The following is a 54765-nucleotide window of genomic DNA, read 5'->3' on the forward strand; positions in this document are numbered from 1 at the left end:
GAGCGACGGGCGGACCGTCTCATGAGCCCCTCGGCACCTCCCGCGCGACACGGGGAGGCCCGTTGACCCGGCACATCCAGCACGCCGCCGTCTTCTGCGCCCTGCTGCTGATCGCGCTGCTGCTCAACGCCACCCGCGTCCAGGTGCTCCAGGCCGAGTCCCTGGACGGCAACGCCGCGAACCGCCGCCCGGACATCGCCCGGTACGCGCAGCCGCGCGGCGACATCCTGGTCGGCGGCCGGCCGGTCACCGGCTCCCGGGACACCGGCGAGCAGCTCCGCTACGAACGGACCTACAGCGACGGCCCGTTGTACGCGCCCGTCACCGGTTTCTCCTCGCAGCTGTACGGCACGGCGTTCCTGGAGCACACCGAGGACCCCGTTTTGTCCGGCACGGACCCGCTGCTGGCGCCGTTCCCGCTGTGGAACGACTTCACGCGCTCCCGCAGCCAGGGCGGTGACGTCGTGACGACCCTGAACCCGGCCGCTCAGCGGGCGGCGTTTCGGGGACTCGCCGGCCGCAAGGGCGCGGTGGCCGCCCTGGAGCCGTCCACCGGCCGGATCCTGGCCCTGGTGTCCGCCCCTTCCTACGACCCCGGGGTGCTGTCCGGCAACGGGGCGGCGGTGGCCCGCTCCTGGGCGCGGCTGAACGCCGACCCGGACAAGCCGATGCTCAACAGGGCGGTAGGGCAGACGTATCCACCGGGTTCGACGTTCAAGGTGGTCACCGCGGCGGCGGCGCTGGACGCGGGCGTGGTCAGGGACCTGGACGCGCCGACCGACGCCCCCGACCGGTACACCCTCCCCGGTACGTCGACCGCGCTGACGAACGAGTCCAGGGGCTGCGCGGAGGTCTCCGTGCGCGACGCGTTCACGTTCTCGTGCAACACCGTGTTCGCCAAGCTCGGGGTGGAGGTGGGCGTGGCGGACATGACGGCCACGGCGCACGCCTTCGGCTTCAACGACGGGGACCTGGGCGTGCCGTTCCCGGTGGCGCGGTCCACCTTCGACACCTCGCTGGACCGGGCGCAGCTCGCGCTGTCGTCGCTCGGGCAGTACAACACGCGGGCCACGCCGCTGCAGATGGCGATGGTCGCGGCGGCCGTCGCCAACGGCGGGCAACTGCGGCGGCCGTACCTGGTGGAGCGGACGCTGCGGGCCGGCGGCGCCACCCTGATGACGGCCGGATCGCGCCCCGTGCGGCAGGCGATGTACCCGTCGACCGCCGTGCGCCTGCGCGCCCTGATGCGGGACGTGGTGGAGCGGGGCACCGGCACCAACGCCGCCATCCGCGGCGCGGTCGTCGGCGGCAAGACCGGCACGGCACAGCACGGCCTGGGCAACTCCGGCATCCCGTACGCCTGGTTCGTGTCCTGGGCGCAGGGCCGGGACGACCTGGAGCCGAGGGTGGCGGTCGCGGTGGTCGTGGAGGACGCGGACGCCGACCGCGGGGAGATCAGCGGCGGCGGCGACGCGGCGCCGATCGCGCGGGCGGTGATGAAGGCGGTTCTCGACTCGTGAGACGGGGCTACCACCCGGCACCCGCCCCGACCTAACGTTCGGTCATGACTGACGCAGCCGCCTTCGAACTCGCCCAGGTCAACATCTCGCGCCTCAAAGCGCCGCTGGATTCCCCGCAGTTGAAGGACTTCGTCGACAATCTCGATCCGGTGAACGCCGACGCGGACGCGGCCGACGGCTTCGTCTGGCGCCTGAAGGGCGACTCGGGCAACGCGACGGACGTGCCGGTGTTCGGTGACTCCTGGCTGATCGTCAACATGACGGTGTGGCGGGACGTCGACGCCCTGACGGCGTACATGTACCAGGGCCGGCACCGGGAGATGCTGGCGCGCCGCCGTGAGTGGTTCGAGAAGCTCCAGGAGGCGGTGACGGCGCTGTGGTGGGTCCCCGCCGGGCACCGGCCGACGGTGGCGGAGGCGGAGTCCCGCCTGCTCCACCTGCGCACCCACGGCCCGACGCCGTACGCGTTCACCCTGCGGACGTCGTTCCCGCCGGGGGTGTCGGAGCCGGTGCTCGGAACGGTGCCGGAGGGGCTGGGCTGTTCGGTCTAGCCGCAGCGGTCGGCGGCGGTGAGGCCGGTTGCGGCGGGGAGCGGCACGGTCGGCCGGAGCCGGTCAGGGCAGACGCCGGTCAGGCCGTAGGGGGCGGTCGCCGTTCCGCCCGGCGATCGGGTGATCAGCCGGTGAGGCGTCGGCCCTCCTCGATGGCCTCCCGCACCTCCGTCACCCGCTCCTTCTCCTCCGCCGCGAACCGCTCCGCGTCCAGCTTCTCGGCGATCTCCTCGTCCTGGTTCATCAGCAGGTCGAGGTCGGTGTCGCCGAGCTCCAGGACGCCCATGTCGACGTAGGCCTGCTGGAGGCGCTTGCCCCACAGGCCGATGTCCTTGGCGCAGGGGACGATGCGGCTGAAGAGGAGCTTGCGGAAGAGAGCGAGGAACTCCGACTGCTCGCTGTAGGACTCGGCCTCGGCCCTCGGGACGCCGAAGTTCTCCAGGACCTCGACCCCGCGCAGCCGGTCGCGCATCAGGTAGCAGCCCTCGATGACGAACTCCTCGCGCTCCCGCAGCTCCGCGTCCGTGAGCTGCCGGTAGTAGTCGCGCAGCGCCATGCGTCCGAAGGCCACGTGCCGGGCCTCGTCCTGCATGACGTAGGCGAGGATCTGCTTCGGCAGGGGCTTGTCCGTCGTGTCCCGGATCATGCCGAAGGCGGCCAGGGCGAGCCCCTCGATCAGGACCTGCATCCCGAGGTACGGCATGTCCCAGCGCGAGTCGCGCAGGGTGTCGCCCAGCAGCGACTGGAGGTTGTCGTTGACCGGGTAGACCAGCCCGATCTTCTCGTGCAGGAAGCGGCCGTAGATCTCGGCGTGCCGGGCCTCGTCCATGGTCTGGGTCGCCGAGTAGAACTTGGCGTCCAGGTCGGGCACCGACTCCACGATCCGCGCCGCGCAGATCATCGCGCCCTGCTCGCCGTGCAGGAACTGGCTGAACTGCCAGGAGGCGTAGTGCCGGCGCAGCTCCGCCTTGTTCTTGTCGCTCAGCTTCGCCCAGTGCTTCGTGCCGTACAGGGACATGGCTTCGTCGGGGGTGCCCAGCGGATCGTACGGATCGACTTCCAGCTCCCAGTCGATCCGCTTCAGGCCGTCCCACTGCTTGTCCTTGCCCTTCTGGTACAGGGCCAGCAGACGGTCACGGCCGTCGTCGTACTCCCAGCTGAAGCGGGCCGCGCCGGTGGCGGGCACCTGCCACCGGGGATCGCCCGGGTGCTCGGTGTACAGGTCGAAGGTCGGCATGTCCCGCAGGCTCACACGCGGTAGACGCCGAGTCAACAAGTCGTGCCCGGGGGATTGACGAGCTTGCTGACAAGCAGTCTCATAAGTGCTGCGACCGACCGCGGGCAAGCCGGACGCGGACGCGATCCCGTACGACGAGGTGGGACAGGTGGGACAGCCATGACGACCCTGACGGAAGCCGACGCGCTCGACGGCCTGCGCGACGCACTCGGTCTGCTCAAGGACCGGGAGCAGGTGGCCCAACGGCTGCTCGACTCTTCCGCCAAGCACTCCTTCGACCCCGACAAGGAACTGGACTGGGACGCGCCTTTCGAGGAGGGGAAGTGGTTCTGGCCGCCGGAGCTGGTGTCGCTGTACGACACGCCGCTGTGGAAGCGGATGAGCGAGGAGCAGCGGATCCTGCTGTCCCAGCACGAGGCCGCCGCGCTGGCGTCCCTGGGGATCTGGTTCGAGATCATCCTGATGCAGCTGCTGGTGCGGCACATCTACGACAAGGCGGCGACGAGCGCGCACGTCCGCTACGCGCTGACCGAGATCGAGGACGAGTGCCGGCACTCGAAGATGTTCGCGCGGCTGATCTCCCACGGGGACACCCCGTGGTACCCCGTCAGCCGGGTCCACCAGCACCTGGGACGGCTGTTCAAGACGATCTCCACCACACCCGGCTCCTTCACGGCGACGCTGCTCGGGGAGGAGGTGCTCGACTGGATGCAGCGGCTGACGTTCCCCGACGAGCGGGTGCAGCCGCTGATCCGGGGCGTCACGCGCATCCACGTCGTCGAGGAGGCGCGTCATGTGCGGTACGCCCGCGAGGAGCTGCGGCGCCAGATGGTCACGGCGCCGAAGTGGTCCCAGGAGTTCACGCGGATCACCTCCGGGGAGTTCGCGCGGGTGTTCTCCGTGGCGTTCGTGAATCCGGAGGTGTACACGAACGTGGGGCTGGACAAGCGGGAGGCCGTCGCGCAGGTGCGGGCGAGCGGGCATCGGCGGGAGGTCATGCAGAACGGGGCGAGGCGGTTGACCGACTTCCTCGATGACATCGGGGTGTTGCGGGGCGTGGGGCGACGCTTGTGGCGGTCGTCCGGTCTGCTGGCGTAGGAGTCCGTTCCGAGCACCGGGCTCCGGTACCGAGGCCGGGTGGGTGCGCAACCCGGCACGGCAGGGTGCGCACCCACCCGTGCCGCGCCAGGAGGCACGGGCGCCCGCGGCTCTGGGCGGGAGCGCTCGCAGCCGGCCACGGCGGGAAGGGGACGCGTCGGGGGGTGTCCCGCCCGCGGCGGCTGCCGGGCACGGCCCGGCATTCCCGTGGACACCGTGCGGCAGACCGAGGACGGACGCCCCGGCGCGGACCCCGCCCACCGACCGCGCGCAGGCGCTACAGCACCCCCACCGAAGCCGTGCAGGCCGCCACAGGCACCCGGCCCGCCCACCGGAGGGATTACGCTGCCGGGCATGACACCCGCCGCGCCCACCCCCGCCTACCGGCGCCTGAGCGTCGAGGAACGCCGCAGCCAGCTGCTCGCCGCCGCGCTGTCGCTCTTCGCGAACCACGCGCCCGAGGACGTGTCCCTGGACGACGTGGCGGAGACCGCAGGGGTGTCGCGGCCGCTGGTGTACCGGTACTTCCCGGGCGGCAAGCAGCAGCTGTACGAGGCCGCTCTCCGGTCCGCCGCCGAGGAGCTCCAGCACTGCTTCGACGAGCCGCGCCAGGGCCCGCTGCTCCCCCGTCTGTCCCGCGCCCTCGACCGGTACCTCGCCTTCGTCGACCAGCACGACACCGGCTTCAGCGCCCTGCTCCAGGGCGGCAGCGTCGTGGAGACCTCCCGTACGACCGCCATCGTGGACGGCGTGCGCCGGGCCGCCGCCGACCACATCATCAGCCATCTCCAGGTCACCGACCCGGGCCCACGCCTGCGGATGACCATCAGGATGTGGATCACCGCCGTCGAGGCGGCCTCGCTCATCTGGCTCGACGAGGACAAGCAGCCGCCCGCCGAGGAGCTGCGGGACTGGCTGGTCGAGCAGTTCGTGGCCGTGCTGTCGGTGACCGCGCGCCGCGACCCGCAGACCGACGCGCTGGTCCGGGCCGTCCTGGCGGATGGCTGACACTGGTGCCGTGAAGAGCGAAGACACCCCCTTCGAGGGCGGGCCCATGGACGGCCGCGTCCTGCCCGTGCTGCTGGGGATCACCGGGCACCCGCCCAAGACGTACCGCATCCCCGTCCCCGACCCCGAGGGCGGGCCACCCACCGTGCTCGTCTACCGCCGCGTCCCCCGGGGGCAGAGCAGGCTCGGGCTGACTCGCGGCTGGAAGTACGCGTACGACCCCGGGGGCGGACCGACCCGCCGCTCGAAGTGGCCCTGGTCCAAGCCGGACACCACGCCGGACGCCGGGCCGGACACCGATCCAGACGCCACGCCGCGCGGCAAGCCGGACGACGCCGACGGGTGACCCCGTTGCGCCGAACCGCGCACACCCGGCGCGCGGACCGCGCGCACCCGTCTCATGCTCACGGTGCGAAAGGGCCGAACGGCTCGCGAAACGTCTGAGGAACGGCTGAGCACTGCGCGGTTGCGCACTGCGCGGATGCGCGTGAGCCGCTCCCCCCACCGGAGGTGATGGCGTGTCAGGAAGGCTTGTACGTCTGGTCTGTACGGCGGCACTGGCGACCGGCACGGTCCTCGCACCCGTGCCCGCCACAGCCGCACCGGAGCCCGCCACGGCCACACGCGAGCCGGGCGATCCCGGTGACCAGTCCGTCTCCGACATGCTGACGCAGCTTCAGCGGCTGTACCGGGAGGCCGAGAAGGCCACCGAGACCTACAACGCCACCGAGGAGAAGCTGAAGAAGAAGCGCGCCGAGGCGCGGCGGCTGGACCGGGCCCTGGCCCGTGCCCGGCTCTCCCTGCACGACAGCCGCGGCGACGCGGGCCGGCTGGCCCGGCAGCAGTACCAGAGCAGCACCGGCATCTCCCCGTACGTGCAGCTGCTGCTCGCCCGCGATCCGCAGCGCGCGCTCGACCAGGGCCATGTGATCGGGCGGGTGGCGCGGCAGCGGGCCGAGACGGTCGGTCGGCTGGAGGTCACCGAGCGCAGGACCGACGAGCTGGCCCGCAAGGCCCGCAAGGCGCTCGACGCGCAACAGGCGCTGGCCGCACGGCACAAGAAGCAACGGGACGACGTCCGCGACCGGCTCCGCGAGGTCGAGGAACTGCTCGCCTCCCTCGGCGACGACCAGCTCACCGCCCTCGCCGAGGCGGAGAGGAGCGGGATCGCCAAGGCGCAGCAGGCGTTCATGGCCTCCGGAGCGCTCGGCAGCCAGAGCGCGCAGCGCAAGCCGTCCAGGCAGGGCGACCTGGCCGTGCGTTACGCCGTGGCGCAGCTGGGCAAGCCGTACGAGTGGGGGGCGGAGGGACCGGGGGCGTACGACTGCTCGGGGCTGACCTCCGAGGCGTGGCGGCACGCGGGGACGCCCGTCCCGCGCACCAGTCAGGAGCAGTGGGAGGAGCTCGAACGCGTCCCGCTGAGCGAGCTCAGGCCCGGTGACCTGGTGGTCTACTTCCCCGAGGCCACGCACGTGGCGCTGTACCTCGGCGACGGGATGGTCGTCCAGGCGCCCCGTCCCGGCACGAGGGTGAAGGTCTCCCCCATCGCGGCCAACCCGGTGCTGGGCGCCGTACGCCCCGACCCCGGCGGGGAGCCCGTGCGGCGGTACGCGCCGCCGGAGCTCCCCGAGGGTGCCACGGAGGGGTCCGACGAGGGGTACTCCGGTTACGCGGCGCCCGCGCCGGACACCTCGGCCAGGTAGGCCTGCGTCTTCTCCGGCTCGTAGAAGAAGTTCTCGAAGTCGGCCGGGTCGTTGAAGCCGTTGGCGAAGCGGTCGGCGACCGCCTGGATCTCCCCGCCCGCGCCGACCAGGTTCAGGACGTGCTCGGGCGGCGGGGCCAGCATCGCGTTCGTCCACTTGGTGACGTGCTGGGCGGTGGCCCAGTAGCGGTCGAAGGTCGCCTGCATCCACTCCTCGTCGAACGGCTTGTCGCCGCGTTCGAGGATGGAGGCGAGGTAGGCGGCCGCGCACTTGGACGCCGAGTTGGAGCCCTGGCCCGTGATCGGGTCGTTGGCGACGACCACGTCGGCGACGCCGAGGACCAGGCCGCCGCCGGGCAGCCGACCGATCGGGTTGCGGACGGTCGGGGCGTAACGGCCGGAGAGCGTGCCGCCCGCGTCGGTCAGCTCCACCTTGGTGGCTCGCGCGTACTCCCAGGGGACGTACCGCTCCATGAGTTCCAGCGTCAGGGAGAGGTGCTCGGCCGGGTCCTTGACGCCGTGGAAGACGTCGAGCGGGCCGCCGGGTATGCCCTCCCAGAACAGGATGTCGGCGCGGCCGGAGGTGGTCAGGCACGGCATGACGAACAGCTCGCCGACCCCGGGGACGAGGTTGCAGCGGACCGCTTCCATGCCGGGGTGCTCGGGACGCGGGCCGAGGCCGTGGACGTACGACACCGCCAGCGCGCGCTGCGGCTCGCTGTAGGGGGACCGCTCCGGGTCGCGGGCGAACATCTGCACCAGCTCGCCCTTGCCCGCGGAGACGAGCACGAGGTCGTAGGTGCGGGAGAAGTAGTCGAGGTCGCCGACGGCGGCGCCGTGGATGACCAGCTGGCCGCCGCGCTGCGCGAACGTCTCCATCCAGCCGGCCATCTTCACCCGCTGGTCGACCGACTGAGCGAACCCGTCCAGCGTGCCCACCCAGTCGATGGCACGGGCCGCGGGGCCCTCGGCCCAGGAGCCGGGGGCGGCGACCGAGACGCCGAGCCCCTCGATCTTCGGGGCCTGCGATTCCCAGAAGTTCAGCTGGAGATCGCGCTCGTGCTGCAGGGCGGTGTGGAACATGCACTGCGTCGACATGACCCGGCCGGTGCGGATCTCGTCCGCGGTCCGGTTGGACATCAGGGTGACCTCGTACCCGTGCGACTGGAGGCCGAGGGCGAGCTGGAGACCGGACTGGCCGGCTCCGACGACGAGTATCTTCCGCATGCGGAGTCTCCTAGGTGGACGACGGGGGCCGAGGACCGAGGACGGGCCCTACTCGGGCGTTTCCTCGAGCGCGTGGGCCACGAGGGCCAGGAGGGTCTCGATGACCGAGATCCGGCGCCGCGCGTCCATGATCATGACAGGTATGTGTGACGGAATGGTGAGGGCCTCGCGTACGTCCTCGGGTTCGAACAGCTCGCTGCCGTCGAAGTGGTTGACGGCGACGACGTACGGCAGCCCGCAGCTCTCGAAGTAGTCGAGCGCCGGGAAGCAGTCCTTCAGACGACGGGTGTCGGCCAGGACGACCGCGCCGATCGCGCCACGCACCAGGTCGTCCCACATGAACCAGAACCGCTGCTGGCCCGGCGTGCCGAACAGGTAGAGCACCAGGTCGTCGTCGAGCGTGATGCGGCCGAAGTCCATGGCCACGGTGGTGGTGAGCTTGCCCGGCGTGGCGGTGAGGTCGTCGGTCTCCTCGCTCGCCTCGGTCATCAGCGCCTCGGTCTCCAGGGGCGTGATCTCCGAGACGGCGCCCACCAGCGTGGTCTTGCCGACGCCGAAACCGCCGGCCACCACGATCTTCGTGGCGACCGGGGCACGGGTGGTGTCCGTCTGCCAGGGCTGCAAGGTCTCGTCGGTCTCGACGAGCGGGGTAACACCAGAGACACCGTGAGCGGCGTCAGAGACGACGGAGTCCACTCAGCACCCTTTCCAGCAGCGCGCGGTCCGGCCGGCCCGTGCCGTGGCCGGTTCCCGTTCCGTACACACGGATCTTTCCCTGGTCCGCGAGGTCGCTCAGGAGCACGCGGACCACACCGAGCGGCATCTTCAGCAGCGCGGCGATCTCGGCCACCGTACGCATACGGCGGCACAGTTCGACGATGGCCCGCATCTCCGGCATGACCGTCGACCTCAGCGAGCCGTTCGTCAACTCCTTGCGCTCCTCCGGGGCCTCCAGGGCCGCCGTGCTCGCCACGAACGTCTCGACGAGCAGCACGTGACCGAATCGGGTCCGGCCGCCGGTGAGCGAGTAGGGACGGACGCGGGCGGGTTTGCGGTCGCCGCCGCGGACCGGGAGTTGGTTCTTCGGCGTACCGCTCATCGCGCGCTCCCCGTCGTCTCGGACCCCTCCAGGGATTTTCGGAGCTCGTTGCGGAGTTCCGGTGTCAGGACGTGGCCGGCGCGGCCGACGAACAGGGCCATGTGGTACGCCACCACGCTCATGTCGCAGTCCGCGGAGCCGTGGACGCCGAGCAGCGAGCCGTCGCTGATCGACATCACGAACAGGCTGCCCTCGTCCATCGCGACCATCGTGTGCTTGACCCCGCCGTACTGCATGAGCTTGGCGGCGCCGACGGTGAGGCTGCCGATGCCGGAGACGATGGTGGCCAGGTCCGCGGCGGAGCCGCGCGGGCCCGTCTGCCGCGTGCCGCGGGAGACGCGGGCCGCTTCGTTTCGGCCGGGGTCGGAAGAGAGCAGCAGCAGGCCGTCCGAGGAGACCACCGCCACCGAGAGGATGCCGGGCACCTCCTCGACGAGGTTGGTCAGCAGCCAGTGGAGATTGCGGGCCTCACTGCTCAGTCCGAAGGTACTGGGCGCGGTCAACTGCTTGCCTCCTCGACAGTGCCCCCCGTGACTTCTTCGGATTCTGCGGTTCCTGCGTAGGGTGACCTGGTCTGACCGGTCCGCTCGGCTATCTCCGCCTCCACGTCTCGGTAGCCGGCTTCCGCCCCCCGGCGGAAGCCTCCCAGGCGGCGGCGCAGGGCGTCGGCGTCCACGGACGCGGTCCGCTGGCGCGGAGCCTGGGCCGGGGCGGTGATCTTCGGGGTGCGCTTGGGGAGGCCCTTGTCGGTGACGCGTTCCTCCTCGTCGGGTGCGCTCCCGTGTTCCGCATCTGCTTCGGCTTCGGCGCGGGCTTCGGCTTCGGCTTCGGCGGAGTGGCTCGCACCGCCGAAGCCCGTGCGGCTGTGGTCGTCGGGTGCGGGTGGCCCTTGCGGGGCCTCCTCGCCGTCGGCGGACGCGGGTTCGGCCCCCGGCGCGGCCGGTTCGTCCTGCTGCTGCGCCGGGAGCAGGAGCTCCATCGTGGTCTCGGCGGGGGCCTCCGGCTGCCCGGCGGCTTGCGGCTCCCTCGCGGCTTCCGTCTCCGCGGCGGCCTCCGATCGCCGTACGGCCTTCTCCGCCAGCTCCACCAGCGGGTCCCCGTTCTTCGAACGGCTGCGCAGCACGTTGGAGTTGGCCTCGGCGTCGGCACCCGGCAGGGAGAAGCCGTGGGCGGTGCCCGAGACGGGGCCGGAGCCGGCGGACGGGACCGCGGCGGCCGGGGCGGACGCGAGCAGGGACTTGGGCAGCACGACGACGGCCGCGACACCGCCCTGCTTCTGCTGGCGCAGCTGTACGCGCACGCCGTGCCGGTGGGCGAGCCGGGCCACCACGTACAGGCCGAGACCGAGACCGTCCTCCCCCTCCTGGTCGTAGGGGGACTCGGGGTCGAAGTCGGCGAGGCGGGCGTTGAGCCGCTCCAGGCGGTCCTCGGCCATGCCGATGCCCTCGTCCTGCACCGAGAGCATGACCTCGCCGTTCTCCAGCAGCCAGCCGGAGACCTCGACGGGCAGGTCGGGCGGGGAGAACGAGGTGGCGTTCTCCATCAGTTCGGCCAGCAGGTGGGAGAGGTCGTCCGCGGCGAACCCGGCGATGTGCGCGTGCGGCGGCAGCGCGGCGATGCGGACCCGCTCGTAGCGCTCGATCTCGCTGACGGCGGCCCGTACGACGTCCACGAGCGGAACCGGCCCGGCGGCGTGCTGGACGTGCTCGGTACCGGCGAGGACGAGGAGGTTCTCGCTGTGCCGGCGCATGACCGTGGCGAAGTGGTCGAGCTTGAAGAGGGTGGCGAGGCGGTCCGGGTCGTGCTCGCGCTCCTCCAGGCCCTCGATGACGGTCAACTGCCGCTCCACCAGGCCGAGGGTGCGCAGGGCCAGGTTGACGAAGGTGCCGCCGATGGCCGTGCGCAGCCGCTCCATCTGGGCGGTGACCTCGGCGAGTTCGCCGCGCAGCTCCTCGCGGGCGTCGGCCATCTTCTGGCGCTGGCCGACGAGATGCTTGCGGTCGGCCTCCAGGGTGGTGACCCGCTCGGCGAGGGCGACGGCGTGCGCGTGCAGGGCGTTGACGGAGCGGACGACCTGGGCGAACTCGTCGTTGCGGCCGGTGAAGGCGACGGGCTCCTCGGCGGCCGGGTTCTCGGCCTCGGCGAGGCGGGCCGAGCCGCGGCGCAGCACGGCGAGCGGGCGGGTGAGGGTGCGGGCCATCGCGGTGGCGATGCCGACGGCGAGCAGCATCAGGGCGCCCAGGATCGCGATGCGGATCTCCAGGGCGGTGACGTCGTCGTCGCGCAGCGCCTCGAGGTCCTTGGTGCGCTGCTCGAACAGCGCGGACTCCACGCCGCGCATCAGGTCGACGCGTGCGGACAGGGCGGCTTGCAGCTTCTTGGCGTTGGTGCCGAGTTCGCTGCCGGAGAGGGCCGGCTGGTCGGTGAGCGAGGCCAGGTACTTTTCGGCCGAGTTGACCTCGGGGCCGGTGACCGTGGAGTCGTACGAGGAGCGGGCGGACTTGGGCGCGGTGTCGCGGAAGTCGGCGAGGGCGGCGTCGGAGCGCAGCCGGGCCTGCTGGGCGGCGGCGGTCAGGGCGTCGCGCGTCCTGGTGTCGGCGTCCGAGGAGGTGGATGTGGTGGTCGGCAGGCCGGTGACCGGGTCGATGACGGTCTGGGTGCTGCGCGGCACGCTCAGGGCCGCGAGCAGCAGGCCGCGGGCGGCGGCGGCCTGCTGGACGGCGGAGTCCAGTTCGGCCAGGGCGTACGCGCCGGAGCCCGCGCGCGGCGGCTGCTGCTGGGCCAGCCGCTCGGCGAGGCGGTGCAGTTCGGTGATGGCGGCGGAGTAGGCCTGGTGGGCCTCCAGCGCGCCGCTCTTGCCGGTGAGCGCCGCCCTGCGCACGGTGGCGATGTCGTCGAGGTCGGCGCGCAGCGAGGCGGGGGTGTCGGAGTCGGCGCGCAGTTCCTCGACCTGCCGGTCGACGCGGGCGCTGTGCTGCTCGGAGGGCGCCTTGGACTTGGGGCGGCCGGCCGCGATGTAGGAGGTGACCTCGTCCCGCTCGTCGGCGAGGGAGTGGGCCAGGATGAGGGCGTCCTGGGTCTGCTCGGCCAGCGTCACCAGGTCCTGGGTGTCGCTGACTTGCCCGGAGGCGTCGAGGACGGAGGGCGTGCCGGCGCCCGCGATCGCGGCGGCCACCACGGCCACGGCGACGATCAGCCGGCTGCGCACGTGGGTCGAGCGGCCCTTGCCGGTGGGGGTCGTCTGCTCGGCGCCCTCCGCGGGGGCCGCCTGCTTGCCTGTGCGACGAGGCCGCGTCTTCTGCACCGGTGCTCGCATTCCTGACTCGTGTACCCATGGGCCCGGGTGACGCTCTGTCAACTGGCGTGCACTCCAGGTACTGTTCCCGACCCTCCCAGTGCCGGTGGGCAGTGAACGCGCATCACCTGACCCGCCACCCGAAGGAGTGAACATCGGAGGGGAGTTGGGGGGCAAGTTCCTCTGGCTCGTGCAGCGACCTTGCGCGGCAAGCCGGTTGGACGTCGGCGGCGGCCGGTGGCAGTATTCGCCACTACGCCTTCCCGGAGTCAGCCATTCCCTCCCAAACCAGGCGCCTGACCTGCGAGGGTGCGCCGGTTCGGCAACCGATGCCAGCCTTTTGCGGACCTTGTGAAGGGCTCGTGCAGACTGGCTGGATGCGAACTGAGCTAGTTTCGGAGCCCGGCACCCCGGGTCGGCCCAACGAGGACTTCGCGAGTGTCGGAGTACCCGCCTCCGGACAGGGTGGTTCGCTCGTCGCGCTCGACGGGGTGACGCCGCCGCGGGGCGAGACCGGTTGTCTGCATTCGGTCCCCTGGTTCACCGCGCGCCTCGGTGGCGCGCTGACCGAACTGACCCTTTCGCTCCCGGATGTTCCCCTGGCCGAGGCCCTGTCCCGCGCCCTCGCTCGCACCGCCGGCGCGCACGCCGCAACCTGTGACCTTTCTCACCCCCGGACACCCCAGGCGACCGTGGTCCTGGCCCGCTGGTCCGCGGAGCTGGTCGAGTACCTAATCCTGTCGGACTCGGCCCTGCTGATCGAGTCACCCGGCGGAGCGGTCACCGCCGTCCTGGACGACCGCCTGGCCCGCCTGCCCCGGTCGGCCCTGGCCAGCGACGCGCTGGTGGACGCCACGGTCCGCAACAAGGAGGGCGGCTTCTTCACGGCGGCCGCGGACGCGTCGGTGGCCCGCCGGGCGGTGACGGGCGTGCTGCCCCGCGGGGACGTCCGTGCGCTGGCCGCCCTGACGGACGGGGCCACACGCTGGGTGGAGACCTTCCGCGAGGGCGACTGGGCCGACTGCGTCACCCTCCTGCGCAAGGAGGGCCCACGGGCCCTGGTGGAACGCGTACGGGCGTTGGAGCGGGCGGACACGGAACGGGTGTTCCTGGGCCGGAGCAAGCGGCACGACGACGCGACGGTGGTGTACGTGGAGCCGTAGGGCTGGACGTCGGCCGGGCCGAACGAGGCCAGGACGGAGCCGGGCCCGAACGTGCGGGACCTGGAGCGAACGGACCTGGGGGAACGGGCCTGGAGGGTGTGGGGCCGGACGTGCGGACCCGGAAAGAAACCGGACGGCGTACGGCGGAGGTGCGGAGTCCAGGGCGGAGAGAGGCCCGGACGTGGGGGCCTGCGGGAAGCCGGGTCTGGAGGGTGCGGGGCCCGGGCGGACGGGGCCCGGACGAAGCAGCGTCTCGACGGAACAGCGTCCCGAGGAGCCATGCACGGACACCGCGAGCCCGGACGGAGTGAGGGCCTGGACGTGCGGGTTCTTGGACGGTGCGTGCGCGGACGGGCGGGTTCAGGACCGTGTCGGCGGCTACTTCTCCATCCCCCGGTTGAGCTCGTGCAGCAGCCGCGCCAGCTCGGTGACCTCGCCGGGGTCCCAGTCGGCGAGGCGGCGGGCGTAGCGGGCGCGGCGGGCCTCGCGGACACGGCGCACCCGGTCCTGGCCCTCCTGGGTGAGGGCGATCAGCCAGGCGCGGCCGTCGGCGGGGTCCGGCTCGCGGGCGACCAGGCCGAGCTGCTCCAGAGCGCGCAGTTGGCGAGACATGGTGGCCTTGCCGACGCCGATGTAGGCGGCGAGCTCGGTGGCCCGCTGCGGGCCGCCCTCGTCCAGCCGTACGAGGAGTCCGTACGCGGACGACTCCAGGTCCGGGTGGACCTCGCGGGCCATCTCCCCCTGGTTGGCGCGGGCGCGCCGCAGGAGCACCGTCAACTCCCGCTCGAGCGCCAGGAAGCCGGGCTGGTCGACGCCGCTTCCGGACACGTCGGATCCGACGCGGGATTCGACACCGGATTCGACTCCTGCGTCGCCGTTTCCGTCTTCGTGCACGTCAGCCCCTGCCTCGAGTGTTCCCGGTCCGGAAACGTTCCGCCCGTCGCCGCCACCGTCGCAGCTCCGCCAGTATTTCGCAGGCGTAGACCAACGGCAGCTCGCGGCCCTCTTCCCGGCCCGCGTTCTACGTGCGTAGCTTCCTTGCCGGGGCAGCAGTGATCAAGGGCATGTCCGCTCGCGCCCGGGACGACGTCCACCCGTGTGAAGGCCCGGGTCTCCCTCGCGGGGCCCGGGCCTTCCTCATCCGGTGGCGTCCGTCACGCCGCCACCGGAACCTCCGGCGCCGCGCCGTTCGTGGCCGGTGCCAGCGCCAGCTCCAGGACCTGGCGGACGTCGGTGACGGTGTGGACGTCGAGCTTGTCCAGCACCTCGGCCGGGACGTCGTCCAGGTCCGGCTCGTTGCGCTTGGGGATGATCACGGTGGTGACGCCCGCCCGGTGCGCGGCGAGCAGCTTCTGCTTGACGCCGCCGATGGGCAGGACCCGGCCGGTCAGGGAGATTTCGCCGGTCATGGCCACGTCCGTGCGGACCAGGCGGCCCGACAGCAGCGACGCCAGGGCCGTCGTCATCGTGATGCCGGCGCTCGGGCCGTCCTTGGGGACCGCGCCCGCCGGGAAGTGGATGTGCACGCCCCGGTCCTTCAGATCGCCCACCGGCAGTTCGAGCTCGGCGCCGTGCGACCGCAGGAAGCTGAGCGCGATCTGCGCCGACTCCTTCATCACGTCGCCCAGCTGGCCCGTCAGGGTCAGGCCCGCCGCGCCCGTCTCCGGGTCGGCCAGCGACGCCTCGACGTACAGCACGTCACCGCCCGCCCCCGTCACCGCCAGGCCGGTGGCCACGCCCGGCACCGACGTCCGCCGCTCGGCCGGGTCCTGGGCGGACTCGGGCACGTGGTGCGGCCGGCCGATCAGGCCGCGCAGGTCGCCTTCACGGACGGTGAACGGCAGCTCCCGCTCGCCCAGTTCGTGCTGGGCCGCGACCTTGCGCAGCAGCCGCGCGATGGACCGCTCCAGGTTCCGCACGCCCGCCTCGCGCGTGTACTCGCCGGCGAGCTTGCGCAGCGCGCCCTCGTCGATGACGACCTCGTCCTCGTCCAGCCCGGCCCGCTCCAGCTGGCGCGGCAGCAGGTGGTCGCGGGCGATGACGATCTTCTCGTCCTCGGTGTAGCCGTCCAGCCGGACGATCTCCATACGGTCGGCCAGCGCCTCAGGGATGGCCTCCAGGACGTTGGCGGTGGCGAGGAACACCACGTCGGACAGGTCGAGCTCGACCTCCAGGTAGTGGTCCCGGAAAGTGTGGTTCTGCGCCGGGTCCAGCACTTCGAGGAGGGCCGCGGCCGGGTCGCCCCGGAAGTCGGAGCCCACCTTGTCGATCTCGTCGAGCAGCACGACCGGGTTCATCGACCCGGCCTCCTTGACGGCGCGCACGATCCGGCCGGGCAGCGCGCCGACGTACGTACGCCGGTGCCCGCGGATCTCCGCCTCGTCCCGGACACCGCCGAGCGCGACGCGGACGAACTTGCGCCCCATCGCGTGGGCGACGGACTCGCCGAGCGAGGTCTTGCCGACGCCGGGCGGGCCCACTAGGGCGAGCACGGCACCGCCGCGCCGGCCGCCGATCACGCCCAGACCCCGGTCGGTACGCCGCTTGCGCACCGCGAGGTACTCGGTGATCCGCTCCTTCACGTCCTCCAGGCCGGCGTGCTCGGCGTCCAGCACCGCCTTGGCGCCCTGGATGTCGTACGCGTCCTGCGTCCGCTCGTTCCACGGCATCTCCAGGACCGTGTCGAGCCAGGTGCGGATCCACGAGCCCTCGGGCGACTGGTCGGAGGCGCGTTCCAGCTTGTCGACCTCCTTCAGCGCGGCCTCACGGACCTTCTCGGGCAGGTCGGCGGCCTCGACGCGGGCGCGGTAGTCGTCGGACTCCTCGCCCTCCTTCTCGCCGTTGAGCTCGCGCAGCTCCTTGCGGACCGCCTCCAGCTGACGCCGCAGCAGGAACTCGCGCTGCTGCTTGTCGACGCCCTCCTGGACGTCCTTGGCGATGGACTCGGCGACGTCCTGCTCGGCGAGGTGCTCGCGCAGTTGCTGGGTGGCGAGCTTCAGGCGGGCGACCGGGTCGGCGGTCTCCAGCAGCTGTACCTTCTGATCGGTGGTCAGGAAGGGCGAGTAGCCGGAGTTGTCGGCGAGCGCGGAGACGTCGTCGATGGCCTGGACCCGGTCGACGACCTGCCAGGCGCCGCGCTTGCGCAGCCAGGCGGTGGCCAGGGCCTTGTACTCCTTGACCAGCTCGGTGACGTGTCCCGGCAGCGGGTCCGGCACACGCTCGTCGACCGTCGTGCCCTCGACCCACAGCGCCGCACCCGGCCCGGTCGTCCCGGCGCCGATCTTCACCCGGCCCCGGCCGCGGATCAGGGCGCCCGGGTCACCGTCGGCGAGCCTGCCGACCTGCTCGACCGTGCCGAGGACACCGGTGCCGGCGTACGTGCCGTCGACGCGCGGCACGAGCAGCACCCTGGGCTTCCCCGGCTCCGACCTGGCGGCGGCCTGCGCTGCCTCCACCGCCGCGCGCACCTCGGAGTCGCTCAGGTCCAGCGGGACCACCATTCCGGGCAGCACGACCTCGTCGTCGAGCGGCAGCACGGGCAGGGTGAGCGGTGTGGTGGCCGAGGACTCAGTAGCCATGATCTCCCCTTCGGCAGTCAAGTTGAGTTATGCCGACTCAATGCCTCTGAGCCTTCGATTGTTCCCCCGCGTTCGTTCGCCGTGAGCGATCAGAGGTGCCGAGAGGGACGTTGCCTCCCATATCGTCGCGCCGGGCAAGGAGAGGTAATGACCAGCAATACAGTGAGCCTATTACAGGGAGTGGACGTGGACAGGATCGTGAGGGGCCTGGGTGGAGGGGTGGGTCGTCTCGCGCGGAGCGGCTCCGCCGGTGATCGAGCCGTGGGGCTGCACGATCGACGTCGGCACCGAGGGCCATGTCACCCGGCACGTGTTCGGCCCGGTCGGCGACGACGAGAACGAGGTCGACGAGACGGCCGTACGGAAGGTCGCGGGCGCGGTGACCGGCGCCGGGGTGTGGCTGAAGGTGTTCGAGGACCCGGCGGTGGTCGGCGGGTGGCTCGACGCGTGCTGGTGGATCGACCCGGAGCCCGGCCATCTGATGACCGTGCCGCTGACGACAACGGACGGACCCCCTCCCCCTCCACCCCCCGGCTACCGGCTGCGCACCTGGTCGCGGGGCGGCGTCGTCCGCGCGATGATCGCCGCGCCCGACGGTTCGTGGGCCGCGCGGGGCCAGATCGCCCCGACCGGCACGACAGCGGTCGCCGACCAGATCGAGACCTCCCCGGCGCACCGCCGTCGCGGGCTCGGCAGCCTGGTCATGCGGACACTTCAGCGGGCGGCGGCCGAACAGGGCGCCGAGACGGGCGTGTTGGCGGGCACGGAGGCGGGCCGGGCCTTGTACGAGACGCTGGGGTGGCGGGTCGTGGCGCCGCTCACCAGCGCGACATTCGTGGGAACGAAAGGGTCCTCTCAGAGCCTGCGGACGGTTCCGTGAGCCGGCCGCCGGCGCCGCTCCCCCCGTCGCCGGCCGTACCGGCGCCGCAGCAGCGGCCAGGTCGCCACGCCGATCGCCAGGGCGATCAGGTGGCCCCAGTTGGTCATCGGGTCCGTGAACTCGACCAGGTCCTCGACCAGCATCCCGGCGAAGAGGGCCAGGAGCGGCATGCCCAGCCACGGGGTGAGGAGACCGGCCAGGGCGCCGGTGCCCGCGGCGACGCCGAAGCTGATCCCGAAGTCCAGCCGGTGCAGGGAGCTTTCGGGGAGGTGGCCGACCAGTACCGCGATCCCGACGGGGACCTCGGTGGCGAGGGTGGCCAGAACATGCCCCAGCAGGAAGACACCGGCCGTACGCAGCCGGCCGATCCGCCGCTCCAGCGCGGTCAGCACGAGCAGGAAGCCGATCGCGTACGGCGACAGGATCCCGCCCGCGATCCACAGGGCGCTGGTCAGCATCACCAGCGTGGGCGTCCGTACGAGGTGCGCCACGTCGGTGCTGGAACCCTGCTGGAGCGTGTGGACGAGGGCCGGATCGCCCCACGCGGCGACCAGCGAGGTCATCGCGAGGACGGCGGCATAGGCGAAGGTGAACGGCGTACCGACGGGAGTGGGCAGGAGCCGCCACAGACGCGGCAGGCGAGGGAGGCGACGGAAACGGGCCCGCCCGGGGGCCACCCCCTCCGCGGCGAGGTGCCCAGGCCCGGCGTCCGACGGACCTGTGGCCGGGAGGCCGGAACCGGCCACCAACAAGCCTGCGGCCGGGGAGCCGCACCCGGCCACCACCGAACCCCCAGCCAGGGAGTCGCACCCGGCCACCACCGAACCCCCGGCCGGCGAATCCGTCTCGGCGACCAACGGACCTGTGGGCAGGGAGTGCGAGCCGGCAGCCAACGGAGCCGCGGCCCCGGAATCCACCCCGTCCACCGACGAAACCGCAGCCCGGCGGTCCACCCCGGCGTCCAACGGGGCCGCGTCCGAAGACGCCGCCCGTCGTTCCCGCGGCCTCCCCTGCCCCGGCACCCCGTCGAGCAGCCCGGCGGGGTGCGGAAGGGGCGCTCCCTCGGGCGCGGGTGTGGTCGGCTCGTCGGCCGGCACGGTCCGTTCCACGGTGAGGCGCTCCTTCCGTTCCGCCCCACCCTTCGCGCTCCGGGCGGCCGTGTCTGTGACCGGCGCCACCCGCGCGGCGATTCTCAGCAACCTCTCAACCTCACCCGGGGCCTCTCACCCGCACCTGGGGCTTCTCCCCCGTACCCGGGACCTCTCTTCTCCCCCGCCCGGCGCCCCTCGCCGAGCCCATGACGGGGTGGCCGGGTAGCCGGGTGACCGATGGCCGGATGGCCGCTGCCCGGATGGCCGCCTGCCGACGCCCGCACACCGATGACCGCCTGCCGATCACCGCTCGCCGACGCCCGCACGTCGATCACGGCACGCCCAGCGCCGCTCGCCGATGACCGCTCGCGAAATATTCGGTGAAGCTTCCTTGGAGGATCTGCCAGGATGGCCGCATGCCCACCTCGTACGGCCATCCCGAAGTCCTGGACCGCCGCGAGGGCCCGCACGGCGAGGTCGTGCTGCGCAGGCACGGCGGCCTGTTGCAGATCATCGCGAACGGCTGTTTCCTGATGGACACCTCCGACGGCCGCTCGGAGCGCCGGCTGGTCGACGCCGCGCTCGACGCCCTGGACGGGCGCGACAAGCCCGACCTGCTCATCGGCGGACTCGGCGTCGGCTTCTCGCTCGCACACGCCGCCGCGAATCCCCGCTGGGGACGGATCACGGTCGTGGAACGCGAGCGGGCCGTCATCGACTGGCATCTCGACGGTCCCCTGTCCGAGCTCTCCGCGCGGGCTCTCGCCGATCCGCGCACGAAAATCGCGGAATCCGATCTGCGGGCGTACGTCAATGAGACATCCGACACGTACGACGCCCTGTGCCTCGACATCGACAACGGGCCCGGCTGGACCGTCACCGAAGACAACGGAAGTCTCTACTCCCCCGCCGGACTCGCCGCCTGCGCAAGCGTGTTGAGGCCGGGCGGGGTGCTGGCGGTGTGGTCGGCGCAGCCGTCTCCGGAATTCGAAGAAACCTTGTGGAATGCCGGGTTCCAACAGGTGCGTACCGAAGAGATCCCGGTTGCCCGGGGCGTTCCGGACGTCGTGCATCTCTGCGTCCGACCTGGATAGCAAAGGCGTGGTGACTCCCCGTACGCTGCTGCCCTGACGCCGATCATTCAAGCGTCAATCGCAACCATGCGCAGACCGAGGAATCACCCCACTGGTTCCGGAAATAGCACCTCAGGGGCGGGCGATGGAGCAGACACACACCTCCCACAACGGCACGGCGGCGGCTACCCCGGGCGCACAGCGCCGGGTCCTGGTGGTCGAGGACGACGCGACGATCGTGGACGCCATCGCGACCCGCCTGCGCGCCGAGGGATTCCTGGTGCAAACGGCGGGCGACGGTCCGGCCGCGGTCGACACGGCGGAGGCATGGCAGCCCGACCTGCTGATTCTCGACATCATGCTGCCGGGCTTCGACGGTCTGGAGGTCTGCCGGCGCGTGCAGGCCCAGCGGCCGGTGCCGGTGCTGATGCTGACCGCGCGCGACGACGAGACCGACATGCTCGTCGGGCTGGGCGTCGGCGCGGACGACTACATGACCAAACCGTTCTCGATGCGGGAACTGGCCGCACGCGTGCACGTGCTGCTGCGCCGTGTGGAGCGCGCGGCGCTGGCCGCCGCTACGCCGCGCAGCGGCATCCTGCGGCTGGGCGAACTGGAGATCGACCACGCGCAGCGCCGAGTGCGGGTCAAGAGTGAGGACGTCCACCTGACGCCCACCGAGTTCGACCTGCTGGTGTGCCTGGCGAACACCCCGCGCGCGGTGCTCTCCCGTGAGCAGCTGCTGGCCGAGGTGTGGGACTGGGCGGACGCCTCCGGCACCCGGACCGTCGACAGCCACATCAAGGCGCTGCGCCGGAAGATCGGCGCCGAGCGGATCCGCACCGTGCACGGTGTCGGCTACGCCCTGGAGACGCCGACGCCATGAGCGCCGGGCCGGCCGGACGGAGAGGCCCCGGGGAGTTCGAACCCTGGGGCGGCGTACGCCCTTTCTCGATCAAGACCAAGCTGACCGTCCTGGTGGTCATCTCGGTGCTGATCACCACCGGACTGTCGATGATCGCGGTGCACACCAAGACCGAGCTGCGCTTCATCACGGTCTTCTCGATGATCGCCACCCTGCTCATCACGCAGTTCGTGGCGCACTCGCTGACCGCGCCGCTGGACGAGATGAACACCGTGGCCCGGTCGATCTCGCAGGGCGACTACACCCGCAGGGTGAGCGAGAACCGCCGTGACGAGCTGGGCGACCTGGCGCAGACGATCAATGTCATGGCCGACGAGCTGGAGGCCCAGGACCGGCAGCGCAAGGAGCTGGTCGCCAACGTCTCGCACGAGCTGCGCACGCCCATCGCGGGGCTGCGCGCGGTGCTGGAGAACATCGTCGACGGTGTCACGGAGGCCGACCCGGAGACGATGCGCACGGCCCTGAAGCAGACCGAGCGGCTGGGCCGGCTGGTGGAGACGCTGCTGGACCTGTCCCGCCTCGACAACGGCGTCGTCCCGCTGAAGAAGCGGCGGTTCGAGGTGTGGCCGTACCTGTCGGGCGTGCTGAAGGAGGCCAACATGGTCGCCTCCGTGCGGGCCGGCATCGCCACGGGGTCGGGCAGTCACACCCGTACCGACGTCCATCTGCACCTCGACGTCTCGCCCCCCGAACTCACCGCGCACGCCGACCCGGAACGCATCCACCAGGTCGTCGCCAACCTCATCGACAACGCGGTCAAGCACAGCCCGCCGCACGGCCGGGTGACGGTCAAGGCGCGGCGCGGAGCGCAGCCGGAGTCGCTGGAGCTGGAGGTCCTGGACGAGGGCCCCGGCATTCCCAAGTCCGAGTGGCACAAGGTCTTCGAGCGTTTCAACCGGGGTAGCGCCTCCCGGCCGCAGGGCCCGGGCAGCGACGGCGGCACGGGTTTGGGCCTGGCGATCGCCCGCTGGGCGGTGGATCTGCACGGCGGCCGGATCGGAGTGGCCGAATCCGAGCGGGGTTGCCGGATTCTTGTCACCCTTCCGGGACTGCCTTCTGTGCCAAGTTGACGTAAAGTTCGAAGCGGAGCCACAAGATCCGTACGCGTCCGCGCTGGCGGACACGTGTGATCAGGCAAGGCCCGCGTGTTCCAGGCGCCGGGTCCGGGTCGGCCCTTCCCATCTGAAGCGGAACCACGCTTGTTTCCCGCCATTTCCAGGCCCGAAACACGCTCTGAGATGTGACTTACGCGACGATGAACGGGCCCGACCTGACCTTCCCGGTCCGGGAGGCGTAGCCTTTATTCCCGCTGTCCATCACCTTGTGAAGCGGAAGAGGGCGGTTGCCGCCGTGTCGCCACAGTCCCCCAGTAACTCGAGCATCTCGACCGACTCCGACCAGGCGGGCAAGAACCCCGCCGCGGCGTTCGGCCCCAACGAGTGGCTCGTCGACGAGATCTATCAGCAGTACCTCCAGGACCCCAATTCGGTAGACCGCGCCTGGTGGGACTTCTTCGCCGACTACAAGCCGGGGGCCGCTGCCACCCCGGCTCCGGCGGGTACCGCGGCCGCGGGGGCCGCGGGGACCACCAGCACGGCCCAGCAGGCGGCTCCCGCCGCCCCGGCCCAGCCCCCGGCTGCGGCCCCCGCCCCCGCGGCCGCGAAGCCCGCCGCCGCGCAGGCTCCCGCTCAGGCGCAGCCCGCCGCGCAGGCCCCGGCTCCCGCGAAGGCCGCCGCTCCGGCTCCGGCCGCCAAGCCCGCCGCAGCGAAGCCGAAGGCCGCACCCGCCGCCGAGGCCCCCGCGGGTCCCGAGCAGGTCGTGCTGCGGGGCCCCGCCGCCGCCGTGGCGAAGAACATGGACGCCTCGCTGGAGCTGCCCACGGCCACGTCCGTGCGGGCGGTCCCGGTGAAGCTGCTGTTCGACAACCGCATCGTCATCAACAACCACCTCAAGCGGGCCCGCGGCGGGAAGATCTCCTTCACGCACATCATCGGCTACGCGATGGTCCAGGCCATCAAGGCGATGCCGTCGATGAACTGGTCGTTCGCGAAGGTGGACGGCAAGCCCACCCTGGTCAAGCCGGAGCACGTCAACCTCGGTCTGGCCATCGACCTGGTGAAGCCGAACGGCGACCGCCAGCTGGTCGTCGCGGCGATCAAGAAGGCCGAGACCCTGAACTTCTTCGAGTTCTGGCAGGCCTACGAGGACATCGTCCGCCGCGCCCGCGACGGCAAGCTGACGATGGACGACTTCACCGGCGTCACGGTCTCCCTGACCAACCCCGGCGGCCTCGGCACGGTCCACTCGGTGCCGCGCCTGATGCCCGGCCAGTCGGTGATCATGGGCGTCGGCTCCATGGACTACCCGGCGGAGTTCCAGGGCACCAGCCAGGACACCCTGAACAAGCTCGGCATCTCCAAGGTCATGACGCTCACGTCGACCTACGACCACCGGGTGATCCAGGGCGCCGCCTCCGGCGAGTTCCTCCGCCAGGTCGCGAACCTGCTGCTCGGCGAGAACGGCTTCTACGACGACATCTTCGAGGCGCTGCGCATCCCCTACGAGCCGGTCCGCTGGCTCAAGGACATCGACGCCAGCCACGACGACGACGTCACCAAGGCCGCCCGCGTCTTCGAGCTGATCCACTCCTACCGGGTCCGCGGCCACGTGATGGCCGACACCGACCCGCTGGAGTACCGCCAGCGCAAGCACCCCGACCTCGACATCGTCGAGCACGGGCTCACGCTGTGGGACCTGGAGCGCGAGTTCGCCGTCGGCGGCTTCGCCGGCAAGTCGATGATGAAGCTGCGCGACATCCTCGGCGTGCTGCGCGACTCGTACTGCCGCACCACCGGCATCGAGTTCATGCACATCCAGGACCCCAAGCAGCGCAAGTGGATCCAGGACCGCGTGGAGCGCCCGCACTCCAAGCCGGAGCGCGAGGAGCAGCTGCGCATCCTGCGGCGCCTGAACGCTGCCGAGGCTTTTGAGACGTTCCTGCAGACGAAGTACGTCGGCCAGAAGCGCTTCTCCCTGGAGGGCGGCGAGTCCGTCATCCCGCTGCTCGACGCGGTGCTCGACTCCGCCGCCGAGTCGCGGCTGGACGAGGTCGTCATCGGCATGGCCCACCGCGGCCGCCTGAACGTGCTCGCCAACATCGTCGGCAAGTCGTACGCGCAGATCTTCCGCGAGTTCGAGGGCAACCTCGACCCGAAGTCGATGCACGGCTCCGGCGACGTGAAGTACCACCTGGGCGCCGAGGGCACCTTCACCGGCCTGGACGGCGAGCAGATCAAGGTCTCGCTCGTGGCCAACCCCTCGCACCTGGAGGCGGTGGACCCGGTCCTGGAGGGCGTCGCCCGCGCCAAGCAGGACATCATCAACAAGGGCGGTACGGACTTCACGGTCCTGCCGGTCGCGATCCACGGCGACGCGGCCTTCGCGGGCCAGGGCGTGGTGGCCGAGACCCTGAACATGTCGCAGCTGCGCGGCTACCGCACCGGCGGCACGGTCCACATCGTCATCAACAACCAGGTCGGCTTCACCGCCGCCCCGGAGTCCTCGCGTTCGTCGATGTACGCGACGGACGTGGCCCGCATGATCGAGGCCCCGATCTTCCACGTCAACGGCGACGACCCGGAGGCCTGCGTCCGCGTGGCGCGCCTGGCCTTCGAGTTCCGCCAGGCCTTCAACAAGGACGTGGTGATCGACCTCATCTGCTACCGCCGCCGCGGTCACAACGAGTCGGACAACCCCGCCTTCACCCAGCCGCTGATGTACGACCTGATCGACAAGAAGCGCTCGGTGCGCAAGCTGTACACCGAGTCCCTGATCGGTCGCGGCGACATCACGCTGGAGGAGGCCGAGCAGGCGCTGCAGGACTACCAGGGCCAGCTGGAGAAGGTCTTCACCGAGGTCCGCGAGGCCACCTCGCAGCCCACGATCGTGGAGACCTCCGACCCGCAGGCCGAGTTCCCGGTCGCCGTGAACACCGCGGTGACCACGGAGGTCGTCAAGCGGATCGCCGAGTCCCAGGTCAACATCCCCGACCACATCACCGTCCACCCGCGTCTGCTGCCGCAGCTGCAGCGCCGGGCGGCGATGGTCGAGGACGGCACGATCGACTGGGGCATGGGCGAGACCCTCGCCTTCGGCTCGCTGCTCCTGGAGGGCGTCCCGGTCCGCCTGGCGGGCCAGGACTCGCAGCGCGGGACGTTCGGCCAGCGGCACGCGGTGATCATCGACCGCAACACGGGCGAGGAGTACACGCCGCTGCAGTACCTCTCCGAGGACCAGGCGCGGCTGAACGTGTACAACTCCCTGCTGTCCGAGTACGCGGCGATGGGCTTCGAGTACGGCTACTCGCTGGCCCGGCCCGACGCGCTCGTGCTGTGGGAGGCCCAGTTCGGCGACTTCGTCAACGGCGCCCAGACGGTCGTCGACGAGTTCATCTCCTCGGCGGAGCAGAAGTGGGGCCAGACCTCCGGCGTCACCCTGCTCCTCCCGCACGGCTACGAGGGCCAGGGCCCGGACCACTCCTCGGCCCGCCCGGAGCGCTTCCTGCAGCTGTGCGCGCAGAACAACATGACGGTCGCGATGCCGACGTCCCCGTCGAACTACTTCCACCTCCTGCGGTGGCAGGTGCACAACCCGCACCACAAGCCGCTGGTCGTCTTCACCCCGAAGTCGATGCTGCGCCTGAAGGCGGCGGCCTCGAAGGCGGAGGAGTTCACCACGGGCCAGTTCCGCCCGGTCATCGGCGACAGCTCGGTCGACCCGGCCGCCGTCCGCAAGGTCGTCTTCTGCTCCGGCAAGGTCTACTACGACCTCGACGCCGAGCGGCAGAAGCGGGGCGTCACGGACACCGCGATCATCCGCCTCGAGCGGCTGTACCCGCTGCCGGGTGCCGAGCTCCAGGCCGAGATCAAGAAGTACGCGAACGCCGAGAAGTACCTGTGGGCCCAGGAGGAGCCGGCGAACCAGGGTGCCTGGCCGTTCATCGCGCTCAACCTGATCGACCACCTCGACCTGGCGGTCGGCGCGGACATTCCGCCCGGCGAGCGCCTGCGCCGCATCTCGCGCCCGCACAGCTCGTCCCCGGCGGTGGGTTCCGCGAAGCGGCACCAGGCCGAGCAGGAGCAGCTGGTGCGTGAGGTGTTCGAGGCGTAGCCTCGCAGGGTCACGCGTCACCGGGCCGCATCCCCTCGTCGGGGGTGCGGCCCGGCCGCATGCGCCCACATATCCTTGACCGCATGTACTTCACGGACCGTGGCATCGAGGAACTGGAGAAGCGACGCGGCGAGGAGGAGATCACCTTCGAGTGGCTCGCCGAACAGCTGCGGACGTTCGTCGACCTGAACCCCGACTTCGAGGTGCCGGTGGAACGCCTGGCAACCTGGCTGGCCCGACTGGACGACGAGGACGACGAGTAGATCGGGCAGGACCCAGCGGCGGGGCGCCTCCGGGCGCCCCTTTGGTGTCTTGCCGACTCCGGAACGCTACAGCCGGCGCCGTCCACGCGCAGCCCGCGCGCCGTACACAGCCCTCGCGGTACGGGACACCTGCCGTGCGCAGCTCCTCGCGGTAGGGACACCCGCCGTGCGCAGCCCTCGCTTGCGGGACCCGCGCCACCCGCCGCCCGTGCCACACGCGACCGTTCCATGCGAGGCCCGCACCTGCCGCGCGGCGCCCCTCCCCCGCTCCGGCCCAGTCAGTCGCGCGGATGCGTCACCTCGTACGCCAAGCCCAGTGCGCCGTGCGCCAGCAGGAGCGCCCCCGTCGCGATCCAGCCGCCGCTGCGGCGTCGTACACCCCAGGCCGTGAGCGGCAGTCCTGCCGCCACCTGGGCCAGGGCGAGGGCGCGGGCGCCGGGGCCGCCCGCCCAGGGCGGCCAGGGTGGCCAGGGGCCGAGGCGGCTGCCCCGGGCGGCCGTGTCGCCCTCCGTGTGGGGCGCCTCCTGTGCTCCCGGTGGCTCCACCGCGCGTGTGCCGGGATGGTGCCGGGCGGCCTCGCGGAGGCGGTCGGCGGGCTCGCCGGGGGCCAGTCCGTCGGGCAGCAGGACACCCGTACGTGTGAGGACGGCCAGCAGGCCCCGCATCCGGGCGCGGGCGTCGGCCGCGGCGTCCGGTTTCGTGAGGTGGTCCAGGTCCTGCATGTCCAGGACGGGATCCAGGCCCAGGCGAGCGGCGAAGGTGCGCATGGCCTCCTCCTCGCCGGCCGGGGTGCCGTTCCTGAGCCAGACGTAGCCGACCGGTCGGCGGAAACCGGAGGCGAGGGTGCAGCCCGCGCGGTCGGCGTCCCACCACAGGGCGAGGACGGGCCAGGGGGCGGCGACGGCCAGGGCCGTGGCCCAGCCGGTGGTGACGCGGTCGACCGGTTCGCCGCCGTGCAGCCAGGGACCGCCCTCAGGGACCAGGACGCTCCACTCCTCACCGGCCGGGGCGATGTGCATGGGCTCGCGCAGCAGGGGAGCGACGGAGAGGACAGACGCGGGGTCCGCACGGCACAGCAGCAGGGCACCGGGCGCGGGACCGGCGGCCCGTCCACCGGCCGCGAACTCATCCGTCGACATGCTCACACGCTAGGACAATTTGTCCGTTTGGAGGGATGTGCGATCACGCGAACGAGTGTCTTGACTTTCCGCGGCCGCGATATATCGTGTTTCACGTTAGACGCGATATGGCGTGTCGAGGAGGTCTGTCCATGTCCGAGTGGTCCGTCGCGGAGCCGATGAAGCTCACCTTCGACAAGCCCGTGAGCGAACTCCACGTGCGCATCGTCAACGGCACGGTGAACGTCGTGGGCACGGACGAGGGTTCCGCACGCCTGGAGGTCTCCGACATAGAGGGACCACCCCTTGTGGTCACCCAGCGGGACGGCACACTGACGGTGGCGTACGAGGCCCTGCCCTGGAAGGGATTCCTGAAGTGGCTCGACCGCAAGGGCTGGCGGCGCAGCGCCGTCGTCTCGCTGGCGGTCCCGGCGCACACGCGCGTGGAGGTGGGCGTGGTCAGCGCCGCCGCGATGGTCTCCGGCATCGACGGCCGTACGGAGCTCAAGGGTGCCTCCGGTGACACGACCCTGGTGGGGCTCGGCGGGCCCGTACGCGCGGACACCGTGTCGGGCAACGTCGAGGCGCAGGCCCTCAGCGGGGACCTGCGCTTCAACTCCGTCTCCGGGGACCTGACCGTGGTGGACGGCGCCGGCTCCTCGGTGAAGGCGGACTCCGTGAGCGGCTCGATGATCGTGGACCTGGACCCGGCGGGCCGCCCGACCGACGTCAGCCTGACGAGCGTCTCGGGCGAGATCGCCATCCGTCTTCCGCATCCGGCGGACGCGGAAGTGGAGGCGAACACCGCGAGCGGCTCGGTCTCCAACGCCTTCGAGGACCTCAGGGTCAGCGGCCAGTGGGGCGCCAAGCGGATCACCGGCCGGCTCGGTACGGGCAGCGGCAGACTGCGGGCCACCACGGTCTCCGGCTCGATCGCCCTGCTGCGCCGTCCGCCCCGGGAAGACGAGGACGGGCCCTGGGACGTGCGGCCGGCCGCGGGCGGCTCACCCGGCGACCCGACCGGCGGACCGGGGGACGACTCGGGGGACAATTCCGTTTCCGGCCCGGGCGAGGGAGCCACCAGCGCCCCGGCCGACGGCACGACCGACAAGAAGGTGCTCTGACATGCCTCCCGTCTTCGCCCACGGCCGCCTGCGCCTGTACCTCCTGAAACTGCTGGACGAGTCCCCGCGCCACGGCTACGAGGTGATCCGTCTCCTCGAGGAGCGCTTCCAGGGCCTGTACGCCCCGTCGGCGGGCACGGTGTATCCGCGCCTGGCCAAGCTGGAGGCCGAGGGTCTGGTGACCCACACCACGGAGGGCGGCCGCAAGGTCTACTCGATCACGGACGCGGGCCGCGCCGAGCTGGCCGACCGCAGTGGCGAGCTGGCCGACCTGGAGCTGGAGATCCGGGAGTCGGTCGCCGAACTGGCCGCCGAGATCCGGGCCGACGTGCGGGGCGCGGCGGGGGATCTGCGCCGGGAGATGCGGGCGGCGGCCAGCGAGGCCCGCCGGGACACCGGCGCCACCGGGGTGCCCGGTGCCGAGACCGGCCCCTTCGGCGACTTCGCGGACTACGGCGACAAGGAGGCCTGGCGCGCCGCCAAGGAGGAGATGCGGCGCGTCAAGCAGGAGTGGAAGGAGCAGGCCCGGCGCGCCAAGGATGAGAGCCGCCGCGCCCGTGAGGAGGCCCAGCGCGCCAGGCGCCAGGCCAAGGAGGCACAGGAGCGGGCCCGCGCCCAGGCACAGGAGGAGGTCCAGCGCATCGCCCGGCGGGTCCAGGAGCAGGTGCAGACACACTTCGCCCGGGGCGACTGGCCGACTGGGCTGCGGGAAGGCCTGAGCGAACTCGTCAAGGAGTTCGGCGAGTTCGGTGGCACCTTTGGCAAGGACACCGGGGCGGGCCACGGCTTCGGCCGCAACGGGGCGGGGAAGCCGGCCGGGGAACCCGCGTACACGTACGCCCCGGAGGACTTCCCCGCCGACTTCGAGCCGGCCTGGGCACAGGAGGGCCACCTGGACTCCACCGGCGACCCGGCCCGCGACCTGGACCGCCTGCTCGACCGCTTCCGGGACGACATCCGTGACGCGGCCCGGGACCACGGCGTCACGGCCGGGCAGCTTCGCGAGGCCCGCCGCCATCTGTCGACGGCGGCGGCCCATATAGGGGCCCTGCTGCGCGCCCCGAAGGCCTGAGCCCGCTCGCCGCCTGCCGCGCACACCGATGTCCTGAGCCGCCTGCCGCGTCGGCATCATGAGGGTGCGCACGCACCCGCCGAGGAGGTCCGCCGCCACCTGGGCGTCGGCCCCGGTGGAGCCGCGTACGGCCACGGAGATCAGGACGAGCGGCAGGGGCAGCGCGCCAAGGAAGAGGGCTCGGCGGCGGCCGGGCAGAGCCCGGTGGGTGAGCCGGGCGACTCGGCCACCGGTTCGGCGGCTCAGCCCGCCTTGGCCTCGCCGTCCCCGTACAGCACCCGCGTCAGGGACTCGTACGTCACCCCGTGGTCGGCGAGGACCTCCGCGGGCGCACCCGGCCGGACGGTCAGGGCCATCAGGATGTGCTCGTCACCGATGTGCCGGTCACGTCGGGCGAGGGCGACGCGCAGGGACTTCTCCAGAACCTCCTTGGCGCCCCGGCCGAAGCTCGTCCGGCGTCCCGACCACCACGCCCTGTCCTTCCGGTCACCGGACATGGCGCCCACCCCGTGCACCTCCTCCACCCGGGCGACGATCTCCGACACGTCGATCCCCAGGCCGGCCAGCGCGTCGGCGTCGGCCCGGGACAGCCCGGCCCGCCGCCGCGCCTCCGCCAGCGCCGCCCGCACCGACTCGCCGCGCTCGGCGAGCCCCAGGGCCGCCAGCGCGAAGGAGGCGCGGCTGCCCCGGCGGTCGAGCACGGAGAGCACCAGGTGCTCGGGGTCGACGCTCGGCGCGCCGGCCTGCTCCGCGTACTCGACCGCCCCTTTGACCACCTGACGGGCGTCCCGCGTGAACCGCTCGAACATCAATGCCTCCCGTACTTCTTGTGCACGGCCTGCCTGCTCACGCCGAGTTCGGTGGCGATCTCCTGCCACGACCAGCCCTGATGGCGCGCACTGCGCACCTGTACCGCCTCCAGCTGCTCCAGCAGCCTGCGCAGCGCGGCGACGGCCCGCAGTCCGACCCGGGGATCGCGGTCGCCCGCGCGCTCGGCGAGATCCGTTGCTTCGGTCATGACGTCAACCTACGTTGACACGCCAGCGTTGTCAACCATCGTTGACATGCGGACGGCCGGCCCGGAAACCGGACCGGCCGTCGCTCGGCAGGAACCCGTCAGGGACGCGGGTGCCGCTCAGGAGTTGGTGAGCACGATCTTCCCGAACTGATCGCCCGACGCGAGCCGTTCGAACCCCTCACGGGCCAGGTCCATCGGCAGCACCTCGTCGATGACGGGCCGCACACCGGTGGCGGCGCAGAACGCGAGCAGGTCCTCCAGCTCGTCCTTGGTGCCCATCGTCGACCCCACGACCTTGAGCTCCAGGAAGAAGATCCGGGTCAGCTCGGCGTGTGAGGGCCGGTCACCGCTGGTGGCGCCGGAGATGACCAGGGTGCCGCCGGGCTTGAGCGACTTCACCGAGTGGGACCACGTGGCCGCCCCGACGGTCTCGATGACGGCGTCGACCCGCTGCGGCAGCCGCGCGCCCGACTCCAACGCCTCCACGGCGCCCAGCTCCACGGCCCGCTTCCGCTTGGCCTCGTCCCGGCTGGTGGCGAAGACGCGCAGGCCCGCCGCCTTGCCCAGCACGATGGCGGCCGTGGCGACACCGCCGCCGGCGCCCTGCACGAGAACGGAGTCGCCGGGCCTGACCCCAGCGTTGGTGAAGAGCATCCGGTACGCCGTCAGCCAGGCGGTCGGCAGACAGGCGGCCTCCTCGAAGGAGAGCTCCCTGGGCTTCGGGAGGACGTTCCACGTCGGGACGGCGACCTGCTCGGCGAAGGTGCCCTGGTAGCGCTCGGTGAGGATGGAGCGGGGCTCGTTCGGCCCGACACCGTGACCGCTCTGGCCGATCACGGAGTGCAGGACGACCTCGTTTCCGTCCTCGTCGACGCCGGCGGCGTCGCAGCCGAGGATCATCGGCAGCTTGTCCTCTGCGAGGCCGACACCCCGCAGGGACCACAGGTCGTGATGGTTGAGGGAGGCGGCCCTGACCTTGACGGTGCTCCAGCCGGGACGGGCCTCGGGAGCCGGGCGCTCGCCCAACTCCAGACCGTTCAGCGGCTGGTCGCGGTCGATTCGGGCGGCGTAGACAGCGAACATGACCTTGACGATAGGGGCCTCACCCGGCCGACGGAACCACACACCCTTGTGAGACACACCCTCTTGCCAAGGACGCCGACCGAGCCTCCCGGGCGGCGGACCCCGGTGCGGAGCCGGACGCGGGGCGGAACCACCCGAACGGCCGCACCCCCGGGTAAAGAAACGGCCGCACCCCCGGTAAAGAAATGGCCCCGCCCAGCGGGGCGGGGCCATTCGGCCGAACACGGCTCAGCTCAGCGGCGCGCCACGCCCTCGGCCCGCGCGGCCGCGGCCACCGCTGCCGTCACGGCCGGAGCGACCCGCTCGTCGAACGGCGACGGAATGACGTAGTCCGCCGCGAGGTCGTCACCGACCACCGACGCCAGCGCCTCCGCGGCGGCCAGCTTCATCCCCTCGGTGATCCGGGAGGCCCGCACCTGCAGGGCGCCCGCGAAGATCCCCGGGAACGCCAGGACGTTGTTGATCTGGTTGGGGAAGTCGGACCGCCCGGTCGCGACGACGGCCGCGTACTTGTGCGCCACGTCGGGGTGCACCTCGGGGTTGGGGTTGGCCATCGCGAAGACGAAAGCCCCCTCCGCCATGGACGCCACCGCGGACTCCGGCACCGTACCGCCGGAGACACCGATGAAGACGTCGGCTCCGGCCAGCGCCGCCTCCAGCGACCCGGAGAGGCCCGCCTTGTTGGTGAACCCGGCCAGCTCACGCTTCACCGGCGTCAGATCGTCCCGGTCCGCCGACACGACGCCCTTGCGGTCGGCCACCGCGACGTCCCCGATCCCGGCCTCGACCAGCATCTTGGCGATCGCCACACCCGCCGCGCCCGCACCCGAGATCACGGCCCGCAGATCGCCCAGCCCGCGACCGCTCAGCCGCGCGGCGTTCCGCAGGGCCGCCAGCGTCACGACGGCCGTACCGTGCTGGTCGTCGTGGAAGACCGGGATGTCCAGCCGCTCCTGGAGCCTGCGCTCGATCTCGAAGCACCGGGGCGCCGAGATGTCCTCCAGGTTCACGCCGCCGAACGACGGCGCCATGCGGACGACCGTCTCCACGATCTCGTCGACCTCGGTGCAGTCCAGGGCGATCGGAACGGCGTCCACGCCCCCGAACTGCTTGAACAGAATCGCCTTGCCCTCCATCACCGGGAGGGAGGCCTCGGGCCCGATGTCCCCGAGCCCCAGCACGGCCGTGCCGTCCGTCACGACGGCGACCACCGACGACTTCCACGTGTAGTCGTGGACGAGGTCCGGCTGCTCGGCGATCGCGCTGCACACCTTCGCGACGCCGGGCGTGTACGCCAGGGACAGGTCGTCCTTGTCACGGACCGGCACCGTGGCCTGCACGGCCATCTTGCCGCCGCGGTGCAGCGCGAAAGCCGGATCGAACGAATCGAGGGGCTCCGCACCGCCCTCCTGACCCGTATGATCCGCGCTCTCGCTGCGAGGATTGACAATCTCCGCTGCCACTTGGTTTTACCCCTTAAGTCTTTAATGGTTGAGGGTGGCCACTCCTGGTTGAGAAGTGGGCGGGCACCGCGCACGGCCCAGGTGGTGCTCTGTACGGGATACGTACGGGCACATACGCGACGGGCGCGCCGCACACGCGCCCTGAGCCCCGGATGAGGGGTGTAAAGAACCTTCTTACCGGACGGACCGCTTCGGCGACGAGTCCATAACGCGAAGGTCACATACCGGCCGCCCGACTCATCACACGATTTCAGGACAAGCGACAGCCAAAACCGGGGCAATCGCTCAAGCGCTGACGAACACGGCACCCAGGCATCCACATCCTGAGATACGCCGAAGATCTTCCGGCCGGAAGGCAGTATTCCCGCAGAAGGTCCGGCCGTGATGTACCGGAGTGGTGTGCTTCGAGGGTCTCCCGTTATCCGATTTTGACATGGCTGGCCCCCTGAATGGCGCAGTCCGAATGGCAAGATGCGGTAATCAGACGAGGTCGCGGCACTCGAAGACGTGTGCTGTCGTCGACCTATGGCGCTGCCGACCCCCTCGGCTGCCGCCGGCCCCATCGGCAACTCCACCCATCCGCCGGAGGAACCCACCATGACCGCAAGCTCCACCCGTCGTTCGACCGCCGCGCACTCCCGGCTAGCAGCGGTCGGTGCGATCGCGGTCGCAGGCGCGCTGATGCTCACCGGATGCGGTGACCAGACCAAGGACAACGGCTCGGGCAGCCAGACCGCCAAGACCACCACGGCGCCGCTCGCCGACAAGCTGCCGCAGTCCATCCGCGACAAGGGCGTCATCAAGGTCGGTTCCGACATCGCCTACGCCCCGGTCGAGTTCAAGGACGGCTCCGGCAAGACGGTCGGCATCGACCCGGACATCGCCGCCGCCATGGGCAAGCAGCTCGGCGTGACGTTCCAGTTCGAGAACGGCACCTTCGACACCCTGATCACGGGTCTGCGCTCCAAGCGGTACGACATCGCCATGTCCGCGATGACCGACACCAAGGACCGCCAGGAGGGCATCGACTCCGACACCGGCAAGAAGGTCGGTGAGGGCGTCGACTTCGTCGACTACTTCACGGCCGGTGTCTCGATCTACACCAAGAAGGGCGACGACCAGGGCATCAAGGGCTGGTCGGACCTGTGCGGCAAGAAGATCGTGCTGCAGCGCGGCACGGTCTCCGAGGACCTCGCCAAGGCGGAGTCGAAGAAGTGCCCGGCCGGCAAGAAGATCGCCATCGAGGCCTTCGACAACGACCAGCAGGCCCAGACCCGCCTGCGCGCGGGCGGCGCGGACGCCGGATCCTCCGACTTCCCGGTCGCCGCGTACGCGGTGAAGACCTCCGGCGGCGGCAAGGACTTCCAGATCGTCGGCGAGCAGGTCGAGGCCGCTCCGTACGGCATCGCGGTCGCCAAGGACCAGACGCAGCTGCGGGACGCCCTCAAGGCGGCGCTGGACGCGATCATCAAGAACGGCGAGTACGAGAAGATCCTCACCAAGTGGGGCGTCACGGACGGCGCCGTGAAGGAAGCCACCATCAACGGCGGCAAGTGACCGCGACGCAGCGGCACTGAAAGGCAACATCCGTGACTGTTGACATCGACAAGACGGCGGGCTCGGCCGACACGCCCCCGGCCGGGCCGGAGGCCATCAAGGCCATCCCGGTCCGGCACTACGGGCGGTACGTCTCCGCCGTCGTCGCTCTCGCCCTGCTGGGCGGGATCATCTACGCGTTCTCCCAGGGCAAGATCAACTGGGGTGCGATCCCGGACTACTTCCTCGACGACCGTGTCCTCAGCGGTGTGGGCAAGACGCTGCTGATCACCGTCCTGTCCATGGTGATCGGCATCGTCGGCGGCATCCTGCTCGCCGTGATGCGCCTGTCGAAGAACCCCGTGACCTCGTGGATCGCCTGGTTCTACATCTGGTTCTTCCGCGGCACCCCGGTCCTGGTGCAGCTGGTGGTCTGGTTCAACCTGGGCCTGGTCTTCGAGTACATCAACCTCGGGCCGTTCTACCGGGACGAGTGGTCGGACTTCATGACCCCGTTCCTCACGGCGCTGCTGGGCCTCGGCCTCAACGAGGCCGCGTACATGGCGGAGATCTGCCGTGCCGGTCTGCTCTCGGTCGACGAGGGCCAGACGGAGGCGGCGCACGCGCTGGGCATGAGCCACGCCAAGACGCTGCGCCGGATCGTCATCCCGCAGGCGATGCGCGTGATCGTGCCGCCGACGGGCAACGAGGTCATCAACATGCTGAAGACGACCTCGCTGGTGTCGGTCGTCCAGTACTCCGAGCTGTTCCGTGTGGCGCAGGACATCGGCCAGACCTCCGGCGCCCCGGCCGAGATGCTGTTCCTGGCGGCGGCCTGGTACCTGCTGCTGACCTCGGTGTTCAGCGTGGGCCAGTACTACCTTGAGAGGTACTACGCCCGCGGCTCCAGCCGCCAGCTGCCGCCGACGCCGTGGCAGAAGGTCAAGGCGAACATGCTCTCCCTCTCGGCCTGGAGGCGTTGATCCGATGAGTACAGCAATGGTCAAGGCCGAGGGCGTCCACAAGTCCTTCGGTCCCGTCGAGGTCCTCAAGGGCATCGACCTGGAGGTGAAGTCCGGCGAGGTGTTCTGCCTCATCGGCCCCTCCGGCTCCGGCAAGTCGACCTTCCTCAGGTGCATCAACCACCTGGAGAAGATCAACGCCGGCCGTCTCTACGTCGACGGTGAGCTCGTCGGCTACCGCCAGAAGGGCGACAAGCTGTACGAGCTCAAGGACAGCGAGGTCGCGCTCAAGCGCCGGGACATCGGCATGGTCTTCCAGCGCTTCAACCTGTTCCCGCACATGACCGCGCTGGAGAACGTCATCGAGGCGCCGGTGCAGGTCAAGGGCGTGAACCGGGCCCAGGCCAAGGAGCGCGCGCTGCAGCTGCTGGAGCGCGTGGGCCTGGGCGACAAGGCCGGCAACTACCCCTCGCAGCTCTCCGGCGGCCAGCAGCAGCGCGTGGCGATCGCCCGGGCGCTGGCGATGGACCCGAAGCTGATGCTGTTCGACGAGCCGACCTCGGCCCTCGACCCGGAGCTGGTCGGTGACGTCCTCGACGTCATGCGCGACCTGGCCGAGTCGGGCATGACGATGGTGGTCGTCACCCACGAGATGGGCTTCGCCCGCGAGGTGGGCGACAGTCTGGTCTTCATGGACGGCGGTGTGGTGGTGGAATCCGGTCACCCGCGCGAGGTGCTGACGAACCCGCAGCACGAGCGGACGAAGTCCTTCCTGTCCAAGGTGCTCTGACGACAGGCTGGCGCACACACGGCAAGGGGCGGTACGGAACTCCGTACCGCCCCTTCCCCGTGGGCTACCTCAGGGCCAGCAGCAGGGTGTCGGACGGCGAGCACCACACCGGCCGTACCTCGCCGAATCCCTTCTCGCGCAGCACGCGCGCGTGCCAGGCCACCGGCGGCATGTCGCCGTCGGCGTGCTCGCCGTAGATCTCGTACCGCCGCGCCGCGGGCTCCGCCAGCACCGGGTCCTCGGCGGCGAGCCGCCACCAGCCGGTCCAGTCGAGGGTGCCGTCGCGCTTGGCCTGTTCCATGCGGGCGTGGCGCTGGGCGCGCTCGGCGGCGTTGATCCGGGGCGTCGTCTCGTCGATCATGTGGTCCGCGTTCATCAGGACACCGCCGTCGCGGACGAGCTCCGCGATCTGGCCGTAGAGAGCCGCGAGGGATTCACGGTGCAGCCAGTGCAGGGCGGTGGCGGTCAGGACGGCGTCGTACGTGTCGTGCGGCAGCTTCGCCGGCCAGTCCGGGTCCTTCAGGTCGGCGGTCACGAGGGTGACCCGCTCGTCGCCCGCGAAGGTGCCCTCGGCGATGGCCAGGAGCGCGGGGTCCAGGTCGACGCCGGTGCTGGTGGCGTCAGGAAACCGGGCGAGCAGCCGGGCCGTGATGCTTCCCGTGCCGCACGCGAGGTCCAGCACGCGCGGGGAGGTGCCGACGAGGGCCTCCACCATGTCGAGCATGACCCGGAAGCGTTCCTCGCGGTCGGGCAGGTACCACTCCTGCTGCCGGTCCCAGCTCTCCTGCCAGGCGTGCCAGTCGGCGGCGGCCGTGGTGGTGTCCGCGTCCGTCATCGAGCCCCTCCCTCACGTCCATGCCGTAATACCCTGGAAGCGCGATCAGCTGTTACCTGACCGTTGGCATGACCCTAGAGCCCCTTCGTAAGGACTACAAGTGGAACTGGCCTATTACTCGGACTACGCCGTCCGCCTCGTCAACACCGAGGAGCCGGTCCGGGGGAAGGACATCCTGACCTCGATCGAGGCCGTCCGCGACCTCTTCGGGGGCAACCAGTCGGCCGCGCGCCGCGCCACCGAGGCGGACGTGACGCGGTTCCGCTCGGTCCGTGCCCGGCTGCGCGCGGTGTTCGAGGCGGCGGACTCGGGCGACGAGACGCTCGCCGTGGACCTGCTGAACTCGCTGCTGCTGGAGTTCCCCGTCAGCCCGCAGATCTCCGGCCACGACTTCCGCGACGACGACGGCCGCCCGCTGTGGCACATGCACCTGGCGGACCACCCCTCCAACGCGACCGCCGGTTACGCCGCGATCGCCGCGATGGGCCTGGCGTTCCATCTCACCGAGTACGGCGTGGACCGCCTCGGCCTGTGCGAGGCCCCGCCGTGCCGCAACGCCTACCTGGACACCTCGACCAACCGCTCCCGGCGCTACTGCTCCGACCGCTGCGCGACCCGCGCCAACGTGGCGGCCTACCGGGCCCGAAAACGCCTGGAGGCGGCCCGGCCGGACCTGACCGGGAAGACCGGCCTGGCCGCCGACAGCGCCCAGCCCAGCAGGGCCAGCGGGGAGCGCTGACCGGGTCTGCGCGGGCGGTAACGGAAGCGGGCCCTGCCCAGCACCAGCTCGTCGGGCACGACCCCGTAGTCGGTGCTGTCGCCGCCGGCGTACGTGTTGTCGCCGAGCACCCACCAGCCGCCCTCTCGCCGCTCGGCGGCCCGCTTGACGACGAGCAGGTCCTGCTGGAACGGATGCCGCAGCACGATGACGTCCCCGGGCCGGACCCGGGCCCCGTAGTGCACCAGGAGCAGGTCCCCGTGGTACAGAGTGGGCACCATGGACGGCCCGGTGACCTCGGCCACCCCGAAGGGCGCGGCCCTGCCCCGGTCCGGCTCCTGCGACAGTTCCGGCCTCACCCGGCACCTCCCGGTCCGATCCTCCACCAGTCCCAGTCTCACCCCGGACTTTTGTCCTAAGCCCAAGGGGGCACTCGCCAAAAGCGGTCGCCCAGGGAGTAATGTCCCCCCTGAGAAGACGATCACGAGGAAGGAACGCTTCATGCTTTCCCGCCTGTTTGCCCCCAAGGTCAAGGTCAGCGCGCACTGCGACCTGCCCTGCGGTGTGTACGACCCGGCCCAGGCCCGCATCGAGGCGGAGTCGGTGAAGGCCATCCAGGAGAAGATGGCCGGCAACGACGACCCGCACTTCCAGGCGCGTGCCACCACCATCAAGGAGCAGCGCGCGGAGCTCGCGAAGCACCACGTCTCCGTGCTCTGGAGCGACTACTTCAAGGCACCGCACTTCGAGAAGTACCCGGAGCTGCACCAGCTGGTCAACGACACCCTCAAGGCCCTCTCGGCCGCCAAGGGCTCGACCGACCCGGCCACCGGCCAGAAGGCGCTGGACTACATCGCCCAGATCGACAAGATCTTCTGGGAGACCAAGAAGGCCTGACTCACCGGCCTGTTCTCGGCGACCGGCGATCGGTGCACCATCGCGAGGTCGGCGGGCATTCCGAAGGGGTCCGACCGGAAAGCCGGCCGGGCCCCTTCGCCGTGTCCGGCGGAAGCGCCGTCGGGGTCCGGGGCCGGGCGCATGTCGGTGCGTGGGATGCTGCTGGGATGGACCTGGAGGATCTGGTTCGGCTGCGGCGGGCCCGGGATCGGATGGATCGCGAGTATGCCGAGCCCCTCGACATCGCCGCGCTCGCCCGTACCGCGCTGATGTCCCCGGGGCACTTTCAGCGCAGCTTCCGTGCCGCCTTCGGGGAGACGCCGTACGGGTATCTGATGACCCGCCGCGTCGAGCGGGCCAAGGCCCTGCTGCGGCGGGGCGATCTGTCGGTGACGCAGGTGTGCCATGCGGTCGGCTGTACGTCCCTGGGGTCGTTCAGCTCCCGTTTCACCGAGCTGGTCGGCGAGACGCCGAGCGCGTACCGGGCCCGCTCGCACGAGGCGGGCGCGGTGGTCCCGGCGTGTGTGGCGCGGGCGTACACCCGGCCCAGACGCTCGTAGATTGGGCCTCATGGACCTGAAACTCCACCAGTGCTTCATCGCCGTCGACGACCACGACAAGGCGCTCGCCTTCTACCGGGACGTGCTGGGCCTGGAGGTCCGCAACGACGTCGGTTTCGAGGGCATGCGGTGGGTGACCGTCGGGTCCCCGCTCCAGCCGGACGTGGAGATCGTGCTGGAGCCGCCCGCGGCGAACCCGGACGCCTCCCCCGGCGACCGTCAGGCGATGGCCGAGCTGTTGGCCAAGGGGATGCTGCGCGGGGTCATCTTCACCACCGCCGACTGCGACGACCTCTTCGACCGCGTCCGGGCCGCCGGTGTCGACGTGATCCAGGAGCCGATGGACCAGCCGTACGGGGTGCGGGACTGCGCGTTCCGTGACCCGGCGGGGAACCTGCTGCGGTTCATGGAGCGCACCGGCGGCTGAATCCACCGTCCGTCCGGTCACCGGCTCCGTCGTCCGGTCCTTGGACCCCCCTCGTGTGCCCGGCCGTGGGTCCGTGTCGGTCCGGGGGCTGAAATCCAGTGAGGGCGGCGGTGTCTGCCGTTCTACGATCGCGCCCATGAGCATCCGCTGGGCGTACGCCTTCGTCGACCGGCCGCGTGAACACTTCGCCGCCGCCTGCGCCTTCTGGACCGCCGTCACGGACACCCGGCTCTCCCCACTGCGCGGCGCGCACGAGGAGTTCGGGACGCTGGTGCCCGAGGGCGCCGACGCCTGCGTGAAAATCCAGGCGGTGGCATCGGGCGCCGGCGGCGCGCATCTCGACCTGTGTGTCGACGACGTACCGGCGTTCGCGGCGACGGCGGTGCGGCTCGGCGCGGACGTGGTCGCCGACCTCGGGGCTCTGGTCGTCCTGCGCTCCCCCGCCGGGCAGTCGTTCTGCGCGGTTCCCTGGGACGGTGAGTCGGTACGGCCGCCCGTCGTGCGGGGCAGCCGGCTGGACCAGGTGTGCGTCGACATCCCGCCCTCGGCCTACGAGCGGGAGGTCGCCTTCTGGAGCGCCCTGCTGGACGGCTGGGAGTCGCTGCCCGGCTCGCTCCCGGAGTTCCACGTGGTCAAGCCACCGCCGGGACTGCCCCTCCGCGTGCTCCTGCAACGCCTCGACGAGGAGCGCCCCGCCTCCACGCACCTCGACCTGGCCTGCGCGGACATCCCGGCGACGCGGGCGTGGCACGAGGAACTCGGCGCAGGGTTCGTGGGCGCCTTCGACCACTGGACGGTGCTGCGGGATCCGGCGGGCGGCACGTACTGCCTGACCGGGCGGGATCCGCGGACGGGCGGGCTGCCGCCGGCATGACGCGATCGGCGGCTACCGGGTCGTCTGGACCGCGCACGCCACGAAGGTGCCGTCGTCGGCGACCCCGCCGCTCGGGCACAGCGTGGCGTAGTCGCCGTACTTCAGGGGCTCCGGTCTCAGGTCCGGGTCCGACTCCGCCGGCTCCCATCCGTACCGCCGCGGCTCGGCCGCGTCCTGCAGCCACAGGGTGAGCCCGCCCCCGACGAGCACCACGGTCGCCCATACACCCACGGCCCACCGCCACACGCGGCGTCGTCGCCGTCCCCCCACCGTGTCCATGCCCCTACGCTAGCCCTTCGACCGCGCCACCCTCGCCCGCGGACACCGCTGTTCCGGCAGGCTCATCATCTCTCGACGCGGCCGCCCCTCTCGTCACGCTTCTCAGGGGCGTTCGCTCAGGGATTCTGCGCGGCGGTGGTTCCCCGCTGCTCCTCCGTGGTCTCCTTGGCCTTGGCGCCCTCACCGGCCTCGGCACCCTTGCCGGTCTCGGCACCCTTGCCGGTCTCGGCGCCCTCGCCGGCCTTGCCGTGTGTGCCGTCTTTGACGGCTGTGCCGGCTCTGTGGGCCCTGGCGCCCCTGCTGCCGGCCGGGGCGGCCACCGCTTCGGCGTCCTGGGCGTCGTACGCCTCGCACTCGGGGTTGCGGCACGGGCCGGGCACCCACACCGGGACCCACGCGCCCAGCGTCTTGTGACGCCGGACGACCGTCTCCACTGGCTGTCCGCAGACGGGACAGACGCGTGCATCGCTGCCCATGCCCTCAGCGTAGGCCGGGCGGGGCCTCAGCGCTTCCTGTCGTACGTCCGGACCAGGACGCCGTTGGCGAACGTACGCACCGACTGCAGCGTGAACTCCGAGACGGCGAACCCGGAGCCGAACATCGGCATGCCGGAGCCGTACACGATCGGATAGGTCTTGATGACCAGCTCGTCGATCTCGTCGAGCAGGTCCCCGGCGAGCCGGGAGCCGCCGCACAGGTAGATGCCGTACCGGCTGTCCTCGGACTTCAGCGCGCGGACGGTGCCGACCAGGTCGTCGGCGATGATCTCGACGTTCGGGTCGGGCGACTCCGCCAGGGTGCGGGAGGCGACGTACTCGCGCAGGTGGGCGTAAGGGCTGGGGATGCCCTCCTTCAGGGCCACGTCGTAGCTGCCGCGGCCCTGGATGATCGTGTCGAACCTCTTGTTCTCCAGGTCGTCGATGCCCAGGGCCCGCCGGCCCTGGGTCGCCACGGTCTCCGGGTACTCGCTGGTGAGGAACGCGAGGAACTCCTCGTCCACGAAGGGGTACATGGCCGACGCGTCGCCGTCCGGGTCCCCGATGAAGCCGTCGACGGAGCAGGCGATGAAGTACGTGAGCTTGCGCAAGCCGGTCTCTTTTCGTGGGGTGTCGGTGACGACTCCAGTTGTAGTACTTCGCCTGTAGTGGTCGCAAGGGAATAACGGGAGTCCGTACGAAGTGGGAGAAGAGATTCCGCATGCGTGCGCCAGGGCCGCCTCCGCGGCGTGATCGAACGGCAGGCCCTGGCGTGTTCGGAACGACCGGCCCTATCGGCCGGTCGCCGCCTGCGGCTCGCGCCACATGGGCCACATCCGCGGGCCGTCCGGCAGGTCGAGGGGTTCGCCGACAAGCTCGAAGCCGAGGCGCTCGTAGAGCTTGCGGCTGCGCGCGCTGCTCGCCTCCAGGTAGGCGGGCAGTCCCTCGCGGTCGCAACGGTCCAGGACATGCTGGACGAGGGCCGTGCCGAGCCCCTCGCCCTGCCGCCGGGGTGCCACGCCGATCATCCACAGGTACTCGTGGGCCCGCCCGGAGGGGTGGATGTCGGCGGTGAGCCGGCCGATCAGCTCCACCCGCTCGTTCTCCGGGTCGACGGCCTCCCGCACCAGTGCGGGGCCGTCGTCGGGAGCGCCGTCGGAGCCGTCGGTGTCGTCCCCGTGGCCCTCGGCCGGCGCGGACATCCACAGCGCGCAGGCCGAACCGTCCTCCGTGACGTCGATGCGCCCCTGGGCGAGCACGATGTCGGTGAAGGCGGCCATGAGCTTCGGGTGGGCCGTGCGGCGGTACTCCTCGCCGGGGAAGACCCAGGCGCTGACCGGGTCGTCCTGGAAGGCCTCGTCCAGCAGCCGGACGACCGGCTCCCGGTCCTCCTCGCCCGCCGTCCGGATCGCCACGCCCATGCCCCGTCCCTTCGTCCGCTGTCAACCGGCCTTGACCTTCCGGCCGTTGCAGCCTAGCCGGGCCGAAGGCGTCGGGCGCGGCCAGATTCGGACGAGACGAGAAGAGAAGAGACGAGAAGAACGAGAAGAGGCGGGAGAGACGGAGCGGGGGGAGAGACGGGGTGAGGTGAGGGGAGGGGGTGGTGTGCGGGAAGGAGTGCGGGACGGGCGTGGGACGGGTCCCGCACATCGTGGGGTAGTGCGGGACCCGCCCGACCGGAGCACCGGCGGCCGTGCGGGTCAGGAGCCGCACGGCCCCGGCGCTCCGGGGCTCTGGGACGTCAGCCGGTCAGCTGCTGCGCCGCGTCACGAACTCGGCCAGGGCCAGCAGGCCCCCGGCCGCCTCCGGATCGGGCACCGCGCAGGCCAGGTGCCGCATCGCCCGGGCCATCCGGTCGGCCGCCTGGCCCTGCGCCCAGTCACGGCCGCCCGCCCGCTCCACGGTCAGGGCGATGTGCTCCAAGTCCTCCTCGCCCCGGGGTGCTTCGTACAACTCGGCGAGTTCGGCGGCGGCCGGGGTGCCCGAAGTGAGCGCCGCGACCACCGGCAGTGACTTCTTGCGGGCGGCCAGGTCCGCGCCGGCCGGCTTGCCGGTGCGGTGTGGATCGCCCCATATGCCGATGACGTCGTCGATGAGCTGGAAGGCCAGCCCGGCCTCCCGGCCGAACGCGTCCAGCGCCGCCACGTCCGCCTCCCCGGTGCCCGCGTACAGCGCGCCGATCGCGCAGGCGCAGCCCAGCAGCGCTCCCGTCTTGGCCTCGGCCATGGCGAGCGTCTCGTCGAGGGTGACCTCGCCGGGACGGCACCGCTCCAGGGCGGTGTCCGCGTGCTGGCCCGCGCACAGTTCGACGACGCAGTCCGCGAGCCGGGCGGCGGCGGCCGGGGCCGCCGGGTGCGGATCCTCGGCGAGGAGCCGCAGGGCCAGCGCCTGGAGGGCGTCCCCGGCGAGGATCGCGTCGGCGTCGCCGAACACCGCCCACGCCGTGGGCCGGTGCCGCCGGGTGGTGTCCCGGTCCATCACGTCGTCGTGCAGCAGCGTGAAGTTGTGCACCAGCTCCACCGCCGCTGCCGCCTGGACCGACACCTCCCGGGCCTCGGGGCCGCCGAGGGCGGCGGCCGCGGCGAGGACCAGCGCGGGGCGGATCGCCTTGCCCGAACCGCCCGCCGCCGGGGTGCCGTCCGCCTCCTGCCAGCCGAAGTGGTGGAGCGCGATCCGGCGCATCGGGACGGGCAGCGTCTCGAGCGCCGCCCGCAGCACCGGGTCCACCGCCGCCCTGGTCCGCGCCAGGAGCATCTCCGCCTCGTGCCCGTCGGCCGATCCCGGCCTGCCGTCCCGCTGCCTCCCTGCGGACCTCCGCCTTTCCAGCGCTCCGGCCGGCCGGAGCACCTCGGTGCCGGGCTGCTGGGTCTCCGTCACGAACTCCGTCAGGGACTCACCCATGGGACCACCTCGGAGAGGAGCGGACGGTGGCGGTTGCGCCGCCGCCGGGCGCGTACCCCCAGGGTGTACCCGCCCGGGCGGGCGGGGATGCGGCGTACCAGCAGGGAGCGTCACCGCCAGCGGCCGATCTCGACGTTCTCCAGGACACCGAGCGCGTCCGGTACCAGCACCGCCGCCGAATAGTAGGTCGTGACCAGGTACTTGATGATGGCTTGTTCGTTGATGCCCATGAAGCGCACCGACAGGCTCGGCTCGATCTCGTCCGGGATGCCCGCGGCCCGCAGACCGATGACGCCCTGCTCCTGCTCGCCGGTACGCAGGGCGATGATCGAGGACGTACGGGCGTCGCTGACCGGGATCTTGTTGCACGGGAAGATCGGCACGCCGCGCCAGGTCGGGATGCGGTGGCCGCCCATGTCGATGGTCTCGGGGACGAGTCCGCGTTTGTTGAGCTCGCGGCCGAACGCGGCGATCGCCCGCGGATGGGCGAGGAACAGCTTGGTGCCCCGGCGCCTGCTGAGCAGTTCGTCCATGTCGTCGGGGCCCGGTACGCCGTCGTGCGGCTGGATCCGCTGGTCGTACTCGCAGTTGTGGAGCAGGCCGAAGTCCCGGTTGTTGACGAGCTCGTGCTCCTGACGCTCCTTCAGCGCCTCGACGGTCAGCCGGATCTGCTGTTCGGTCTGGTTCATGGGCTGGTTGTAGAGGTCGGCCACGCGCGTGTGGATGCGCAACACGGTCTGCGCGACGCTCAGTTCGTACTCACGGGGACTGGCCTCGTAGTCGACGAACGTGTGCGGGATGTCCGGCTCGCCGGAGTGGCCTGCAGCGAGGTCGATCTCCTTCTCGCCGTACTTGTTGGTGCGCTGCCCGGGCACCGAACGCCGCTGGTCGAGCTGCTCGCGCAGGGAGTCGGAGCGCTCCGCGATCTGCTCGACGTGCTCGCGGGACAGGACGAGCACCGTGCAGGCGGTGAGCGCGCGAGCCGTGTACTCCCAGATGGCGTCCTCGTCGAGCAGCGCCCGGTCGCCGAAGTAGGCGCCGTCGGCGAGGACTCCGAGGGACTCGTCGTCCCCGTAGGGGCCGGTGCCGAGCTTCTCCACCCTGCCGTGCGCCAGCAGGTACACCTCGTCGTTCTGGCTGCCGAAGGAGGCGATCAGCTCGCCGGGCGCGAACCAGCGCTGCTCGCAGCGCCGGGCGAGTTCCGAGAGCACCTCCTCGTCCTCGTAGGACCGCAGCGCCGGCAGCTCCCCCAGCTCGGCGGGAATGATCTCGACGCGGTCGCCGGTCTTCACAAACGTCAGCCGGCCGTCGCCCACGGCGTACGTCAGCCGTCGGTTGACCCGGTACGTACCGCCCTGGATGTCCACCCAGGGCAGCATGCGCAGCAGCCAGCGGGAGCTGATCTCCTGCATCTGCGGCACGGACTTGGTCGTGGTGGCCAGGTTCCGCGCGGCCGCTGTGCCGAGGCTCTGCTGCGGCCTGGTCGCCTCCGTGCGGACCTCTTCGCCTACCGACATAGAGAACTGCCCCTCCCGGTCATACCCCGCGCCATCCGCGTCGGGCATCGATGTGCAGGCACCAGCCTTTCTCACGCAGCGTGGTCCTGCTATTACCCGAAAGAGCGGGAATGGATCTTCGATCCGCTGGGCACACATGGGGCCCCTGTCCAGCGGCGTTCGCTCAGGCGAACGGTGTCCGGATCGGATCGCACGCGGCCCGAACGAGTAGTTCGGTGCGCTCCGATTCGGTACAAGCAGCGGTACGAGGCGGCCGCGACGGGCGGCCGTCGCCGCCGTACGAAGGAGGCGGTCATGGCCTCACCCATGTCCGCGAGCGGTTTCCTGAAGGCGCTGAGGGCGGAGGGCCTCACCGTCGTCGAGGTCGGCGACTGGCGCAACCACAACCGCAACCACAAGGGGCCGTGGGGCCCGGTCCACGGCGTGATGATCCACCACACCGTCACCAAGGGCAGCGCCCGGACCGTGGAGATCTGCCGCGACGGCTACGCGGACCTGCCCGGGCCGCTGTGCCACGGCGTCATCACCAAGGACGGCAGGGTCCACCTCGTCGGCTACGGCCGCGCCAACCACGCGGGGCTCGGGGACGACGACGTCCTGCGCGCGGTGATCGCCGAGAAGGCGCTGCCGAGCGACAACGAGAAGAACACCGACGGCAACCGGCACTTCTACGGTTTCGAGTGCGAGAACCTGGGCGACGGCCAGGACCCCTGGCCGGCGGCCCAGCTGGAGGCGATCGAGAGAGCGGCCGCCGCGGTGTGCCGCCACCACGGCTGGACGGAACGGTCGGTGATCGGGCACCTGGAGTGGCAGCCGGGCAAGGTCGACCCGCGCGGTTTCACGATGACGGCGATGCGCACCCGGATCCGCGACCGCCTGAAGTGACCGGCTGTCCGACAATGGTGCCGTGACCAGCTTGGACGCCCTCCACCCCCGCCTGCCCTCCCCGCTGCGGGAGGTGGCGGACGACCGCTTCGGGCGGCGCGGGGTCCGGCTGCTGCTGAAGCGGGACGACCTGATCCACCCGGAGCTGATCGGCAACAAATGGCGCAAGCTGGCGCCCAACCTCACGGCGGCCGCCGGGCGCCCGATCGTCACGTTCGGCGGCGCGTACTCCAACCACCTGCGGGCCACCGCCGCCGCGGGCCGCCTCCTCGGGCTGTCCACGATCGGCGTGGTCCGCGGCGAGGAGCTGGCCGACCGCCCCCTCAACCCCTCGCTCGCGCGCTGCGTCGCCGACGGCATGCGACTGCACTTCGTCGACCGGGCGACCTACCGCGCGAAGGCGGATCGGGCCACGCTGGCGGCGGTGCTGCGGGCAGCGGACGCGGAGGGCGCGTACGTGGTGCCGGAGGGCGGCAGCAACGCGCCGGCCGTACGGGCGTGCCGTGCGCTCGGCGAGGAGCTGCGGGGGCGTGCCGAGGCGGTCGCCATCGCCTGTGGCACGGGAGGCACGCTGGCGGGACTTGCGGCCGGACTGGGGCCCGGGCAGCGGGCGCTGGGCATACCGGTGCTCAAGGGCGGCTTCCTGCACACCGGGATACGGCGCCTCCAGGAGGCCGCCTTCGGCGGGCCGCGCGGCGAGTGGGACCTCGACGAGCGGTTCCACTTCGGCGGGTACGGGCGTACGACGCCGGAACTTCACGGCTTCGCCGAGGATTTCGAGGAGCGGCACGGGGTGCGGGTGGAGCGGCTGTATGTGGCCAAGATGCTGTACGGGCTGCTCCATCTGGTGGACGAAGGGGCGTTCCCGGAGGGGACGGCGGTGGCTGCCGTGATCACGGGGACGCCCTTCACCGTCTGATCAGCGGCTCTTGCGCCGGAACCTGCGCTTGGGCTTGGTGGTGGTCTCGGCCAGGAGTTTCTGGAGTTTCTGGGCTTGGGACTTCTTTCCCATGGCCGAGTAGGTGGCGGCGAGGGAGTGGGCTGTGCGCTTGGTGTCCCGGCGCTCGGGACCGAGGATGCGCCGCTGCCGGTTCAGGGTGTCCTCCAGGAGCCGGGCCGCCTCGGCATGGGCGCGCTGTGCGTGCAGGGTGAGGGCGAGGTCGCGCACGGACTCGAGTGTTTCCGGACGGTCGTCGCCGAACATGCGACGCCGGCGCTCCAGCGTGTCCCGTCCAGTCGACGCGCCTCCTCGTGTGCGTGCATCTCGTAGAGCACGAGGCCAGGATCTGCGCGGCCTGCAACGTATCGGGGTGGTCGTCGCCGAGGACATGACGGCTGCGCTCCAGCGTCTGCCTGGCCAGTGCGCGCCCTGCCGCCGTCTCACCGGGCTTCGTCAGGGTGATGGCCACCGTGACGGACGTCCGCAACGTGTTGGGGTGGTCGTCACCGAGGACACGGGCGGGACGTGGCGAGGGCGTCTTCCCCTACGGTGCGGGCCTTGGGGAGTTCGTCCCACGAGTGCAGAGCAGTGGCCAGGTTGTTGGCGGACGTCAGCGTGTCCGGGTGTGCGTCGCCCGCACCCGGCGGCGGCGCGCGAGGGTGTCCTCGCATATGCGCAACGCTTCAGCGTCCACGCCCAGTTGCCTGTGGACCGCCGCGAGGTCGTTCGCGGAGTGCAGCGTGTCGGGGTGTTCGTCGCCGAGAGTGGCACGGCAGCGCACGAACGTGTCCGCGATGATGGGGCGCGCTTCCAGCACGTCGCCGCTGTCGGACGTCGCATGCCCCAGGTAGTGCATGCACGTCAGCACATCGGGATGGTCGCGACCCAGCTGGCCGGTCCACTCCTCGCGCAACGCGGAGGCAAGCTCCACGGCGTGCCGCGGCCGGCCGCTGCGAATGAGGAAGTGCAGCGCGCCCACCAGCGTCGTGCGCAGTTCGGGGCGGTGGGCGAGGTGGAGGTGCGGCGCCGTCGAGTGGGACGCAAGGCTCGCCCAGGTGGGCCAGGTGGCCGGGTTCCGAGGGTCCTCCGGCACGACCCCGGCCAGTACCGCCGCCGCGTCGTCATGGATCGCCCGCACCCGGCTCGGCGTGGTCGTCCCGGACCGGAACGCTGCCGGCCCCGAAGCCTCACCCGGCCTCCCGGTACGCCGCCGCCTCCTCCAGGTCCAGCCTGCGCAGCAGGGTGCGCAGCATCTCGTCGTCGATGTAGCGGCCGTCCCGGAGCCGCACGAACACCTCGCGCTCGGCGCTGATCACCTCCCGGGACAGTCGCCGGTAGGTGTCGTCGACGGTCTCGCCGGTGACGGGGTTGACCTGGCCGAGCCGTTCCCAGACCGCGTTGCGGCGGCGTTCCACGACCGCGCGCAGGCGGTCGACGAGCGGGGCGGGCAGGGCGTTGCGCTCGTCGGAGAGGAGTTCGTCCAGGCGTCGCTCGGCGGCCCGGGAGGCCTGGGCCTGGGCGTTGGCCTCGGCGAGCGTCTCCGCCCGGGTGTCCCGCGCGGGGAACTGCAGCAGCCGGATCAGCGGGGGCAGGGTCAGGCCCTGCACGACCAGGGTGCCGATGACCGTGGTGAAGGTCAGGAACAGGATCAGGTTGCGCTGCGGGAAGGGTTCGCCGCCGTCGTGCAGGGTGAGGGGGATCGAGAAGGCGATGGCCAGGGACACCACGCCCCTCATGCCGGCCCATCCGACGACGAACGGCCCCTTCCAGGTCTCGTTCGCCTCGCGCTCCCTGATCTTGGCGGAGAACACCCGCGGCAGGAGGGTGGCCGGGTACACCCATACGAACCGGGCCGCGACGACCACCAGGAACACGGCGAGCGCGTACCAGGCGGCGTCGGCCCCCTCGTACTCGCCGAGGCCGCGCAGGACCACCGGCAGTTGCAGTCCGATCAGCGCGAACACGGCCGACTCCAGGACGAAGGCGACCATCTTCCACACCGCGTCCTCCTGCAGGCGGGTGGCGAAGTCGACCTCCCACGCGCGGTGCCCGAGGTAGAGGGCGACGACCACGACGGCGAGGACGCCGGAGGCGTGCACCTGCTCGGCGGCCGCGTAGGCGACGAACGGGATCAGCAGGGAGAGCGTGTTCTGCGGCAGCGCGTCCTTCACGTGGGTGCGCAGCCAGTGGATCGGCGCCATGAGCACCAGCCCGACCCCGACGCCGCCGATCGCCGCGATCAGGAACTCGGCGACTCCGCCGGCCCAGGTGGCGCCCTCGCCGACCGCGGCCGCCAGGGCCACCTTGAAGGCGGTGATCGCGGTGGCGTCGTTGAAGAGGGACTCGCCCTGCAGGATCGTCGTGATCCGCGACGGCAGCCCGACCCGGCGTGCCACCGCCGTGGCCGCGACCGCGTCCGGCGGTGCCACCACCGCGCCGAACACCAGGGCCGCGGTCAGCGGCAGATCGGGGACGAGCAGGTACAGGGCCCAGCCGACGGCGAAGGTCGCGAAGAGCACGTAGCCGACCGACAACAGAGCCACGGGCCGCAGTTGCGCCCGCAGATCGAGGTAGGAGCTGTCGGTGGCCGCCGTGTACAGCAGCGGAGGCAGCAGCAGAGGCAGGACGATGTGCGGGTCGAGGGTGTAGTCGGGCACCCCGGGCACGTACGACACCACCAGACCCACCGCGACCAGCAGCAACGGCGCCGGCACCGGTGTGCGGCGGGCCGCCGCGGCGATCGCGGCACTGCCCGCCACCAGCAACAGCAGCGGCATCACGTCCATCGTCCTCGCCCGCCCTCTTTTTCCGCACGGTCGACCGCACGCCCGTCGTAACCTGGCAATCATGAAACAGTGCACGCACGCCGACGCGCTGCCGCACCCGGAACCCGAGCCGCTGAGCGAGAGCTGTCCGGAGTGTCTGCGGGACGGCACGGACCCGGTGCAACTGCGGTTGTGCCTGAGCTGTGGTCACGTCGGCTGCTGCGACTCCTCGCCGGGACGGCACGCCACCGAGCACCACAAGGAGTCGGGGCACCCGGTGATGCGGACCTTCGAGCCCGGCGAGACCTGGCGCTGGTGCTTCGTCGACCACGTTCTGGTGTGACGTCGTGCGACCCTGGATCGGGAGCAGCGTGCGACCCTGGATGCGGACGGTTCGACGGTCTGACGTCTGGGTACGTCAATCCGGCGCCCGCTCTTCCCATTTGGGCCCGCCGAACCCCTAGACACGGAGCGTATCCACAGGTTTACTGTGAGTGACGGCAAGGGGTTGGGGTCCCGGGGACAGGAACGCCGACAGCGCGATAGCGTCACCGCTGAACCACGAATCGCGTTACCCCGGGGGGCGACCCTCGGCCCTGAAACGCTTGTACCACCATGGAGGTGAGGGTGTCCCAGATCGCAGGCGAGCCCGCGACCCAGGACTTCGTGGAAGTCCGGCTGCCGGCCGCGGGTGCCTACCTGTCGGTGCTGCGTACGGCCACGGCCGGTCTCGCGGCCCGTTTGGACTTCACCCTCGACGAGATCGAGGACCTGCGCATCGCGGTGGACGAGGCATGCGCGATCCTGCTGCAGCAGGCCGTGCCCGGCTCGGTGCTCAGCTGTGTCTTCCGACTCGTCGACGACTCACTCGAGGTCACCGTCTCGGCGCCGACCACGGACGGCCACGCCCCCTCGCGGGACACCTTCGCCTGGACCGTCCTGTCCGCGCTCGCGGGCAAGGTCTCCTCCGCCGTGGACGAGGACAAAACCGTTTCGATCAGCCTCTACAAACAGCGCGGCGCGGGACCCGGGCCGGCGTGAGGAACGGGGACGGGCCGGTGCGGGACGAAGAGATCGGCACACGGGAGCTGCCGGCAGACGGCGCGGGCACGGGCGGTCCGGACGCATCCCGGCACATGGCGGACGGCGTCGACGGCATCCCCGAGCAGGCCCGGCCGCATCCGGAGGACGACCCCACGCAGGCCGTCCCGGGCAGCGGTCGGCGGAATCGGACGGGTGCCGTACGGAGCGCGCCTCCAGCAGGTCGTACCGGGGCCTCCCCGGGGGGTCCTCCCACTCGCGCGGGGTCGAGGGTGGCGGAGGAGGCGAGCGCTCGGGGAAGGGCGACGGGCGGGACGATGAGCGAGCACGAGCGAGACTCCGAGGACGAGGCACTGAGGGTGCGCGGTGCGCAGAACACGTCGCACGACCCTCAGGACCGCAGCGAGGCGCGGGCCATGTTCCTCAAGCTGCGCGAGCTGGAGAAGGACAGCCCCGAGTACGGGGAGCTGCGCAACCGGCTGGTCCGCATGCACCTGCCGCTCGTCGAGCACCTCGCACGCCGTTTCCGCAACCGCGGAGAGCCGCTGGACGACCTGACGCAGGTCGCCACCATCGGGCTGATCAAGTCCGTCGACCGCTTCGACCCGGACCGCGGCGTCGAGTTCTCGACGTACGCGACCCCTACGGTCGTCGGCGAGATCAAGCGGCACTTCCGGGACAAGGGCTGGGCGGTGCGCGTGCCGCGCCGGCTGCAGGAACTGCGCCTCTCGCTGACGACGGCCACGGCGGAGCTCTCGCAGCTGCACGGCCGCTCCCCCACGGTCCACGAGCTCGCCGAGAAGCTGTCGATTTCGGAGGAGGAGGTCCTGGAGGGCCTGGAGTCCGCCAACGCGTACTCCACGCTGTCCCTGGACGTCCCCGACACCGACGACGAGTCCCCGGCGGTCGCGGACACCCTCGGCGCGGAGGACGAGGCGCTGGAGGGCGTGGAGTACCGGGAGTCGCTCAAGCCGCTGCTGGAGGACCTGCCGCCGCGCGAGAAGCGGATCCTGCTGCTGCGGTTCTTCGGCAACATGACCCAGTCGCAGATCGCGCAGGAGGTCGGGATCTCGCAGATGCACGTCTCGCGGCTGCTGGCCCGGACGCTGGCCCAGCTGCGGGAGAAGCTCCTCGTGGAGGAGTGACCCCGGCCCCGCTGCCCGCGGGAGGGTCAGCCGTTACTTCCGGGACGCGTTCCCGGGTCCCTTGATCCCGAGGGCCCGGGTCGTCTCCGGGTTGACCAGCAGCACCAGCGCCGCGACGGCCACGACGGCGAGCGCGATCCCCGCCGGGATCGAGATGCTGTCGGCCCGCAGCAGGTTGTAGGCCACCGGAAGCGCCATGATCTGTGTGATGACGGCCGGGCCACGGCTCCAGCTGCGGCGGGCGAGCAGTCCGCGGGCGGCGAGCAGCGGCAGCAGCGCGAGCACGATCAGCGTGATGCCCCCGGTCACCGCCTGCTGCCGGTCGTCCGGGTGCCCCGTCAGTCCCATGACGAGCATCCAGGCCCCACCGACCACCAGCGCCAGCCCCTCCAGGGCGGCCAGCGCCGCCGCGTACGTCAGGCGCCGCGGGCGGGGGCCGGCGGTGTCCGGCGTGTCCGAGGTGGTGGGGGTCTGCTCACTGCTCACTCCTGCAGGGTAGCCGCCGTCTCACGCGCCCCCGTGCCGAGGTTCACTCCGTGATCTCTTACCCGATCCCTACCTCGCCCTGTGCCCGGTACCGCCCAGTAGGTACTCTGCAACCCATGCGTGCACTTCTCGTGGTCAATCCGGCGGCAACCACCACAAGTGCGCGCACGCGCGACGTGCTGATCCACGCGCTGGCGAGCGAGATGAAACTCGAGGCGGTCACCACCAAGTACCGCGGCCACGCCCGCGACCTGGGCCGGCAGGCGGCGGAGAGCGAGGACATCGACCTGGTGGTCGCCCTCGGCGGCGACGGCACGGTCAACGAGGTCGTCAACGGCCTCCTGCACGGCGGGCCCGACCCGGAGCACCTGCCCGGACTCGCCGTGGTCCCCGGCGGCTCCACCAACGTCTTCGCCCGCGCTCTCGGCCTGCCCAACGACGCGGTGGAGGCGACCGGCGCCCTGCTGGACGCCCTGCGCGACGGCAGCGAGCGCACCGTCGGCCTGGGGCTCACCTCCGGCACGCCGGGCACCGAGGACGAGGCGGTCCCCGCCCGCTGGTTCACCTTCAACGCGGGCCTCGGCTTCGACGCCGGCGTGGTCGGCCGGGTGGAGCAGCACCGGGAGCGCGGCAAGAAGTCCACACACGCTCTTTACATACGTCAGGTGGTGCGTCAGCTCCTCGGTGAGCCGCACCGCCGGCACGGCACGATCACCCTGGAACGCGCAGGCGAGGAGCCGGTCACCGATCTCGTCCTCTCCATAGTCTCGAACACCTCTCCCTGGACGTTTCTGGGTAATCGCCCGATCTACGCGTCGCCTAAGGCCTCGTTCGATAACGGCCTCGACCTCTTCGGTCTCAGCCGCCTGTCCACGGCCGCCGTTGCCCGGTATGGCACCCAGTTGCTCACTTCGTCCCCCGAGCGCGGACCTCACGGCAGGCACGCGGTCTGCCTGCACGACATGGACCGGTTC

The 54765-nt window shown here is 71.4% G+C and carries 56 protein-coding genes and 2 pseudogenes (2 of these 58 cut by a window edge); 30 read left to right on the forward strand and 28 right to left on the reverse strand.

The genetic code is table 11. The features are described 5' to 3' along the window. The 3 genes in view from ACFPZJ_RS15160 to ACFPZJ_RS15170 are tightly spaced (at most 44 nt apart) and all read left to right on the forward strand, a layout consistent with a single transcriptional unit that may run on beyond the window. On the forward strand, positions 1-25 hold the end of the coding sequence (locus ACFPZJ_RS15160) for an FtsW/RodA/SpoVE family cell cycle protein (RefSeq protein WP_381021458.1). Its footprint begins 1337 nt before the window's first position; 25 of the gene's 1362 nt are visible here — the last part of the coding sequence; the start codon falls outside the window, past its left edge; its stop codon occupies positions 23-25. A gap of 37 nt (positions 26-62) precedes the next feature. Beyond that, positions 63-1520 carry a penicillin-binding transpeptidase domain-containing protein gene (locus tag ACFPZJ_RS15165; protein WP_381021459.1) on the forward strand — a complete coding sequence of 486 codons (1458 nt, stop codon included), beginning with the start codon at positions 63-65 and terminating at the stop codon, positions 1518-1520. Positions 1521-1564: 44 nt separating this feature from the next. After that, positions 1565-2071 (forward strand): DUF3291 domain-containing protein, encoded by a 507-nt coding sequence (locus ACFPZJ_RS15170; RefSeq protein ID WP_381021461.1) that lies wholly within the window; start codon positions 1565-1567, stop codon positions 2069-2071. A gap of 124 nt (positions 2072-2195) precedes the next feature. Here the strand turns inward: ACFPZJ_RS15170 and ACFPZJ_RS15175 are convergent, their stop codons facing one another. Continuing rightward, a complete protein-coding gene (locus ACFPZJ_RS15175) occupies positions 2196-3308 on the reverse strand; it encodes a ferritin-like domain-containing protein (RefSeq protein ID WP_381021462.1) in 1113 nt (370 codons plus the stop codon). A 159-nt stretch (positions 3309-3467) separates the two neighbouring features. Between ACFPZJ_RS15175 and ACFPZJ_RS15180 the strand changes: the two genes are divergently transcribed. The 4 genes from ACFPZJ_RS15180 to ACFPZJ_RS15195 all read left to right on the forward strand — a co-directional run bounded on the left by ACFPZJ_RS15180 (position 3468) and on the right by ACFPZJ_RS15195 (position 7117). Next, a complete protein-coding gene (locus ACFPZJ_RS15180) occupies positions 3468-4406 on the forward strand; it encodes an AurF N-oxygenase family protein (RefSeq protein WP_381021464.1) in 939 nt (312 codons plus the stop codon). Positions 4407-4760: 354 nt separating this feature from the next. Then, positions 4761-5414, forward strand: a complete 654-nt coding sequence (locus ACFPZJ_RS15185; RefSeq protein WP_381021465.1) for a TetR/AcrR family transcriptional regulator — start codon at positions 4761-4763, stop codon at positions 5412-5414. 10 nt (positions 5415-5424) lie between these two features. Further along, entirely contained in the window at positions 5425-5760 is a 336-nt protein-coding gene (locus tag ACFPZJ_RS15190) for a hypothetical protein (RefSeq protein WP_381021466.1), read from the forward strand. Positions 5761-5932: 172 nt separating this feature from the next. After that, positions 5933-7117, forward strand: a complete 1185-nt coding sequence (locus tag ACFPZJ_RS15195; RefSeq protein ID WP_381021468.1) for a C40 family peptidase — start codon at positions 5933-5935, stop codon at positions 7115-7117. On the opposite strand, the gene ACFPZJ_RS15200 is transcribed toward ACFPZJ_RS15195, so the two are convergent. Genes ACFPZJ_RS15200 through ACFPZJ_RS15220 form a run of 5 tightly spaced genes read right to left on the reverse strand, consistent with a single transcriptional unit; the run spans position 7081 to position 12746 of the window. Continuing rightward, positions 7081-8343, reverse strand: coding sequence for a styrene monooxygenase/indole monooxygenase family protein (locus tag ACFPZJ_RS15200; RefSeq protein WP_381021469.1), 1263 nt, complete (start codon positions 8341-8343; stop codon positions 7081-7083). The genes ACFPZJ_RS15195 and ACFPZJ_RS15200 overlap by 37 nt on opposite strands. A gap of 48 nt (positions 8344-8391) precedes the next feature. Continuing rightward, the gene (locus tag ACFPZJ_RS15205; protein ID WP_381021471.1) at positions 8392-9039 is read right to left on the reverse strand and encodes a GTP-binding protein; all 648 of its coding nucleotides are present in this window, start codon (positions 9037-9039) and stop codon (positions 8392-8394) included. Continuing rightward, entirely contained in the window at positions 9020-9442 is a 423-nt protein-coding gene (locus ACFPZJ_RS15210) for a DUF742 domain-containing protein (protein ID WP_381021473.1), read from the reverse strand. Before ACFPZJ_RS15210 ends, ACFPZJ_RS15205 begins: the two co-directional genes overlap by 20 nt. After that, on the reverse strand, positions 9439-9945 hold the full coding sequence (locus ACFPZJ_RS15215; RefSeq protein ID WP_381021474.1) for a roadblock/LC7 domain-containing protein: 507 nt from the start codon (positions 9943-9945) through the stop codon (positions 9439-9441). The genes ACFPZJ_RS15210 and ACFPZJ_RS15215 overlap by 4 nt, the downstream gene beginning before the upstream one ends. Further along, positions 9942-12746 (reverse strand): sensor histidine kinase, encoded by a 2805-nt coding sequence (locus ACFPZJ_RS15220; protein ID WP_381021476.1) that lies wholly within the window; start codon positions 12744-12746, stop codon positions 9942-9944. Before ACFPZJ_RS15220 ends, ACFPZJ_RS15215 begins: the two co-directional genes overlap by 4 nt. 368 nt (positions 12747-13114) lie before the next feature. Here ACFPZJ_RS15220 and ACFPZJ_RS15225 point away from each other — a divergent pair, with 368 nt between their 5' ends. Next, positions 13115-13900 (forward strand): hypothetical protein, encoded by a 786-nt coding sequence (locus ACFPZJ_RS15225; protein WP_381021477.1) that lies wholly within the window; start codon positions 13115-13117, stop codon positions 13898-13900. Between the two features lie 378 nt (positions 13901-14278). On the opposite strand, the gene ACFPZJ_RS15230 is transcribed toward ACFPZJ_RS15225, so the two are convergent. After that, positions 14279-14794, reverse strand: a complete 516-nt coding sequence (locus tag ACFPZJ_RS15230; RefSeq protein WP_381021479.1) for a MarR family winged helix-turn-helix transcriptional regulator — start codon at positions 14792-14794, stop codon at positions 14279-14281. Between the two features lie 260 nt (positions 14795-15054). Next, positions 15055-17478 (reverse strand): endopeptidase La, encoded by a 2424-nt coding sequence (lon, locus tag ACFPZJ_RS15235; protein ID WP_381021480.1) that lies wholly within the window; start codon positions 17476-17478, stop codon positions 15055-15057. A 250-nt stretch (positions 17479-17728) separates the two neighbouring features. On the opposite strand from lon, the gene ACFPZJ_RS15240 reads away from it, so the two are divergent. Further along, positions 17729-18358, forward strand: a complete 630-nt coding sequence (locus ACFPZJ_RS15240) for a GNAT family N-acetyltransferase (protein WP_381021481.1) — start codon at positions 17729-17731, stop codon at positions 18356-18358. Here the strand turns inward: ACFPZJ_RS15240 and ACFPZJ_RS15245 are convergent. Continuing rightward, positions 18334-19158: a rhomboid-like protein gene (locus ACFPZJ_RS15245; RefSeq protein ID WP_381022129.1), complete on the reverse strand. Its 825-nt coding sequence runs from the start codon at positions 19156-19158 to the stop codon at positions 18334-18336. The two genes, ACFPZJ_RS15240 and ACFPZJ_RS15245, sit on opposite strands and share 25 nt — an antisense overlap. A gap of 707 nt (positions 19159-19865) precedes the next feature. Between ACFPZJ_RS15245 and ACFPZJ_RS15250 the strand changes: the two genes are divergently transcribed. The 5 genes from ACFPZJ_RS15250 to ACFPZJ_RS15270 all read left to right on the forward strand — a co-directional run bounded on the left by ACFPZJ_RS15250 (position 19866) and on the right by ACFPZJ_RS15270 (position 26879). Next, positions 19866-20543 (forward strand): spermidine synthase family protein, encoded by a 678-nt coding sequence (locus tag ACFPZJ_RS15250; RefSeq protein WP_381021482.1) that lies wholly within the window; start codon positions 19866-19868, stop codon positions 20541-20543. 124 nt (positions 20544-20667) lie between these two features. Beyond that, a complete protein-coding gene (locus ACFPZJ_RS15255; RefSeq protein WP_381021483.1) occupies positions 20668-21408 on the forward strand; it encodes a response regulator transcription factor in 741 nt (246 codons plus the stop codon). Beyond that, a complete protein-coding gene (locus ACFPZJ_RS15260; RefSeq protein ID WP_381021485.1) occupies positions 21405-22517 on the forward strand; it encodes a sensor histidine kinase in 1113 nt (370 codons plus the stop codon). Before ACFPZJ_RS15255 ends, ACFPZJ_RS15260 begins: the two co-directional genes overlap by 4 nt. A gap of 280 nt (positions 22518-22797) precedes the next feature. Then, positions 22798-26616 (forward strand): multifunctional oxoglutarate decarboxylase/oxoglutarate dehydrogenase thiamine pyrophosphate-binding subunit/dihydrolipoyllysine-residue succinyltransferase subunit, encoded by a 3819-nt coding sequence (locus ACFPZJ_RS15265; protein WP_381021487.1) that lies wholly within the window; start codon positions 22798-22800, stop codon positions 26614-26616. An 83-nt stretch (positions 26617-26699) separates the two neighbouring features. Next, entirely contained in the window at positions 26700-26879 is a 180-nt protein-coding gene (locus tag ACFPZJ_RS15270) for a DUF6104 family protein (RefSeq protein WP_028420339.1), read from the forward strand. Positions 26880-27157: 278 nt separating this feature from the next. On the opposite strand, the gene ACFPZJ_RS15275 is transcribed toward ACFPZJ_RS15270, so the two are convergent. After that, positions 27158-28018: a hypothetical protein gene (locus tag ACFPZJ_RS15275; RefSeq protein ID WP_381021488.1), complete on the reverse strand. Its 861-nt coding sequence runs from the start codon at positions 28016-28018 to the stop codon at positions 27158-27160. A 131-nt stretch (positions 28019-28149) separates the two neighbouring features. Here ACFPZJ_RS15275 and ACFPZJ_RS15280 point away from each other — a divergent pair, with 131 nt between their 5' ends. Further along, the gene (locus tag ACFPZJ_RS15280) at positions 28150-29121 is read left to right on the forward strand and encodes a DUF4097 family beta strand repeat-containing protein (RefSeq protein ID WP_381021489.1); all 972 of its coding nucleotides are present in this window, start codon (positions 28150-28152) and stop codon (positions 29119-29121) included. A 1-nt stretch (position 29122) separates the two neighbouring features. Further along, positions 29123-30193 (forward strand): PadR family transcriptional regulator, encoded by a 1071-nt coding sequence (locus ACFPZJ_RS15285; RefSeq protein WP_381021491.1) that lies wholly within the window; start codon positions 29123-29125, stop codon positions 30191-30193. 51 nt (positions 30194-30244) lie between these two features. Here ACFPZJ_RS15285 and ACFPZJ_RS15290 read toward each other — a convergent pair. The 5 genes and pseudogenes from ACFPZJ_RS15290 to ACFPZJ_RS15310 all read right to left on the reverse strand — a co-directional run. Beyond that, positions 30245-30439 (reverse strand): annotated as a pseudogene (locus tag ACFPZJ_RS15290) (hypothetical protein); the annotation flags it as partial. After that, positions 30436-31002 carry a Clp protease N-terminal domain-containing protein gene (locus ACFPZJ_RS15295; protein ID WP_381021493.1) on the reverse strand — a complete coding sequence of 189 codons (567 nt, stop codon included), beginning with the start codon at positions 31000-31002 and terminating at the stop codon, positions 30436-30438. The gene ACFPZJ_RS15295 and the pseudogene ACFPZJ_RS15290, both read right to left, overlap by 4 nt. Continuing rightward, positions 31002-31211: a helix-turn-helix domain-containing protein gene (locus tag ACFPZJ_RS15300; RefSeq protein WP_381021495.1), complete on the reverse strand. Its 210-nt coding sequence runs from the start codon at positions 31209-31211 to the stop codon at positions 31002-31004. Before ACFPZJ_RS15300 ends, ACFPZJ_RS15295 begins: the two co-directional genes overlap by 1 nt. A 117-nt stretch (positions 31212-31328) precedes the next feature. After that, the gene (locus tag ACFPZJ_RS15305) at positions 31329-32294 is read right to left on the reverse strand and encodes a zinc-binding dehydrogenase (protein ID WP_381021496.1); all 966 of its coding nucleotides are present in this window, start codon (positions 32292-32294) and stop codon (positions 31329-31331) included. A 233-nt stretch (positions 32295-32527) separates the two neighbouring features. Next, complete coding sequence (locus tag ACFPZJ_RS15310) at positions 32528-33757, reverse strand: NAD(P)-dependent malic enzyme (RefSeq protein WP_381021498.1); 1230 nt, start codon at positions 33755-33757, stop codon at positions 32528-32530. Between the two features lie 597 nt (positions 33758-34354). Here ACFPZJ_RS15310 and ACFPZJ_RS15315 point away from each other — a divergent pair. Genes ACFPZJ_RS15315 through ACFPZJ_RS15325 form a run of 3 tightly spaced genes read left to right on the forward strand, consistent with a single transcriptional unit; the run spans position 34355 to position 37045 of the window. Then, positions 34355-35314: an ABC transporter substrate-binding protein gene (locus ACFPZJ_RS15315; protein WP_381021500.1), complete on the forward strand. Its 960-nt coding sequence runs from the start codon at positions 34355-34357 to the stop codon at positions 35312-35314. A gap of 32 nt (positions 35315-35346) precedes the next feature. After that, positions 35347-36276 carry an amino acid ABC transporter permease gene (locus tag ACFPZJ_RS15320; protein ID WP_381021502.1) on the forward strand — a complete coding sequence of 310 codons (930 nt, stop codon included), beginning with the start codon at positions 35347-35349 and terminating at the stop codon, positions 36274-36276. Between the two features lie 4 nt (positions 36277-36280). Further along, positions 36281-37045, forward strand: a complete 765-nt coding sequence (locus tag ACFPZJ_RS15325; RefSeq protein WP_381021504.1) for an amino acid ABC transporter ATP-binding protein — start codon at positions 36281-36283, stop codon at positions 37043-37045. 64 nt (positions 37046-37109) lie between these two features. On the opposite strand, the gene ACFPZJ_RS15330 is transcribed toward ACFPZJ_RS15325, so the two are convergent. Further along, positions 37110-37880, reverse strand: coding sequence for a class I SAM-dependent methyltransferase (locus ACFPZJ_RS15330; protein ID WP_381021506.1), 771 nt, complete (start codon positions 37878-37880; stop codon positions 37110-37112). A 100-nt stretch (positions 37881-37980) separates the two neighbouring features. Between ACFPZJ_RS15330 and ACFPZJ_RS15335 the strand changes: the two genes are divergently transcribed. Continuing rightward, the gene (locus ACFPZJ_RS15335; protein ID WP_381021508.1) at positions 37981-38619 is read left to right on the forward strand and encodes a CGNR zinc finger domain-containing protein; all 639 of its coding nucleotides are present in this window, start codon (positions 37981-37983) and stop codon (positions 38617-38619) included. Here the strand turns inward: ACFPZJ_RS15335 and sodX are convergent. Beyond that, a complete protein-coding gene (gene sodX, locus ACFPZJ_RS15340; RefSeq protein ID WP_381021510.1) occupies positions 38514-38957 on the reverse strand; it encodes a nickel-type superoxide dismutase maturation protease in 444 nt (147 codons plus the stop codon). The two genes, ACFPZJ_RS15335 and sodX, sit on opposite strands and share 106 nt — an antisense overlap. Positions 38958-39099: 142 nt before the next feature. On the opposite strand from sodX, the gene sodN reads away from it, so the two are divergent. From sodN to ACFPZJ_RS15360, 4 genes are all read left to right on the forward strand, one after another. Continuing rightward, a complete protein-coding gene (gene sodN / locus ACFPZJ_RS15345; protein WP_381021512.1) occupies positions 39100-39495 on the forward strand; it encodes a superoxide dismutase, Ni in 396 nt (131 codons plus the stop codon). A gap of 167 nt (positions 39496-39662) precedes the next feature. Further along, a complete protein-coding gene (locus ACFPZJ_RS15350) occupies positions 39663-40055 on the forward strand; it encodes a helix-turn-helix transcriptional regulator (RefSeq protein WP_381021514.1) in 393 nt (130 codons plus the stop codon). A 10-nt stretch (positions 40056-40065) separates the two neighbouring features. Next, positions 40066-40482, forward strand: coding sequence for a VOC family protein (locus ACFPZJ_RS15355; RefSeq protein ID WP_381021516.1), 417 nt, complete (start codon positions 40066-40068; stop codon positions 40480-40482). A 136-nt stretch (positions 40483-40618) separates the two neighbouring features. After that, the gene (locus ACFPZJ_RS15360; protein ID WP_381021518.1) at positions 40619-41356 is read left to right on the forward strand and encodes a VOC family protein; all 738 of its coding nucleotides are present in this window, start codon (positions 40619-40621) and stop codon (positions 41354-41356) included. Between the two features lie 12 nt (positions 41357-41368). Here the strand turns inward: ACFPZJ_RS15360 and ACFPZJ_RS15365 are convergent, their stop codons facing one another. The 6 genes from ACFPZJ_RS15365 to ACFPZJ_RS15390 form a co-directional block, all read right to left on the reverse strand. Then, the gene (locus ACFPZJ_RS15365; RefSeq protein WP_381021519.1) at positions 41369-41635 is read right to left on the reverse strand and encodes a hypothetical protein; all 267 of its coding nucleotides are present in this window, start codon (positions 41633-41635) and stop codon (positions 41369-41371) included. Between the two features lie 116 nt (positions 41636-41751). Beyond that, a complete protein-coding gene (locus tag ACFPZJ_RS15370) occupies positions 41752-42111 on the reverse strand; it encodes a hypothetical protein (RefSeq protein WP_381021521.1) in 360 nt (119 codons plus the stop codon). A gap of 26 nt (positions 42112-42137) precedes the next feature. Continuing rightward, the gene (locus tag ACFPZJ_RS15375) at positions 42138-42722 is read right to left on the reverse strand and encodes a dihydrofolate reductase family protein (RefSeq protein ID WP_381021523.1); all 585 of its coding nucleotides are present in this window, start codon (positions 42720-42722) and stop codon (positions 42138-42140) included. A 180-nt stretch (positions 42723-42902) separates the two neighbouring features. Next, the gene (locus tag ACFPZJ_RS15380) at positions 42903-43532 is read right to left on the reverse strand and encodes a GNAT family N-acetyltransferase (protein ID WP_381021525.1); all 630 of its coding nucleotides are present in this window, start codon (positions 43530-43532) and stop codon (positions 42903-42905) included. A gap of 328 nt (positions 43533-43860) precedes the next feature. Continuing rightward, positions 43861-45012, reverse strand: a complete 1152-nt coding sequence (locus tag ACFPZJ_RS15385) for a family 2 encapsulin nanocompartment cargo protein polyprenyl transferase (protein ID WP_381021527.1) — start codon at positions 45010-45012, stop codon at positions 43861-43863. Positions 45013-45122: 110 nt separating this feature from the next. Continuing rightward, a complete protein-coding gene (locus tag ACFPZJ_RS15390; RefSeq protein WP_381021529.1) occupies positions 45123-46529 on the reverse strand; it encodes a family 2B encapsulin nanocompartment shell protein in 1407 nt (468 codons plus the stop codon). 294 nt (positions 46530-46823) lie between these two features. Here ACFPZJ_RS15390 and ACFPZJ_RS15395 point away from each other — a divergent pair, with 294 nt between their 5' ends. Beyond that, positions 46824-47414: an N-acetylmuramoyl-L-alanine amidase gene (locus ACFPZJ_RS15395; protein WP_381021530.1), complete on the forward strand. Its 591-nt coding sequence runs from the start codon at positions 46824-46826 to the stop codon at positions 47412-47414. Between the two features lie 22 nt (positions 47415-47436). Beyond that, positions 47437-48333, forward strand: coding sequence for a 1-aminocyclopropane-1-carboxylate deaminase/D-cysteine desulfhydrase (locus ACFPZJ_RS15400; protein WP_381021532.1), 897 nt, complete (start codon positions 47437-47439; stop codon positions 48331-48333). Here ACFPZJ_RS15400 and ACFPZJ_RS15405 read toward each other — a convergent pair whose 3' ends face one another. The 4 genes and pseudogenes from ACFPZJ_RS15405 to ACFPZJ_RS15420 all read right to left on the reverse strand — a co-directional run bounded on the left by ACFPZJ_RS15405 (position 48334) and on the right by ACFPZJ_RS15420 (position 51140). Then, a complete protein-coding gene (locus tag ACFPZJ_RS15405; RefSeq protein ID WP_381021534.1) occupies positions 48334-48582 on the reverse strand; it encodes a tetratricopeptide repeat protein in 249 nt (82 codons plus the stop codon). It abuts the gene before it with no gap. Positions 48583-48730: 148 nt separating this feature from the next. After that, positions 48731-48823 (reverse strand): annotated as a pseudogene (locus ACFPZJ_RS15410) (hypothetical protein); the annotation flags it as partial. 141 nt (positions 48824-48964) lie between these two features. Next, complete coding sequence (locus ACFPZJ_RS15415; protein WP_381021536.1) at positions 48965-49492, reverse strand: tetratricopeptide repeat protein; 528 nt, start codon at positions 49490-49492, stop codon at positions 48965-48967. A 49-nt stretch (positions 49493-49541) separates the two neighbouring features. Beyond that, positions 49542-51140: a Na+/H+ antiporter gene (locus ACFPZJ_RS15420; RefSeq protein ID WP_381021538.1), complete on the reverse strand. Its 1599-nt coding sequence runs from the start codon at positions 51138-51140 to the stop codon at positions 49542-49544. A gap of 61 nt (positions 51141-51201) precedes the next feature. Here ACFPZJ_RS15420 and ACFPZJ_RS15425 point away from each other — a divergent pair, with 61 nt between their 5' ends. The 3 genes from ACFPZJ_RS15425 to ACFPZJ_RS15435 all read left to right on the forward strand — a co-directional run bounded on the left by ACFPZJ_RS15425 (position 51202) and on the right by ACFPZJ_RS15435 (position 53305). Continuing rightward, on the forward strand, positions 51202-51462 hold the full coding sequence (locus ACFPZJ_RS15425) for a UBP-type zinc finger domain-containing protein (RefSeq protein ID WP_381021540.1): 261 nt from the start codon (positions 51202-51204) through the stop codon (positions 51460-51462). A gap of 284 nt (positions 51463-51746) precedes the next feature. Beyond that, on the forward strand, positions 51747-52160 hold the full coding sequence (locus ACFPZJ_RS15430; protein ID WP_004925829.1) for an ATP-binding protein: 414 nt from the start codon (positions 51747-51749) through the stop codon (positions 52158-52160). A 17-nt stretch (positions 52161-52177) separates the two neighbouring features. Further along, the gene (locus tag ACFPZJ_RS15435) at positions 52178-53305 is read left to right on the forward strand and encodes an RNA polymerase sigma factor SigF (protein WP_381021541.1); all 1128 of its coding nucleotides are present in this window, start codon (positions 52178-52180) and stop codon (positions 53303-53305) included. A 33-nt stretch (positions 53306-53338) separates the two neighbouring features. Here ACFPZJ_RS15435 and ACFPZJ_RS15440 read toward each other — a convergent pair whose 3' ends face one another. Beyond that, a complete protein-coding gene (locus ACFPZJ_RS15440) occupies positions 53339-53791 on the reverse strand; it encodes a hypothetical protein (protein WP_381021543.1) in 453 nt (150 codons plus the stop codon). A 116-nt stretch (positions 53792-53907) separates the two neighbouring features. On the opposite strand from ACFPZJ_RS15440, the gene ACFPZJ_RS15445 reads away from it, so the two are divergent. Next, positions 53908-54765 carry the 5' portion of a diacylglycerol/lipid kinase family protein gene (locus ACFPZJ_RS15445; RefSeq protein WP_381021544.1) on the forward strand. The gene runs 111 nt beyond the window's last position, so only the first 858 of its 969 coding nucleotides appear in the window; it begins with the start codon at positions 53908-53910; the stop codon falls past the right edge of the window.

The organism is Streptomyces bullii (assembly GCF_042657145.1).
Lineage (GTDB): Bacteria > Actinomycetota > Actinomycetes > Streptomycetales > Streptomycetaceae > Streptomyces > Streptomyces bullii.

Excerpts from the sequence above, each read along its gene's own strand:
- ACFPZJ_RS15170 (WP_381021461.1), top strand. The coding sequence starts at position 1,565 with ATGACTGACGCAGCCGCCTTCGAACTCGCCCAGGTCAACATCTCGCGC.
- ACFPZJ_RS15175 (WP_381021462.1), bottom strand. The coding sequence starts at position 3,308 with ATGCCGACCTTCGACCTGTACACCGAGCACCCGGGCGATCCCCGGTGG.
- ACFPZJ_RS15180 (WP_381021464.1), top strand. The coding sequence starts at position 3,468 with ATGACGACCCTGACGGAAGCCGACGCGCTCGACGGCCTGCGCGACGCA.
- ACFPZJ_RS15185 (WP_381021465.1), top strand. The coding sequence starts at position 4,761 with ATGACACCCGCCGCGCCCACCCCCGCCTACCGGCGCCTGAGCGTCGAG.
- ACFPZJ_RS15200 (WP_381021469.1), bottom strand. The coding sequence starts at position 8,343 with ATGCGGAAGATACTCGTCGTCGGAGCCGGCCAGTCCGGTCTCCAGCTC.
- ACFPZJ_RS15210 (WP_381021473.1), bottom strand. The coding sequence starts at position 9,442 with ATGAGCGGTACGCCGAAGAACCAACTCCCGGTCCGCGGCGGCGACCGC.
- ACFPZJ_RS15225 (WP_381021477.1), top strand. The coding sequence starts at position 13,115 with ATGCGAACTGAGCTAGTTTCGGAGCCCGGCACCCCGGGTCGGCCCAAC.
- lon (WP_381021480.1), bottom strand. The coding sequence starts at position 17,478 with ATGGCTACTGAGTCCTCGGCCACCACACCGCTCACCCTGCCCGTGCTG.
- ACFPZJ_RS15250 (WP_381021482.1), top strand. The coding sequence starts at position 19,866 with ATGCCCACCTCGTACGGCCATCCCGAAGTCCTGGACCGCCGCGAGGGC.
- ACFPZJ_RS15255 (WP_381021483.1), top strand. The coding sequence starts at position 20,668 with ATGGAGCAGACACACACCTCCCACAACGGCACGGCGGCGGCTACCCCG.
- ACFPZJ_RS15260 (WP_381021485.1), top strand. The coding sequence starts at position 21,405 with ATGAGCGCCGGGCCGGCCGGACGGAGAGGCCCCGGGGAGTTCGAACCC.
- ACFPZJ_RS15270 (WP_028420339.1), top strand. The coding sequence starts at position 26,700 with ATGTACTTCACGGACCGTGGCATCGAGGAACTGGAGAAGCGACGCGGC.
- ACFPZJ_RS15275 (WP_381021488.1), bottom strand. The coding sequence starts at position 28,018 with ATGTCGACGGATGAGTTCGCGGCCGGTGGACGGGCCGCCGGTCCCGCG.
- ACFPZJ_RS15280 (WP_381021489.1), top strand. The coding sequence starts at position 28,150 with ATGTCCGAGTGGTCCGTCGCGGAGCCGATGAAGCTCACCTTCGACAAG.
- ACFPZJ_RS15285 (WP_381021491.1), top strand. The coding sequence starts at position 29,123 with ATGCCTCCCGTCTTCGCCCACGGCCGCCTGCGCCTGTACCTCCTGAAA.
- ACFPZJ_RS15295 (WP_381021493.1), bottom strand. The coding sequence starts at position 31,002 with ATGTTCGAGCGGTTCACGCGGGACGCCCGTCAGGTGGTCAAAGGGGCG.
- ACFPZJ_RS15300 (WP_381021495.1), bottom strand. The coding sequence starts at position 31,211 with ATGACCGAAGCAACGGATCTCGCCGAGCGCGCGGGCGACCGCGATCCC.
- ACFPZJ_RS15305 (WP_381021496.1), bottom strand. The coding sequence starts at position 32,294 with ATGTTCGCTGTCTACGCCGCCCGAATCGACCGCGACCAGCCGCTGAAC.
- ACFPZJ_RS15315 (WP_381021500.1), top strand. The coding sequence starts at position 34,355 with ATGACCGCAAGCTCCACCCGTCGTTCGACCGCCGCGCACTCCCGGCTA.
- ACFPZJ_RS15325 (WP_381021504.1), top strand. The coding sequence starts at position 36,281 with ATGAGTACAGCAATGGTCAAGGCCGAGGGCGTCCACAAGTCCTTCGGT.
- ACFPZJ_RS15330 (WP_381021506.1), bottom strand. The coding sequence starts at position 37,880 with ATGACGGACGCGGACACCACCACGGCCGCCGCCGACTGGCACGCCTGG.
- sodN (WP_381021512.1), top strand. The coding sequence starts at position 39,100 with ATGCTTTCCCGCCTGTTTGCCCCCAAGGTCAAGGTCAGCGCGCACTGC.
- ACFPZJ_RS15350 (WP_381021514.1), top strand. The coding sequence starts at position 39,663 with ATGGACCTGGAGGATCTGGTTCGGCTGCGGCGGGCCCGGGATCGGATG.
- ACFPZJ_RS15355 (WP_381021516.1), top strand. The coding sequence starts at position 40,066 with ATGGACCTGAAACTCCACCAGTGCTTCATCGCCGTCGACGACCACGAC.
- ACFPZJ_RS15360 (WP_381021518.1), top strand. The coding sequence starts at position 40,619 with ATGAGCATCCGCTGGGCGTACGCCTTCGTCGACCGGCCGCGTGAACAC.
- ACFPZJ_RS15365 (WP_381021519.1), bottom strand. The coding sequence starts at position 41,635 with ATGGACACGGTGGGGGGACGGCGACGACGCCGCGTGTGGCGGTGGGCC.
- ACFPZJ_RS15370 (WP_381021521.1), bottom strand. The coding sequence starts at position 42,111 with ATGGGCAGCGATGCACGCGTCTGTCCCGTCTGCGGACAGCCAGTGGAG.
- ACFPZJ_RS15380 (WP_381021525.1), bottom strand. The coding sequence starts at position 43,532 with ATGGGCGTGGCGATCCGGACGGCGGGCGAGGAGGACCGGGAGCCGGTC.
- ACFPZJ_RS15385 (WP_381021527.1), bottom strand. The coding sequence starts at position 45,012 with ATGGGTGAGTCCCTGACGGAGTTCGTGACGGAGACCCAGCAGCCCGGC.
- ACFPZJ_RS15390 (WP_381021529.1), bottom strand. The coding sequence starts at position 46,529 with ATGTCGGTAGGCGAAGAGGTCCGCACGGAGGCGACCAGGCCGCAGCAG.
- ACFPZJ_RS15395 (WP_381021530.1), top strand. The coding sequence starts at position 46,824 with ATGGCCTCACCCATGTCCGCGAGCGGTTTCCTGAAGGCGCTGAGGGCG.
- ACFPZJ_RS15420 (WP_381021538.1), bottom strand. The coding sequence starts at position 51,140 with ATGGACGTGATGCCGCTGCTGTTGCTGGTGGCGGGCAGTGCCGCGATC.
- ACFPZJ_RS15425 (WP_381021540.1), top strand. The coding sequence starts at position 51,202 with ATGAAACAGTGCACGCACGCCGACGCGCTGCCGCACCCGGAACCCGAG.